At 37.0% G+C, this 57,671-nt stretch carries 54 protein-coding genes and 1 riboswitch (1 of these 55 running past the window's edge); of the genes, 18 read left to right on the top strand and 36 right to left on the bottom strand.

Annotated features, from left to right (window positions below; translation table 11 throughout):
• The 3 genes from ACR2MV_RS14490 to ACR2MV_RS14480 form a co-directional block, all read left to right on the top strand.
• Positions 1–1,481, top strand: the 3' portion of a protein-coding gene (locus ACR2MV_RS14490) for a sensor histidine kinase (RefSeq protein WP_434022785.1). 82 nt of this gene lie to the left of the window's left edge; the window shows 1,481 of its 1,563 coding nt (coding positions 83–1,563); its start codon lies beyond the left edge, outside the window; the stop codon is at positions 1,479–1,481.
• Positions 1,482–1,492: 11 nt separating this feature from the next.
• Positions 1,493–2,188, top strand: coding sequence for a response regulator transcription factor (locus ACR2MV_RS14485; protein WP_434022784.1), 696 nt, complete (start codon positions 1,493–1,495; stop codon positions 2,186–2,188).
• 97 nt (positions 2,189–2,285) lie between these two features.
• Positions 2,286–2,906, top strand: a complete 621-nt coding sequence (locus ACR2MV_RS14480; RefSeq protein ID WP_434022782.1) for an L-threonylcarbamoyladenylate synthase — start codon at positions 2,286–2,288, stop codon at positions 2,904–2,906.
• Here the strand turns inward: ACR2MV_RS14480 and ACR2MV_RS14475 are convergent.
• Positions 2,901–3,521, bottom strand: coding sequence for a hypothetical protein (locus tag ACR2MV_RS14475; protein WP_434022780.1), 621 nt, complete (start codon positions 3,519–3,521; stop codon positions 2,901–2,903). The genes ACR2MV_RS14480 and ACR2MV_RS14475 overlap by 6 nt on opposite strands.
• Before the next feature lie 2 nt (positions 3,522–3,523).
• Complete coding sequence (locus ACR2MV_RS14470) at positions 3,524–4,018, bottom strand: RNA polymerase sigma factor (protein WP_434022778.1); 495 nt, start codon at positions 4,016–4,018, stop codon at positions 3,524–3,526.
• A gap of 198 nt (positions 4,019–4,216) precedes the next feature.
• Between ACR2MV_RS14470 and ACR2MV_RS14465 the strand changes: the two genes are divergently transcribed.
• The 5 genes from ACR2MV_RS14465 to ACR2MV_RS14445 are packed head-to-tail and all read left to right on the top strand — an operon-like array spanning position 4,217 to position 7,160.
• On the top strand, positions 4,217–4,438 hold the full coding sequence (locus ACR2MV_RS14465; protein WP_434022777.1) for a hypothetical protein: 222 nt from the start codon (positions 4,217–4,219) through the stop codon (positions 4,436–4,438).
• Positions 4,425–5,777, top strand: a complete 1,353-nt coding sequence (locus tag ACR2MV_RS14460; RefSeq protein WP_434022775.1) for a histidine kinase — start codon at positions 4,425–4,427, stop codon at positions 5,775–5,777. The genes ACR2MV_RS14465 and ACR2MV_RS14460 overlap by 14 nt, the downstream gene beginning before the upstream one ends.
• A 5-nt stretch (positions 5,778–5,782) precedes the next feature.
• Positions 5,783–6,070, top strand: coding sequence for a 2TM domain-containing protein (locus tag ACR2MV_RS14455; protein WP_434022774.1), 288 nt, complete (start codon positions 5,783–5,785; stop codon positions 6,068–6,070).
• Positions 6,067–6,390, top strand: a complete 324-nt coding sequence (locus tag ACR2MV_RS14450; protein ID WP_434022772.1) for a 2TM domain-containing protein — start codon at positions 6,067–6,069, stop codon at positions 6,388–6,390. The genes ACR2MV_RS14455 and ACR2MV_RS14450 overlap by 4 nt, the downstream gene beginning before the upstream one ends.
• A gap of 14 nt (positions 6,391–6,404) precedes the next feature.
• The gene (locus ACR2MV_RS14445) at positions 6,405–7,160 is read left to right on the top strand and encodes a LytR/AlgR family response regulator transcription factor (RefSeq protein ID WP_434022805.1); all 756 of its coding nucleotides are present in this window, start codon (positions 6,405–6,407) and stop codon (positions 7,158–7,160) included.
• Positions 7,161–7,163: 3 nt separating this feature from the next.
• On the opposite strand, the gene rsmD is transcribed toward ACR2MV_RS14445, so the two are convergent.
• Genes rsmD through ACR2MV_RS14430 form a run of 3 tightly spaced genes read right to left on the bottom strand, consistent with a single transcriptional unit; the run spans position 7,164 to position 9,281 of the window.
• Entirely contained in the window at positions 7,164–7,730 is a 567-nt protein-coding gene (gene rsmD, locus ACR2MV_RS14440; protein WP_434022771.1) for a 16S rRNA (guanine(966)-N(2))-methyltransferase RsmD, read from the bottom strand.
• A complete protein-coding gene (locus tag ACR2MV_RS14435; RefSeq protein ID WP_434022769.1) occupies positions 7,727–8,584 on the bottom strand; it encodes a DUF3822 family protein in 858 nt (285 codons plus the stop codon). The genes rsmD and ACR2MV_RS14435 overlap by 4 nt, the downstream gene beginning before the upstream one ends.
• A complete protein-coding gene (locus ACR2MV_RS14430) occupies positions 8,553–9,281 on the bottom strand; it encodes a hypothetical protein (RefSeq protein ID WP_434022767.1) in 729 nt (242 codons plus the stop codon). The genes ACR2MV_RS14435 and ACR2MV_RS14430 overlap by 32 nt, the downstream gene beginning before the upstream one ends.
• Before the next feature lie 249 nt (positions 9,282–9,530).
• Between ACR2MV_RS14430 and ACR2MV_RS14425 the strand changes: the two genes are divergently transcribed.
• Together ACR2MV_RS14425 and dacB are read left to right on the top strand one after the other, a co-directional pair.
• Positions 9,531–10,952, top strand: coding sequence for an ATP-dependent DNA helicase (locus ACR2MV_RS14425; protein WP_434022765.1), 1,422 nt, complete (start codon positions 9,531–9,533; stop codon positions 10,950–10,952).
• Positions 10,942–12,201 carry a D-alanyl-D-alanine carboxypeptidase/D-alanyl-D-alanine endopeptidase gene (gene dacB, locus ACR2MV_RS14420; RefSeq protein WP_434022763.1) on the top strand — a complete coding sequence of 420 codons (1,260 nt, stop codon included), beginning with the start codon at positions 10,942–10,944 and terminating at the stop codon, positions 12,199–12,201. Before ACR2MV_RS14425 ends, dacB begins: the two co-directional genes overlap by 11 nt.
• Positions 12,202–12,209: 8 nt before the next feature.
• On the opposite strand, the gene ACR2MV_RS14415 is transcribed toward dacB, so the two are convergent.
• Both ACR2MV_RS14415 and miaA read right to left on the bottom strand, forming a co-directional pair.
• Positions 12,210–13,853 carry an AMP-binding protein gene (locus tag ACR2MV_RS14415; protein ID WP_434022762.1) on the bottom strand — a complete coding sequence of 548 codons (1,644 nt, stop codon included), beginning with the start codon at positions 13,851–13,853 and terminating at the stop codon, positions 12,210–12,212.
• A gap of 83 nt (positions 13,854–13,936) precedes the next feature.
• Complete coding sequence (gene miaA, locus ACR2MV_RS14410) at positions 13,937–14,854, bottom strand: tRNA (adenosine(37)-N6)-dimethylallyltransferase MiaA (protein WP_434022761.1); 918 nt, start codon at positions 14,852–14,854, stop codon at positions 13,937–13,939.
• Positions 14,855–15,020: 166 nt separating this feature from the next.
• Between miaA and ACR2MV_RS14405 the strand changes: the two genes are divergently transcribed.
• A complete protein-coding gene (locus ACR2MV_RS14405; RefSeq protein WP_434022759.1) occupies positions 15,021–17,519 on the top strand; it encodes an Ig-like domain-containing protein in 2,499 nt (832 codons plus the stop codon).
• Between the two features lie 2 nt (positions 17,520–17,521).
• On the opposite strand, the gene ACR2MV_RS14400 is transcribed toward ACR2MV_RS14405, so the two are convergent.
• The 7 genes from ACR2MV_RS14400 to ACR2MV_RS14370 form a co-directional block, all read right to left on the bottom strand.
• A complete protein-coding gene (locus ACR2MV_RS14400; RefSeq protein WP_434022757.1) occupies positions 17,522–18,352 on the bottom strand; it encodes an ion transporter in 831 nt (276 codons plus the stop codon).
• Positions 18,349–20,328, bottom strand: a complete 1,980-nt coding sequence (locus ACR2MV_RS14395) for a DUF3857 domain-containing protein (RefSeq protein WP_434022755.1) — start codon at positions 20,326–20,328, stop codon at positions 18,349–18,351. Before ACR2MV_RS14395 ends, ACR2MV_RS14400 begins: the two co-directional genes overlap by 4 nt.
• A 79-nt stretch (positions 20,329–20,407) precedes the next feature.
• A complete protein-coding gene (locus ACR2MV_RS14390; protein ID WP_434022754.1) occupies positions 20,408–21,490 on the bottom strand; it encodes an exonuclease domain-containing protein in 1,083 nt (360 codons plus the stop codon).
• A gap of 15 nt (positions 21,491–21,505) precedes the next feature.
• Positions 21,506–22,513 carry a M28 family peptidase gene (locus tag ACR2MV_RS14385; protein WP_434022753.1) on the bottom strand — a complete coding sequence of 336 codons (1,008 nt, stop codon included), beginning with the start codon at positions 22,511–22,513 and terminating at the stop codon, positions 21,506–21,508.
• 40 nt (positions 22,514–22,553) lie between these two features.
• Positions 22,554–23,345: an ABC transporter ATP-binding protein gene (locus tag ACR2MV_RS14380; RefSeq protein WP_434022752.1), complete on the bottom strand. Its 792-nt coding sequence runs from the start codon at positions 23,343–23,345 to the stop codon at positions 22,554–22,556.
• A gap of 7 nt (positions 23,346–23,352) precedes the next feature.
• Positions 23,353–24,384 (bottom strand): FecCD family ABC transporter permease, encoded by a 1,032-nt coding sequence (locus tag ACR2MV_RS14375; protein ID WP_434022751.1) that lies wholly within the window; start codon positions 24,382–24,384, stop codon positions 23,353–23,355.
• Between the two features lie 54 nt (positions 24,385–24,438).
• Positions 24,439–25,587: an ABC transporter substrate-binding protein gene (locus tag ACR2MV_RS14370; protein WP_434022750.1), complete on the bottom strand. Its 1,149-nt coding sequence runs from the start codon at positions 25,585–25,587 to the stop codon at positions 24,439–24,441.
• A 102-nt stretch (positions 25,588–25,689) separates the two neighbouring features.
• Positions 25,690–25,882: riboswitch (cobalamin riboswitch) on the top strand.
• Between the two features lie 24 nt (positions 25,883–25,906).
• Between ACR2MV_RS14370 and ACR2MV_RS14365 the strand changes: the two genes are divergently transcribed.
• Genes ACR2MV_RS14365 through ACR2MV_RS14355 form a run of 3 tightly spaced genes read left to right on the top strand, consistent with a single transcriptional unit; the run spans position 25,907 to position 29,255 of the window.
• The gene (locus tag ACR2MV_RS14365; protein ID WP_434022748.1) at positions 25,907–27,727 is read left to right on the top strand and encodes a TonB-dependent receptor plug domain-containing protein; all 1,821 of its coding nucleotides are present in this window, start codon (positions 25,907–25,909) and stop codon (positions 27,725–27,727) included.
• 6 nt (positions 27,728–27,733) lie between these two features.
• Positions 27,734–28,792 carry a YncE family protein gene (locus ACR2MV_RS14360; RefSeq protein ID WP_434022747.1) on the top strand — a complete coding sequence of 353 codons (1,059 nt, stop codon included), beginning with the start codon at positions 27,734–27,736 and terminating at the stop codon, positions 28,790–28,792.
• A 28-nt stretch (positions 28,793–28,820) separates the two neighbouring features.
• The gene (locus tag ACR2MV_RS14355; RefSeq protein WP_434022745.1) at positions 28,821–29,255 is read left to right on the top strand and encodes a hypothetical protein; all 435 of its coding nucleotides are present in this window, start codon (positions 28,821–28,823) and stop codon (positions 29,253–29,255) included.
• Positions 29,256–29,276: 21 nt separating this feature from the next.
• Here ACR2MV_RS14355 and ACR2MV_RS14350 read toward each other — a convergent pair whose 3' ends face one another.
• The 7 genes from ACR2MV_RS14350 to ppdK form a co-directional block, all read right to left on the bottom strand.
• The gene (locus tag ACR2MV_RS14350) at positions 29,277–29,717 is read right to left on the bottom strand and encodes a DUF2147 domain-containing protein (protein WP_434022743.1); all 441 of its coding nucleotides are present in this window, start codon (positions 29,715–29,717) and stop codon (positions 29,277–29,279) included.
• Positions 29,714–29,911, bottom strand: coding sequence for a hypothetical protein (locus tag ACR2MV_RS14345; RefSeq protein WP_434022741.1), 198 nt, complete (start codon positions 29,909–29,911; stop codon positions 29,714–29,716). Before ACR2MV_RS14345 ends, ACR2MV_RS14350 begins: the two co-directional genes overlap by 4 nt.
• Complete coding sequence (locus ACR2MV_RS14340) at positions 29,908–30,339, bottom strand: DUF2147 domain-containing protein (RefSeq protein WP_434022740.1); 432 nt, start codon at positions 30,337–30,339, stop codon at positions 29,908–29,910. Before ACR2MV_RS14340 ends, ACR2MV_RS14345 begins: the two co-directional genes overlap by 4 nt.
• On the bottom strand, positions 30,336–31,265 hold the full coding sequence (locus ACR2MV_RS14335; protein ID WP_434022739.1) for a YihY/virulence factor BrkB family protein: 930 nt from the start codon (positions 31,263–31,265) through the stop codon (positions 30,336–30,338). Before ACR2MV_RS14335 ends, ACR2MV_RS14340 begins: the two co-directional genes overlap by 4 nt.
• 6 nt (positions 31,266–31,271) lie before the next feature.
• Positions 31,272–31,802, bottom strand: a complete 531-nt coding sequence (locus ACR2MV_RS14330; protein ID WP_434022803.1) for a KdsC family phosphatase — start codon at positions 31,800–31,802, stop codon at positions 31,272–31,274.
• Complete coding sequence (locus ACR2MV_RS14325; protein WP_434022737.1) at positions 31,783–32,559, bottom strand: Rossmann-like and DUF2520 domain-containing protein; 777 nt, start codon at positions 32,557–32,559, stop codon at positions 31,783–31,785. Before ACR2MV_RS14325 ends, ACR2MV_RS14330 begins: the two co-directional genes overlap by 20 nt.
• 160 nt (positions 32,560–32,719) lie before the next feature.
• Positions 32,720–35,446 carry a pyruvate, phosphate dikinase gene (gene ppdK / locus ACR2MV_RS14320; RefSeq protein WP_434022736.1) on the bottom strand — a complete coding sequence of 909 codons (2,727 nt, stop codon included), beginning with the start codon at positions 35,444–35,446 and terminating at the stop codon, positions 32,720–32,722.
• 317 nt (positions 35,447–35,763) lie between these two features.
• Here ppdK and ACR2MV_RS14315 point away from each other — a divergent pair, with 317 nt between their 5' ends.
• On the top strand, positions 35,764–36,114 hold the full coding sequence (locus tag ACR2MV_RS14315) for a hypothetical protein (RefSeq protein WP_434022734.1): 351 nt from the start codon (positions 35,764–35,766) through the stop codon (positions 36,112–36,114).
• Between the two features lie 91 nt (positions 36,115–36,205).
• On the opposite strand, the gene ACR2MV_RS14310 is transcribed toward ACR2MV_RS14315, so the two are convergent.
• The 11 genes from ACR2MV_RS14310 to ACR2MV_RS14260 form a co-directional block, all read right to left on the bottom strand.
• Positions 36,206–37,534, bottom strand: a complete 1,329-nt coding sequence (locus tag ACR2MV_RS14310; RefSeq protein ID WP_434022733.1) for a TolC family protein — start codon at positions 37,532–37,534, stop codon at positions 36,206–36,208.
• The gene (locus ACR2MV_RS14305; RefSeq protein ID WP_434022731.1) at positions 37,521–40,703 is read right to left on the bottom strand and encodes an efflux RND transporter permease subunit; all 3,183 of its coding nucleotides are present in this window, start codon (positions 40,701–40,703) and stop codon (positions 37,521–37,523) included. The genes ACR2MV_RS14310 and ACR2MV_RS14305 overlap by 14 nt, the downstream gene beginning before the upstream one ends.
• A gap of 20 nt (positions 40,704–40,723) precedes the next feature.
• Entirely contained in the window at positions 40,724–41,845 is a 1,122-nt protein-coding gene (locus ACR2MV_RS14300; RefSeq protein ID WP_434022729.1) for an efflux RND transporter periplasmic adaptor subunit, read from the bottom strand.
• Positions 41,846–41,850: 5 nt separating this feature from the next.
• Positions 41,851–42,309 (bottom strand): MarR family winged helix-turn-helix transcriptional regulator, encoded by a 459-nt coding sequence (locus tag ACR2MV_RS14295; RefSeq protein WP_434022727.1) that lies wholly within the window; start codon positions 42,307–42,309, stop codon positions 41,851–41,853.
• A 180-nt stretch (positions 42,310–42,489) separates the two neighbouring features.
• Positions 42,490–42,888, bottom strand: coding sequence for a c-type cytochrome (locus ACR2MV_RS14290; protein ID WP_434022725.1), 399 nt, complete (start codon positions 42,886–42,888; stop codon positions 42,490–42,492).
• Between the two features lie 61 nt (positions 42,889–42,949).
• On the bottom strand, positions 42,950–43,840 hold the full coding sequence (locus tag ACR2MV_RS14285; protein WP_434022723.1) for a hypothetical protein: 891 nt from the start codon (positions 43,838–43,840) through the stop codon (positions 42,950–42,952).
• Positions 43,830–45,188 carry an NrfD/PsrC family molybdoenzyme membrane anchor subunit gene (nrfD, locus tag ACR2MV_RS14280; protein ID WP_434022722.1) on the bottom strand — a complete coding sequence of 453 codons (1,359 nt, stop codon included), beginning with the start codon at positions 45,186–45,188 and terminating at the stop codon, positions 43,830–43,832. The genes ACR2MV_RS14285 and nrfD overlap by 11 nt, the downstream gene beginning before the upstream one ends.
• Positions 45,189–45,207: 19 nt before the next feature.
• Positions 45,208–46,200, bottom strand: a complete 993-nt coding sequence (locus ACR2MV_RS14275) for a 4Fe-4S dicluster domain-containing protein (RefSeq protein ID WP_434022720.1) — start codon at positions 46,198–46,200, stop codon at positions 45,208–45,210.
• An 86-nt stretch (positions 46,201–46,286) separates the two neighbouring features.
• Positions 46,287–47,183, bottom strand: coding sequence for a DUF5777 family beta-barrel protein (locus tag ACR2MV_RS14270; protein WP_434022719.1), 897 nt, complete (start codon positions 47,181–47,183; stop codon positions 46,287–46,289).
• Between the two features lie 17 nt (positions 47,184–47,200).
• The gene (locus tag ACR2MV_RS14265) at positions 47,201–47,578 is read right to left on the bottom strand and encodes a hypothetical protein (RefSeq protein ID WP_434022717.1); all 378 of its coding nucleotides are present in this window, start codon (positions 47,576–47,578) and stop codon (positions 47,201–47,203) included.
• An 80-nt stretch (positions 47,579–47,658) separates the two neighbouring features.
• On the bottom strand, positions 47,659–48,735 hold the full coding sequence (locus ACR2MV_RS14260) for a hypothetical protein (protein WP_434022716.1): 1,077 nt from the start codon (positions 48,733–48,735) through the stop codon (positions 47,659–47,661).
• Positions 48,736–49,036: 301 nt separating this feature from the next.
• Here ACR2MV_RS14260 and ccsA point away from each other — a divergent pair, with 301 nt between their 5' ends.
• From ccsA to priA, 3 genes are all read left to right on the top strand, one after another.
• Complete coding sequence (ccsA, locus tag ACR2MV_RS14255; RefSeq protein ID WP_434022714.1) at positions 49,037–52,237, top strand: cytochrome c biogenesis protein CcsA; 3,201 nt, start codon at positions 49,037–49,039, stop codon at positions 52,235–52,237.
• Position 52,238: 1 nt separating this feature from the next.
• Positions 52,239–52,835, top strand: a complete 597-nt coding sequence (locus ACR2MV_RS14250) for a glutathione peroxidase (protein ID WP_434022712.1) — start codon at positions 52,239–52,241, stop codon at positions 52,833–52,835.
• A gap of 154 nt (positions 52,836–52,989) precedes the next feature.
• The gene (priA, locus tag ACR2MV_RS14245; RefSeq protein WP_434022802.1) at positions 52,990–55,434 is read left to right on the top strand and encodes a replication restart helicase PriA; all 2,445 of its coding nucleotides are present in this window, start codon (positions 52,990–52,992) and stop codon (positions 55,432–55,434) included.
• Here priA and ACR2MV_RS14240 read toward each other — a convergent pair.
• The 4 genes from ACR2MV_RS14240 to rpsF form a co-directional block, all read right to left on the bottom strand.
• The gene (locus tag ACR2MV_RS14240) at positions 55,428–56,327 is read right to left on the bottom strand and encodes a sterol desaturase family protein (protein ID WP_434022710.1); all 900 of its coding nucleotides are present in this window, start codon (positions 56,325–56,327) and stop codon (positions 55,428–55,430) included. The genes priA and ACR2MV_RS14240 overlap by 7 nt on opposite strands.
• Before the next feature lie 232 nt (positions 56,328–56,559).
• Positions 56,560–57,009, bottom strand: coding sequence for a 50S ribosomal protein L9 (gene rplI / locus ACR2MV_RS14235; protein ID WP_434022709.1), 450 nt, complete (start codon positions 57,007–57,009; stop codon positions 56,560–56,562).
• 13 nt (positions 57,010–57,022) lie between these two features.
• Positions 57,023–57,319 (bottom strand): 30S ribosomal protein S18, encoded by a 297-nt coding sequence (gene rpsR, locus ACR2MV_RS14230; protein WP_224926970.1) that lies wholly within the window; start codon positions 57,317–57,319, stop codon positions 57,023–57,025.
• Positions 57,319–57,666 carry a 30S ribosomal protein S6 gene (gene rpsF / locus ACR2MV_RS14225; RefSeq protein WP_434022800.1) on the bottom strand — a complete coding sequence of 116 codons (348 nt, stop codon included), beginning with the start codon at positions 57,664–57,666 and terminating at the stop codon, positions 57,319–57,321. Before rpsF ends, rpsR begins: the two co-directional genes overlap by 1 nt.
• Positions 57,667–57,671: the final 5 nt, after the last annotated feature.

The following is a 57,671-nucleotide window of genomic DNA, read 5'->3' as shown; positions in this document are numbered from 1 at the left end:
TCAGATCTTCCATTGAGATGAGAGAAGAACAATTCTCTACCAGTGTGAAATTTGCCTTGGCCAGAGTATCTGAAAATATTCAGAAAAGAGAATTTAAAGAAAATATATCCCGATATGCGCCGCTGATTGATAGTATGCAAAAATCAAAACAGAGCAATGTCAGGGATTTTGTTTTTCAACAAATAGATACGAGTCGAAATGAAATTTTCACCTTTCGTCAAAGTATCCTGGAAAATAATTATAAATCTCAGTTTTCACCTTTTGAGGCGGATACAGTGAATTTTAAAACGTTTCTGAGCAGGGAAGAAACACAGATAGAAAAGATTGAATTTAATTCGAAGGATTTTAGCGAATTGTCTCCTAAAGACCGGATGGTGAAGGTGGAGAGATTGGATCGTTATGATAAACTTGAATTGGAAAGTATCTTTAAGAATATCGTGTCAAGGACACCAATTCATGACCGGGTAAGTGCCAATGAAATACGAATGAATCTGGACAATGAGTTAAGAGCCAGAGATATTGATACCAAAGTAGAATTTGGTGTTTTTAGTGAAGATTTAATAACAAAAGTAAAGTCAGACAGGTTTGTAGAGAAAAGGGGGTATACGTATAATGTACCTTTGTTTGTGACTGATGACAGTATCGATTATGTATTATATGTAAGTTTTCCTGAGAAAAAGGAGTATATACTCTCAACGATCTCATGGATACTTGTCTTGTCGGCAGTTTTTATATTTATTATTATCCTGTCTTTTGCAAGTGCATTGTATCAATTAATAAGACAAAAACAGATTTCAGCTATTAAAACGGATTTTATCAATAATATGACGCATGAGTTTAAAACTCCGATAGCCACTATTAATTTGGCCATTGATAGCATACGGAATCCCAAGATTATTAATGATAAGGAAAAAGTAATCCGATATGCTGAAATGATTCGTCAGGAGAATAAAAGAATGCATGCGCAGGTAGAAAATGTTTTAAGAATCTCTAAATTGGAGAAGAATCAGCTCGATCTCAGTAAGGATGTAGTTAATTTTCACGACATAATAGGAGATGCCGTTTCGCACGTTAATTTGATTATTCGAGACAGAGGAGGAGAAATTGAACAGTCGCTGGATGCAAAACAGGTGGAAATACTGGCAAGTAAATTTCATATGACCAATGTGATAACCAATATGCTTGACAATGCCATCAAGTATTCTGAGGGAGCACCAAAAATTAAAATAGAGACAGTGAATGCCGGAAATAATATTGTTTTAAAGGTTTCTGACAAAGGAATAGGCATGTCGAAGAACGCACAAAGAAAAGTATTTAATAAATTTTATAGAGAACATACAGGGAATATTCACAATGTAAAAGGACACGGCTTAGGGCTTTCTTATGTTAAAAGTATCGTGGAAAAACATCACGGACAAGTTTATGTTGAAAGTGAGAAAGGAAAGGGAAGTACCTTTACCGTGAAATTACCCATAATTTAAATTCATTAACCATGGCAAATAAAAAGATATTACTGGTTGAAGACGATCCGAATTTCGGAACCGTTTTAAAAGATTATTTAGCGCTCAATGATTACGATGTTCATCATGCAAAAGACGGATTAGATGGACTCATCGCTTTCAAGAATGATGATTTTGACATTTGCATCCTGGATGTAATGATGCCAAAAAAAGATGGTTTCTCCCTCGCCAAAGACATTAGAGCAGTAAATGCCGATATCCCGTTGATTTTTTTAACAGCGAAGTCTATGAAAGAAGATGTGCTGAAAGGGTATCAGGTAGGGGCAGACGATTATTTGAATAAACCCTTTGATTCGGAGATTTTATTGCACAAAATCAAAGCAATTTTACAAAGAAAAGAATCTGATGCAGCCAATGATGACAATCAGTTTGAATTTGAGATTGGAGGCTTTCATTTGAATTCAAAACTAAGGCAATTGACCTTCAACGGTGAGGAACCAAGAAAACTGTCTCCAAAAGAAAACAAACTTTTGAAATTGCTTGCGATGTATAAAAATGATCTCTTGCCTCGTGATCTGGCATTGACAAAGATCTGGAGAGATGATAATTATTTTACTTCGAGAAGTATGGACGTTTATATCGCCAAACTAAGGAAATATTTAAAGCCTGATGAAAAAGTTGAAATTATCAATATCCACGGAGAAGGATTTCGATTGGTAGTAGATTAAAACATATGAAGGAATATATAAAAGGCTGTATCTATTTGATACAGCCTTTTTTTATTTGTAATTTTAGCTCACTATAAAAAGAAAAAGATTCCTTGATATGTCACAACTATTAAAGATTTATGAAAAAAATCCTGACTCCAGAGTAGTTGATCAGGCAGTAGCTGTTTTGCAAAAAGGCGGACTTTTAATTTATCCAACGGATACTGTTTATGGCCTGGGCTGTGATATCACAAAAACCAAGGCTCTTGAAAAAATTGCAAGGATCAAGCAGGTAAAACTAGAAAAAGCTAATTTTTCTTTTATCTGCCATGATTTGAGTAATTTATCTGAATATGTTAGGCAAATTGATACACCTACCTACAAGATTCTTAAAAGAGCTTTACCAGGACCTTATACCTTTATTCTAAAAGGAAATAATAATTTACCAAAAGTCTTTAAGAAGAAAAAAACAGTTGGAATCAGGGTGCCTGACAATAATATCATTAATACCATTGCCAAGGAATTAGGCCATCCCATTATTTCTACTTCAATTTATGATGAAGACGATGTTATTGAGTATACTACAGATCCTGAGCTTATTTTTGAAAAGTGGAGAGACAAGGTCGATCTTGTCCTCGACGGAGGATATGGAGGGAATATAGCCTCTACGATCATTGATTTATCAGATGGTGAGGTCGAAGTAGTCCGGGAAGGTAAAGGCTCACTTGATATTTTATAAGGCTTCTTTATTTGATAAGGATGAGTAATTTCTTTTAAGTTTCTTCAAAAAGAATCCATAAATGATTCTATAAAAGCCCCAGAATAAAAGTAAGGCCAGACTTAACAGGATAATTGAAACGATCCAGATTTTAACCATACTGGTTCCGGCAGCCAAAGAATTTTGAAATTCTTCAGAGTTGTAAACAGCATAGAAAATAGTAACCCCAATGATTCCCATGATGGTCAGGTTGTAATAAATATAATACTTAACTGTTCTTCTGGTTTTTAAAATGTTACTCAGCAAGATTTTTACAGTACTCTCGGCACTAATGTTTTTATAGTTTTTGTAAAAAACAAAGATAAAGCCAATGATAATAACTAAGTGAATGACGGAATAGATCATCATACTATTGCTCAATCCAAATTGTTCGTAGAATTGTTTTGTCGCATCGACATCCGTAAAAACAAAAATTAAATTTGGCAGGATAAATTCTAACAAACTAATAATTAGAATCCACTTTACAATAGACGATGATTTTTTCTGCACCATCTGATGGATGTCATCCTGAGTGAACTGAATTTTAGATTCACTCTGATTTTTCCATATATCTTTTAAGCTGTCTAAGTTTTCCATATTTATGGATTTAATATGTTCTTTAATTTAGTCTTGGTACGATTCATTTTTACACGTGCATTTACTTCGCTAATACCAAGTGTTTTAGATATTTCTTTATAGCTTTTATCTTCCAGATACATCAGTGCCAGAGCCTTTTCGATATCGTTCAGGCTATAGATGGCATCGTATAGAAGTTTAAGCTGTTTGTCAGTCGAGTCATCATAATCATGGTACTCCAATTCCTTGAGGTTATCGTAGATTTGAGTTGTCTCAACATTGCGTTTCTTTTTTCTAAATAAGGAGATGGCAGTATTAAATGCAACTCGATACATCCATGTGCTAAATTTTGACTCTCCTCGAAATTTAGGATAAGCTTTCCATAGCTGAATAGTAATCTCTTGAAAGAGATCTTTATGAGCCGCCTCATTATTCGTATAAGATCTGCAAACCTTATGAATAATATTCTGGTGTTGCTCAAGTTCTTTCGCAAATTTTTGTTCCAATTCTTTGGTCACCAACAGTTGATTTACTTATTAGTAGTTAGGGATGGCAATTTGTTACGGATTCTTAAAACAAATTATCTTTTTCCCGAATCTACATAAAATTGACAATTCATCCTAAAAATATGACAGTTGGGTAACAGTTAATTTAAAATAACGGTCTTTGAGCTGATATTTGCTTCATCAAACAACAACCATCATAATTTATTTAAAATGATACGAATATTTATAACAGCAATTCTTTATTTAATTACCATGTTTACGCAGGCTCAGGAAAAGCCCTTATTGGATAAGGAAGAAGCTACTTTTCACAAGGTGCTTGAGGCCAATAAAAAAGGTGGAACAATTTCTGTAATGCAAGACGAAGATTACTGTAGGTTTCAACAGTCAAAATTTGAAGTGAAGGATAAAGAGCTTACATTTGATAGAAGATAAAAACACAGGAAAAGACATGAACAGGAGAGCGAAAAATATTTTAATAGTTTTTTTTATAGGTACGTTGATTTTTATTATTGGGAGTGCTTTTTTCAAACAATTCCAATATGAAGGAATCAATGATTTTATGGAAGACTTCATTATATACCAGTTATATGCTTTTGTTCTGGGGTATTCAAACATGACCTTTTTTCAGTATATGGAAGCAGTAAAATGGCCTGAAGGATCAACTGCTAAAAGAATAGCACTTGGAATCATTGGATCGACTGTGTTGTCAATTATAGGTTTGTTTTTGATACGAATGAGTATGGCTGTTTTTTACCAGGGTCTGTCTTTTACCGAGTATTGGGACTATGAAAGAATTGAGAATTTCTATTTTGGCATCTGGGCCTCAACTTCTGTAATTGTCGTATTTCATGTCATTTATTTTTACAATAAGTATCAAAAAACCAAAGTAAAAGAATCGCAGATCGTCGCTAAGAATGAGACCGCTAAGTTTGAGTCCTTAAAGAATCAACTCGACCCGCATTTTTTATTCAATAGCTTGAATGTGTTGACTTCACTAATCGGAGAAAATCCTTATCAGGCTGAAAAGTTTACAACGAAGCTGTCTAAAGTATACAGATATGTATTAGAGCAGAAAGACAAGGATCTGGTGCCGTTGGATGAAGAGTTGAGATTTGCCAAGTCCTATATGCAGTTGCTTCAAATGAGATTTGAAGAAGCCATAGAATTTTCAATTCCTGAGTCGACAAGCAGCGAGGAACTGAAGATTGTACCCTTGTCATTGCAGTTACTTCTGGAAAATGCTGTAAAACACAATGTGATTACATCCGGACAGCCACTTAAAATCAGAATATATGAAGATCGAGGCTATTTAGTGGTTGAGAATACCGTAAACCCAAAATCTTCGCTTGAAAAAAGTACCAAGGTAGGTTTAAAGAATATTCAGCAACGGTATGAGCTGATCTCTTCAAATAAAGTAAGTATTGTGAATGATCAAAAGATTTTTAAGGTGAGTTTACCTTTGTTGACACAGAAAATTAAAACGATTAAAACAGATTATATGAATGATAGTGCAAAATATCTCAGAGCCAAGAAACGTGTAGATAATCTAAAAGGCTTTTATGGAAGTTTGATTGCTTATATCATCGTAATACCATTTCTGGCCACTCTTAATTACAAGACATCATGGCAGTTTCAATGGTTTTGGTTTCCTGCTTTTGGATGGGGTCTGGGGCTGGCAATTCAAGCCTTTACCTTATACGGTGTTGGAGGTGATTGGGAAGAGAAGAAAATCAAACAAATAATGGAAAAAAATAACAGATATAAATCTTAAGAAAGATGGAAACAGATAAAAATAATTTAAACGAGGAGTATTTAAGAGCGAGTGCTCGAATGGAAGAAATCAAAGCATTTTACTCAAATGTTGCGGCCTATGTACTTGTAATACCATTTTTAATTTTTATTAATTATATGACGTATTGGGATTATAAATGGTTTTGGTATCCGATGGCGGGTTGGGGTCTCGGTGTTATAATTCACGGACTTGTCACCTTCGGATTTGGTTCTGAATGGGAGAAGAGAAAGATCAAACAAATTATGGACGAAGAAAAGAACAAACAATTATGAAAACATATCATTCAGAAGAAGAATTATACAGAAGAGCGGAAAAGAGAGTCAAGGATATTAAGGGGTTTTACTGGCATTTGTTCTGGTATTTAGCGGTGAATATTTTCTTGAGTTTTGGAGGAGCAATCAAGGGCTTTTTTGCGGACGGCACCTTTGATATCAGTTATGTACATTTTTCAACCTTTTCAGTTTGGTTTTTTTGGGGAATAGGACTGGCCGGGCATTGGTTACATGTTTTTGGTAAAAATGTTTTATTTTCAAAAAACTGGGAAGAAAAAAAGATCAAAGAGTTTATGGAAAAAGATACGTTTGAAGACTAATATTTGTACGCATGATTAAAGTTATTATAATTGAAGATGAAAAGCCTTCAGCAAGAAGGTTGCAGCGTTTGCTGTCTGATCTTGGTATTGAAGCCCAAGGCATGCTGCATTCTGTAAAAGAAGCGGTGGACTGGTTTCAATCAAATGAGCATCCGGATTTGATCTTGTTGGATATACAGTTGTCTGACGGTCTTTCTTTTGAGATATTTGATCAGGTAACTGTCAACAGTGCGATCATATTTACAACGGCGTATGACGAGTATGCTCTAAAGGCTTTTAAGTTAAATAGTATTGATTATTTACTCAAACCTATAGATGATGAGGAGCTTGAATCTGCCATAAAAAAGTTCGAGATTAACCGTCCTGAAAAACATGATTTAATGGTTGATATAAATCAGATTAAAAAGCTGTTAATAAACCCATTAGAGAAGGTATATAAAAAAAGATTTACCATAAAGGTCGGGCAGCATCTACGTATGGTTGAAACGGAAGATATAGAATGTTTTTACAGTGATCAAAAGGCAACCTATGTGTACACGCAGGATAAAAAAAACTATTTAATGGATTTAAGTTTGGAGCAGCTTGATGAGGTATTGGACCCTTTAAAATTTTTCAGGGTGAACAGAAAGTTCATTGTGGGAATTGATGCCATTGGGGATATCATTTCATATACCAACAGTAGGTTGCAAATTAAATTACATCACTTTTCAGAACTCGATATCATCGTGAGCAGAGAGCGTGTAAAAGATTTTAAAAAATGGCTGGAATAGAAATTAGTCGGTTGAGTTTGATGCCTCTGCATCTGTAGCTTCAAAAAAACTGAACACATTGCCGCCATATTTTCTGGCGCGCTCAAAATTGGCATGTTCAGACAGGTCTGTCTGTTTGCTGTGTTCTATGATCAGAATGCCTTGATCATTTAACAAGTTTCGATCAAAAATAAGGTTGATCAGTTTTACGAATTTAGCCGTTTCCATGGCATAAGGAGGGTCTGCAAAAATAATATCAAATTTCCGGTTGTTTTTTTCTAAATACTTAAAAACATCACTCTTGATGGTTTGAATCCCGGCATCTAATTGATCGTTGGTTGTTTCAAGGAATTTTATACATCCGGCATTGGCATCAACAGCTAAGACATCCAGACATCCCCTCGAAGCAAACTCAAAACTAATGGAGCCTATGCCGGCAAACAGATCCAATACAGAAACTTCATCCAGATAGTAAGTATTGTTTAAAATATTGAACAATGCTTCCTTTGCCATGTCTGTTGTAGGTCTGACAGGTAGGTTGTTTGGCGCGGATATACGACGTCCTCTGTATTTTCCGGACACTATCCTCATGAATACTGATTTAGTAGCGTAAAATGCCTTCTTTTCGTCTCTTCCTTACTATTAGGCGGAAACTTAAATTCAGACCTGTTTTCTAACAAGCTTACTTTCCTGATATAGCGATAAGCCATTTTGAAAAGTTCAGCCTCCTGGGTTATCATACCTGCCAATACCAATTCGAAGGTTTCCGGATTTAAGGACAGTTGTTCCGCTGTAAAAAGTACGTAATAAATAAAATCTTCAGGAGTGTGGTATTCAAAGCTGTTATAGAACAATAGCTGGTCATGGGCAATGACTATAATTTCAAATTGATGCGCTCCAATATGCGCAAACATATGGGGATGCTCGCTAAATTTGAAGGTGTTGAGGAGTTTGTCAACTAGTACGGTTGAAAAGTGCTTGTATTCAAAACTTCCGAATCTTTCCAGAAAGAAGTTATTGACATTGACAAAGGGTATATAGACATTGACCATATCATGATTTTCCAGATCGTCATGAACCACATAGTCATTGGTATAGGTTTTTGATGAAAATTTGAGGTAATCTCTGATTCGGGCTTCGTCAAATAAGGACTTCGGAACCAGGGTTGAAAGCTGATTGACATGGGTGATATTAACAGATCCGTATCTTTTTTGAAGTGCTTTGTCTTTTTTGAAAACGTTTTCAACGTTCTTTAATAAAAGATCAGGTGTGGCTGAGTGATCCTCAAAATCAATATGTGTCAGTTTTTCAATCTGCTTCTCATCTTTGTTGATGATACAAAAAGAAAATCCATCCAAGCTGAGTTGGATGGATAAATGTTTTCTAATAAGATTGTTAAAATCTAATGACGATTTAGTCTTTTGATTCTTCTTTAGGTCCATCATAGAAAGGAGGCCAGTTACCGTTTGAGTTCACATCTTCTAAAGATCCTACCGCGATATATTCACCAGGAACATTAATTCCTCCAAGAGCTTCTTTTTCCTGACGAATAAAGTCTTTATTCATTCCTTCCAGAACAACAGCCTTGTCTACCTTCGCTTCAAATACCGATGCTTTTACTCCCTGCACTTTTTCAACACTTCCTGTCTTTAATTCAAACTGAGCGTCAGTACCAGGCACATTCATCATTTCTTTGTAGTTTCTTCCTTCAAATTGAGTCTTAACCATTTCAAAACCTACCGTATCAACAACTCTTTTCTCTACATCAATTGTAATACGACCTCTCTGTTCAGTGACAACAATATTCTTCACTTCCGTGATTGCAAATGAATCTTTCTCAATAAAATTTACCAGGTCTGAGAATTTATTAGTAAATGATCTATTAACAGAAGCATAAGCCAGTTCTGCATCACGAATAGTTTTAAGATTTTCAATGACCAGGGCATAACGTTCCTTTTTCTTCTTGTTGAATTTAATAGGAGCCATGATACTCATATATATCTGATAACCGAAAAATCCAATAACGATCCATAATACGATCGATAATACAGGTTTTAATTTAGCAGGTAGCTTATTTACAATTAAGTATGCTAATCCTCCAACAGCAAGAATCGATACTATAATTATTAAAATAGAAATCATTTTTTAGTTTTTTTTAATTACGTTAAAGGCAAATCTACAAAAATTTTTCAATCAGGAAAGTAATATTTATAGATTATATGCTAATTTTTTGAGGTCTAATATAACTAAAAAACATAAGTATTTAATTCAGCAGGAAATTCTCGATGACAGATGTAATTTTAAAAAATAATTTCAACGAAGCTATTGTATTCACTATCTTAAATCTGATTAAGTTTGTAGTCCTGTCACTATTCAATCCAATATTTGAAAATGCAAAATGAAAATAACCTCTATGCAAAGTTCGTTCAGGGCTTCGCATTTGAACCAACCAGCTTACAACGGGAATTGCTTCGGCAGATGGCTATTTTTGTTTTGTCTTCCACCAGGGAGTCTCTTTTTCAAATTAAAGGCTATGCCGGTACCGGAAAAACAACGGTGATCAGTACGGTTGTTAATAATTTAGGATCGGTTGGATTGAAATCCGTTTTGCTGGCCCCAACGGGCCGAGCTGCCAAAGTGATGAGTTCTTATGCAAAGAGGCCGGCATTTACGATACACAAGAAAATTTATTTCCCTAAAAATGAGCCAGGTATAGGTATGAGTTTTGTTTTGCAACAGAACAAGTATCGTAATACCCTTTTTATTGTAGATGAAGCATCTATGATTCCAGATGTGAATCCCGGAGGCAGGGTTTTTCAAGGCAGGTCTTTATTAGCGGATTTAATAAGCTATGTCTATTCAGGTGTGAATTGCAAATTAGTACTTGTCGGGGATACGGCTCAATTACCTCCTGTTAAGTTAGATGTGAGCCCTGCTTTAGACGCATCTGTTTTAGAAATTGATTACGGTCGAAAAGTGAGAACTATTGAATTGAACGAGGTCATGCGCCAGCATGAAACTTCCGGGATACTGTATAACGCCACAAAAATCAGAGAATTAATATTGAATCATGTTTTGAACGAATTCAAGTTTGATCTGGATTTTAAGGATGTAATTCGATTGACTGACGGCTACGATATTCAGGATGCCATATACAACGCTTATTATGAAGGTCTCAACAGGACAGTTTTTATTGTCAGGTCGAACAAGCGGGCAAACCTATATAACCAGCAAATAAGAAATCAAATATTGGGGTATGAGAATGAGATCACATCGGGTGATTTCATTATGGTAGTTAAGAATAATTATTTTTGGCTTCAGGATGCGCCCAAGGTCGGATTTATTGCCAATGGAGATATTTGTGAAGTGCTGGAAATATTTAGTTTTAAAGATCTTTACGGCTTTCGATTTGCAGAAGTAAAGTTGCGACTCATCGATTATGAGGAGGAGCCTCCGTTTGAAACAGTATTGCTTTTAGATACATTACACAGCGAAGCACCATCGCTTTCGTACGAAGATTCAAACAAGTTGTTTCAGGCCGTAGGTGAAGATTATGCCGAGGAACGGTCCAAGTATAAAAGGTTACAGGCTATTAAGGGTAATAAATATTTTAATGCCCTTCAGGTTAAGTTTTCCTATGCACTCACCTGTCATAAAACACAGGGTGGGCAATGGGATAATGTGTTTGTGGAGCAGCCTTATATGCCGGAAGGTGAAGATATTTCGTATCTTCGTTGGTTATACACGGCGGTTACTCGTGCTCAAAAAAAATTAATTTTAATAGGTTTTAAGGAAGATTATTTTGAAGAATAGGTTGGCTTTTGGTCTTATATTGTTACTGTTGGCTGCCTGCTCAACTTCAAAATCCATAGAAAAAGAGTTGATAGCTTCCTCCGGGGATAATTCCTTTTTTACAGGAGTTTCTGTGAAAAACGCCCTTACAGGTGCTTCCATAATCGAGTATTATTCAGATAAGTATTTTACACCTGCGTCAAATGTTAAGCTGTTTACGCTGTATGCTTCTTTGAAGCATTTAAAAGATTCTGTTCCAAGTTTTGAATATAGTATTTCAGGAGATTCCCTTTTTATTAAAGGGTCAGCTGATCCTTCATTTTTCAATGATTCCTTGCATAAAAATTCCCTGGAGTTTCTTTCAAATAAAAAATACCAGGTATACCTGCTGGATGAAGATTTGCACGATGATGCTTATGGCGCAGGTTGGTCTTGGGACGATTATGCGTATGGGTATATGCCAGAGAAAAGTTTATTCCCTTTGTATGGAAACACTGTTTCAATTCAGCGTGATCAGAAGGGTTTAGAAATTATTCCTTCCTTTTTTGAGGAGAGTGTGCATCTTGATGATCAGCCCGAAAAACGAAGGGAACAGGATAGAAACGTCTTTTATATCAATAAATCGGACAAAACTATAGAGCGGAGTGTACCATTTAAAACTTCCAATCAACTTGTCGCAGATCTTTTAAGTGAGAAGTTAGGAGATAAGGTTACGTTGATCTCGGCTGAATTTAAGCGAAATTTTAAGCCATTTACCGAGCTGCCTTACGATTCGTTGTATGTCAAAATGATGAAGGAGTCAGATAATTTCATTGCTGAGCAACTAATGCTGCAAGTGGCATATAAAGTGGTTCGGAAGTACAACGTAGCGCTGGCCATAGATCATGTTCTTGATTCGAGTTTGGTCGATTTGCCGCAAAGACCGAGATGGGTAGATGGTTCAGGATTGTCCAGATATAACTTGTTTACTCCTGAAAGCATGGTCTTTTTGTTATCCAAAATGTATCAGGAAGTTCCTCAGAAAAGATTGCTTTCTTATTTTCCTCAGGGGGGAGTGGATGGCACCTTGGAACATAGTTTTAAAGAACAATCATACATACAGGCCAAGTCTGGCACCTTGTCCAACAATTATTCTTTGTCAGGTTATTTAACTACAAAAAAAGGTACCGTTTTGGCCTTTAGCTATATGAATAATCATTATCAGGGAAGCTCCAATGCTCGAAAAGAAGAGATGTCAGCCTTTTTCAGAAAATTATACGAGCACTATTAAAAGCCTATTTATTCAAATAAAACAGCATCCGGAGCATCAAACCATGATCTATACATAGGTCTGTGAATCCTTTCCACATGACTCCTTTTAATTTTTAATGTTGGAGTCATAAGCCCGTTTTCAACGGTCCAGTCTTCTTTCATTACCACCGCTTTTTCTATTTTTTCATGTTTTTCGAGGGAAGGATTGATGTCGAGAATAGATTGAAGTAAACTTTCGCCTAATTCGTGTTCTGATTTGTTTTTACCAATTTCTGAAGGAATAATTAGCATAATTGGCTGAGGAATTCCCATACCAACGATACATACCTGTTCTATATCCGTATTCTTAGAAAGTTCCAACTCCATTGGTGCCGGAGAAATGTATTTACCTTTATCAGTCTTAAACTGGTCTTTTGCCCTTCCTGTTATGGTCAGGTAGCCGTCATGGTCATACTCTCCCAAATCACCCGTTTTTAAATACCCATCGCTGTCAAAAACTTTGGAGGTTTCTTCGGGGTTTTTATAATAGCCTAACATCAGGCAGTCATTTTTTACACAAATTTCTCCGATGTCGGATAGTTTGGCCGTAGCCCCCACAGTAAATTTACCAACAGTACCTATTTTATTTTCTTTCGGTAGATTGCAATGAGAAATAATACAATCTTCCGTCATGCCATATCCTTGAATGATAGTAATCCCAAGCTTTTTAAACCAAATCATGATACTTGTTGATAAGGGAGCAGCTCCTGAAGCTACATATTTGGCATTCGCAAGCCCCAATTTTCCCTTGATCTTGTTTTTTAAGATCTTGTTGAGGATGGGGATGCGCAGCAGCGTGCTTAGTTTGGATTGAGGCAGGCCTTCCAGTATTTTCTCCTGAAATTTTGCGTAAATTCTGGGAACAGCAAAAAATAAATCTGGTTGAGTTGCTTCCAAATTACTGGCATAGGTATCCAGCGATTCTGAAAAGGAAATGGTTCCTCCCACATAAATAGCTCCCATTTCAATACCAATTCTTTCAGCAATATGAGACAAAGGCAGGTAGGAGAAATAAGAAGGGTGCGGAGGTAGGGTCAGTGTATTGATCAGATTTCGGGCAGCATTAATGAAATTTCGATGACTGTGCATAACTCCTTTCGGGGTTCCGGTTGTTCCGGATGTATAGATAATCGTTACAAGATCCTCGGCGTTCGGCATCTCAAAACTTTCCAAAGGATCTATAGATTGAATAATAGATTCCCATGTTTCTTCCTCTTTTATTCCATACTTTTCTACACTTATCTTTGGCAGCTTAGTGAATGCTTTTTCCTGAGAAGTGTAATTATCTAATTTACCAACAATCAGTAGTTTACTTTCACTATGATCAACAATAGGTTGAATAGATTTATCATTAAGGGTTGGATAGATGGGTACAGAAATATGCCCACTCATCATAATCGCCAGATCTGACAAAACCCAGCAATCACAGTTTTTCGAAAGCAAGGCAATTTTACTTTTAGGGGCTAAATTTTTATTGAGAAGCGCCTGGGCAATTTGTCGAACCTGTCTTCCACTTTCTTTATAAGTTAAGGATTCAATTTTGCCATTTATGGGTTGCTTCAAGAATACATTTTCCGGAGTCGTTTTTTCCCAAAACAAAAACGCTTCAAGGGGTGTTTTAAAATTTGTCATTCCGTGATTTTCATTGCTTATTAGTACAAGTTATAAAAAATATGTGAAATTACGTTTGCCTGGATTCAAATCGAATATGTTTACTACCCGCCTTGAGCAATAATTGTTTCGATATATGCTATTATTTCTGTAGGCTCGGTTTGAAAATCAAACCATTTAATTTCCGGATCTCTTCGAAACCAGGTTCCTTGTCTTTTCGCAAACCTTCTGGTATTTTTTTTAATCTCCTCAATGGCAAAGTCCAAGCTCACATCACCGTCAAAATATGTAAACAATTCTTTATATCCAACGGTTTGAAGGGCATTTAATTCTCGAAAGGCGTATAGGTTTTCAGCTTCTGATAGCAAGCCATGTTCCATCATTAGGTCAACCCTTCTATTAATTCGATCATACACTATTTCCCTTTCAGCTGTAAGACCGATTTTAATACTTTTAAAATTTCTTTTTTTGGCATGAATTCCCAGGTAGTAGGAGTAAGGTTTGCCTGAACCAATAGAAATTTCCAGCGCTCTGATCAATCTTTGCCTGTTATTAATATCGATACGATCAAATGAGAATGGATCTACTTCCTGAAGTTGTTGTTGTAATGGAACAATACCTTCAAGCTCAAGTCTTGTTTTTAAGGTTTCCCTTATTGCTTTGTCTATTGTGGGAAAGTCATCTAAACCTTTGATCACTGCATCTACATACAATCCGCTGCCACCCGTTAAAATGAGATTTTCTTTTTGTTGGAAAAGTTCATTCAGGAGATGTATCGCGTCCTTTTCAAATGCTCCCACGCTGTAATCTTCTTGAATCGATCGATTTTGGATGAAGTGGTGCGGGGCCGCTTTTAACTCTGTTTTGGAAGGTACAGCGGTGCCAATAGACATCTCTTTATAAAATTGTCGAGAATCACAGGAAAGGATATCTGTTTTAAAGTGATTGGCCAATACGATGCTAAGAGCAGTTTTTCCAATAGCAGTAGGTCCGATAAGCGTAATTAGGTGCTTGTTTTTCATTGATTCAAAAATAGTCAATTCACTTCATTTTTTTATTTCATTGATTGATAAATAAAACCGAATGATTTAGGGGAAATAAATACGGTAAATCAACGTTATATATTGGATTACTACCAAGGTATCAGATGCTATGTTTAAAAGAATTTTCTTTGTTGTTTGCATATTGATGAGTATTCATACCGCCTGGTCTCAACAAATTGAGATTCAGGGCAACGGAATGATTATTCCAGGTAACTGGACGAATACACCCATGCCTTCAGATCATACATTGTTTGATGCCACACCGGTTTCAGGAACGAGAATTCATACATTTAAACTAACCAATACAGGGAATCAAGGAGTTACTGTTGAATCGATACGAACAAATTCAAGTTCATTCGCGGTCGAGGGGAGAATTGGAAGACTTGCTGGGAATGAGACCAAGACTTTTGACATTTCATTTGAACCCACCAGTACAGGAGATTTTAATGCTTTTGTGTGGTTTCGGGTTAAAATTGGCCGATCAAGAATGGTTTATGGATTTAGAATTGCAGGAATTGCAACCGACGCAACGGGTGAATCGGAATTAATGATTACCCAGTACTATGAGAATGGAAGTGATGATGTCGTGGAAATTAAAAACTTAACCAATTATGATATCAAACAAAATGAATATCATCTGGTTAAATTTAATCGCAATGACGATCTGGACAGCCCTCCAAGATCACAAAATACAGTTAGTATTGGAAGGTTGGAGCCGGGTGAAGCAGTTGTATTCAACGAATTAAATTTAAGAGGGAATGAGGTGGTCATTATTTCAACTTCCAAAGGTAGAAATAGCTATCGAGATCGTATAGATATTATAGGGGAGCAAAGATTATGGGGCCGAGGTCTTTCCTTTAGCAAAGGAGCCTGTGCAAGTGAGCAAGCACATACTTCTTTTAACATAGAAGACTGGATCGAGCTTGCAGTTGAAAAAGTAGATCAGGCCTTGTCAATTCAAAATATTGCATTAGGTATGTACCAGGCCGGACCTATTTCATGGACGAATTCAGGCTGGACCGGGAACGCTTTGCCTGACCAAACAAGAGAAGTTTTTATTGAAGCCGCGTACCAGGGAGATATTAGAAGTATTGAGGCCTGCGACCTGACAATTAATGCGCTGCTGGATTTTAATTACAACAATACCAACTCAGTTATTGTCTATAAAAACCTTTTTATTAATGATTCATTTATTTTGGGCGATACCGAATCGATGGTGATGTATGATGACAATGCTCAGATCACTGGAGAGATTCAAAAGATAGAAAAATCGACATATAGGAATAATGCCTATGATTTTACCTATTGGTCAAGCCCTATTGATAATCCATTACTTTCAGCAGTCTTTACTGAAGTAAACGCCAACCGTTTGTATTATTATGACCAATCCCAGACCACAACTTCCGATAAGAATCATCCGGATTTTTGGTCTACATGGCTTTTGGCCTCAGGAACTATGCAGAATGGCATGGGTTATGCCGCTGAGGGAAAAACAGGGACCACAGGAATTCATCAGATACAGTTTATAGGAAAACCGAATAACGGAGTCATATATAAAGAACTTGATTTTCACGATGATGATGATGTGAATTCGGATCTAAACAATGATTTTAATATGTTGGGTAACCCATATCCATCTGCCATTGATATCGAAGTTTTTTTCGAACTGAATGCCGCTACTATTGAGCCAACGGTTTATTTGTGGACCCATGCGACGCCTATTGATGGTGAATCAGGAGATTATTCTTTTGATGACTATGCCAGTTACAATTACTTGGGCGGAACGAGTATTGCGCTTCCAGGAAATGGAGGGGTCGTTCCAACTAAGAATATCGGATCATCTCAAGGGTTTTTTGTCAGGGCCAGGAGCGAAGGCAGCGTACTCTTTAATAATTCCATGCGTATGGAAAACGCAAATGATCAATTTTTTAAAGGGCTTATCAGGAAGGATAAGAAGCAAATGGCAGACAAGGATCGGATTTGGTTGAATTTAACAACCAATAAGGGTGGCTTTAATCAACTTTTAATAGGATTTGATGCCGACGCTACTGATGGGTTCGACAGTGGTTATGATGCCTTGAAATTCAATGGTTCAAATAAAATTGGATTCTATTCGCTTTTAGAGGAGGACAAATTGACCATACAGGGACTGGGCTCTTTTACGACGGATAAAAAATTGACATTAGGATTTGACACGAAGGTTGATAATCGACAATACAAAATTTCCATTTCAAAAATGGAAGGAAAACTGCGCGAAGCTACGATCATACTGAGAGACAATTTGTTGATGCTCGATCATGATCTGAAGGATGCTCCCTATATTTTTGATCATCAAAAGAATGGAGAATATAAGGACCGATTTACCCTTCGTTTTTTACATGCCTTTCCCGTAACTGATCAAGTGGCAGAAGAGAATGATTCGATTGTTGTGACGAATGAAGAAGATGTTTTTACGGTGACAAGTACAGATGAAGTAGCAACGGCAAGTGTTTTCGATATCAGAGGAAGGCAGGTGAAAATCATATATCCCAACGATAACTCTTTTGAATTTATTGAGTCGGAATCCAAAAAAGGGGAGATTCTTCTGTTGCAACTAGAAATGAGGGATCAAAAAAGAATTGTAAAAAAACTTTACAAACAATAGTTTTAAAAATCTAACTTCTCACCACATTTAAAGCAAAAGCTGGCATTGTCTTTATGTTTTCCTTCAGAACAGTTTGGACAGGCATGCGTATTAACATCTACGTTTTGCCCCATTTCTTTGGCCATTTCAGCCCCAACAATTCCGGTGGGTATAGCGATAATACCATAACCTAATATCATGACCAAACTTGCCAACAATTGCCCCAAGGCTGTATTCGGCGCAATATCTCCATATCCAACTGTCGTTAAGGTCACTATTGCCCAATAGATACTTCTAGGAATACTGGTAAATCCGCTGGGGTCTCCCTCAATCAAGTACATGATGGTACCTATAATCACGCAAATAATAAGTACTGCTGAGATAAAAACAAATATTTTAAACCTACTTGCAATTAGGGCTTTTCCCAGGTTGTTGGTAGCACCAACAAAGCGGACTAACTTTAATATTCTAAATATTCGAAGCAACCTCAGGGCCCGAAGGGCGACCAAGGCATGTGCTCCACCAATAAACAGAGACAGGTATTTCGGAATGGTTGACAAAAAATCGATGATGCCATAAAAACTGAAAATATAAGATTTCGGCTTTTTAACGCTGATAATCCGGACAATGTATTCAATCGTAAAGAGCACAGTGATTACCCATTCCGATATATTAAAAAAGTTATGATACTTTGCATCCAGCTCCTTCACGCTTTCGAGCATTACAAGCAGAATACTGAATAGGATGGCAATTATAATGATCAGGTCAAAAATTTTGCCTTCTCTTGTATCAGCCTCATAAATTATTTGGTGCAATCTGGCTCGCCAAGAATTTTTCGAGATGTTACTTTTCAAGAATCTGTAGTTTTCTCTAAAGATATTAAACTATTACTATTTTTGATGATTTCCTTGAATAAATCCTTTAAAGACTGGTATTTTTCTGTGTTATAAATTGTGTAATTCAGTTTTAAGTGAGTGAAAACAATTAATTCATTGTTATTTACCGTGTAATTCGCAGCAAAGGATCCACCTTTGTTAGGAAGTTTGATCAAGGCTGACTTGGGCAGATTTTTGACAGTATACCCCTGTGGCAATGAAATTTTGATTTTTGACATTTCGTTGAGTTTATAGCCAAAATTAACGGGGTAATTTCGCTCTTTCAATAAAAACGGGTTTTCAGCATAACGTATGATCAGGGGATTGAAATAGATTTGGTCTTCTATTTCGGTATCGAGTTCAATTTCAATATCAAAATTTTCAATGAGGGTAGAATCTAAATTGTGCAACATGTTATTATCATAATTGTCAATCAAGATGTCAGTACCGCGACTTTCCAGATAGTCCAGGTATTCTTTTGCTGGTAATTCTGTAATTTTCTTTCTATTCCATGAAGCATCATACCCTTCACTTTTTACAGTTACCCGCCCTTTGAGCGTACCATCAAGATCCAAAACCATATCAAAAGAGTTCATTTCTCTTGAGTCGATTTTTGGTGATAATGAGTACCAAAAACTACCGTTTTTAAAATCCAGTACCCGACCTTGTCCATTCAAGGTCTTAAATGGCGTCTGACCAAAGGTCATAAATTTATCCGAGGCGTCTAACAGATAGGTTTGTTCATTGATTTTTAGATAAACCAACATATAGTTGAAGTCTGTAATTACCGGATGTTTCTTGGTGGGAAAACCATGATCTCTGGTAGAGACCAGCATTATATGAGCTTCTAAATTTGCTGCATTCAGAGCGTTGATCAATGACAGGTTTATCTCCGGAACGGAACCAGCTTTCTTGTCAAAAGCTTTTTTAGACTGAACATCGTGGTACAAGTCGGCATTTTCTTCATCTAAACTGAAGTGTTTTTGCAGATTATAAAAAATCGCTTGAGCGCGCTCTTCGTCGTCTTTAATCTTAAACAAATCAGCAGGAAGGTTCTTTTTTAGATGACTTTCATTTTTTAGCTGTTTACCAACACTTTGTTTTTGTTTTAAATACTGATCAGTTTTCTCCCATGTTGAGGTAAACTCTTTCGAGGTTCCATCTGGATAATTGACACGTGAGAGTTCAAACTCAATTTTTGAAATGTAGTTTTTACTGGCTGTATTGTATTTTTTAGCTTCCTTGAAAGCTGGTACATCTACCATGGCATAGGTCAAATCTTCACAATTGGCATAGGCACCCTGAATCTGAAAGCAATCGTTTTTGCCGATGGCCAGATTGGTATTCAGTGCCAAGCTGCCATTTAAGTGACGGTTGTAATTCCAGAACCCGGGAATAACGGCATGAAATTCACTGTGAAGTTTTGGGATATCTGATTGAAAGTTCCACCCGACAAGATTGAAGAAAAAATCAGATCTAACCTCATATTGATATTCAATGATACTGCCAGGTTTTAGATTAGGAAACGTAAAGCTCACTTCATCGTATCGTTCGTTTAAAGTTGTTCGAAAAACCTTTTCAGGTTTCAATTCAACCGTTCTGTCACCGTCATTATAGGTAAAACCTTTTATATTTTTGATGCTTTCGGCTCCGTTTGAATCGCTTTTGTATAAATAAATATGAATGGTTGCATTGTCATAACCTTCTTCATTAAATATTTTTATTTTACGGTATACTTTATTTACCATGTAGTTGCTATACGAACCACTTCCGTGAAATGAAACGTTGCTGTGTTCAAAAAGAACAAGGGCGTTGGCTTCGGGATCCTTTGGATAGGATGTCATCTGAAGCGCTTCGGTACTTATTTTTCCAAATGTATAAGGAAGTTGATTTTTGTTTTGAGATTGTAGCGTGCTAACGAGAATTAGCATGGCCACTAGCATAGACTTTTTCACAGGTTTGGTTTTTTAAGGTTTGTTAAAAAATCTAACGAACTAAAACCTGCAATAGTGTAAATAATGGAAAGATTTTTTATTAAAATCGAATGATTTTTTCAACCTGATTTCCGGAAAGGTATTTTTTGATAATACTATTTTGACTAAGACTGTTATTCGATTTGTTAATCAAGCTTTTAAGGATGTCCAAATTATTGATTTGGTGGCTTAATTCAGTGTAGGCAAACCCTTGAAAATCGTTATTCTCAATTAATACTACAGATTTTTCTTCTAAATTCCTTCCCTTATCAATCAAGATCATATTATCATGATTAAAGCTAACTTTTTCAAAATTCTTTTTTCCACGTTTGTTGAATTTCGGTTTTAAAACTGATAGTTCTTCCACAAACTTTAAGTCGGCAATCAGTTCGCTGCCGGTGGCTTCAAAAGTTACATTATCCATTTCTTTTAAAAGAGAACGGTTTTGATTTGAAGTTTTTAGAAAAACCTGATTGACCACCTGTTGGATATTTTTACCTTTTCCAACATAAATGATGTCTCCATTAAATCGATGAAAGTAGAAAAGACCTGATAAGGTAGGTAGGGTGTCTAAAATTTTTAAGAGCTTTCCGGATAAATCTCGCTGATTTCCAACTTTGATGGTTTTTTTAACGATTAATTTATCAGTGTCTTTTTGTAGCAGGATCTGAAAAAGTTTTACAGTGGCTAAGGCGTCACCATTTGCTCGATGCCTGTCGCTGGTTGGGATACCTATAGACCTGCATAATTTGCCCAGGCTATAAGATTCCTGATCGGGCAATAAAACTTTGCTTAGCTCAACGGTACATAAGGTAGGGATGTCGAAAGGGTAGCCCAGTCTTGAAAATTCGTTTCTGATGATTCTATAGTCGAAACTCGAATTATGTGCTACCAGAATACATCCATCAGTGATTTCAATAACCCTTTTGGCAATTTCATAAAACTTAGGTGCGTTGCGGAGCATCTTGGAATTGATCCCGGTTAAATTAACCACAAAGGGCTGGATTTCTCTTTCCGGATTCACAAGACTCACAAAAGAATCAATCACGTGTTGTCCGTCAAATTTATGAATGGCTATTTCAGTAATGCCTTCTTCATTGAATTTACCTCCAGTAGTTTCAACATCAATTATAGCGAAGTTCATATGATTCTTAAGATATTATTTTTCATCAAGAACCAATCTGTCCTCTCTATTAGCAATTTCCCAGGCGGTATAAAAAACCAATTGGGTTCTCAGCGCCAGCAAATCAAAATCGATTTTATCCGCAGTATCAGTTATTTGATGATAGTCTTCGTGTGTACCGTTAAAATAAAAGATCACAGGGATATTGTTCTTGGCAAAATTATAATGATCTGATCTTTCATAATACTTATAGGGATCATTCAGTTCATTATAGGTATAATCCAATTTCAGGTTGGTAAATTGCTTATTCGCTTTTTCTGATAATTTATGAAGGTCACTACTCAATCGGTTCGAGCCAATCAAATAGATGTAGTCTTTTTTATCCATATGAGCCTCATCCACGCGGCCTACCATATCAATATTTAAATCGACAACGGTGCTGTCAAGAGAAAATACGGGGTTTTCTATATAAAATTGGGAACCATAGAGACCTATTTCTTCTCCGGTAAGATGAAGAAAGAGGATGGAGCGTTTGGGCCCATTGCCTTGCTTTTTTGCCAATTGAAATGATTGTGCCAATTCCATGAGGGCAGAGCTTCCTGAGGCGTTATCATCGGCACCATTATAGACCTCGTCATCTTTCATTCCTAAATGGTCGTAATGAGCTGATATCACGACAACTTCATTTGGAAATTGACTCCCCTGAACAAAAGCCAGTACATTTTCGGACGGACCACTTGATTTATTTTCAAAATACGTCACCGGAATTTCCTGAGTGTATTCCGGGTAGGTAGTAGGCGCCAGAAGGCCTATATGATCGTAGTAAGCTGTGAAATAGTTGACAGCCATTTCTTGTCTCTTTTCACCAGTTTTTCTGCCTTCCAAAATGTCGGATGACAACAGATATACGTGTTCTTTTAAATCTTCGGGCTTAATTTGATTGGCATATTTTTCTTTTACTGAATCTTTCGCGGCCCGATCCGTTTTTCCCGTACCACAGGAAACTATCAATAAAACTAAAAGACCAAGTACAAATTGTTTCATATCACTTTGTTGATAATGCAAAAATAAGGATATATTTTTCCTATTTCATGATAAACTGTCCACTTTCTTTGTCGAAGAAAATGGAATTACTATCGAAAATCAAATTTATTTTATCCGATGCTATCAATTCAGAAGGTTTGCCGGAAATAATTTCATCTTCTGTCATAAGCCACATTTTATCAGACATTTGAGTAGCCAACTGAATTTCATGAGTTGAAATGAGAATGGATTTGTTGAGGTGATGCGCTATTTTTTTTAATAGTTTAAAGGTTTCAATTTTATGTTGAATGTCTAAGTGAGCAGTGGGTTCGTCCAGAATTATTAATCCTGTATTCTGAGCCAGTGCCCGGCATATCATCGCTCTTTGTAATTGACCGTCACTAAGCTTATCACATCTTTGAGAGGCCAATTCTGATAAGTGTGATTGTTCAAGAGCTTCAGCTATTTGATTCAAATCAGATTCGTGAAGTTTGCCTATCCAATTTGTATACGGTTGTCTTCCTAAAGCAATCAATTCATAAACGCTTAGATTGCTTGGAGGTATTTTTTCGGTAAGTACCACACTTATAATTTTTGCAAGATCATTTCGTGAAAATTCATCAATGGATTTTTTATTCAAAAGAATATCACCGCCAAGTCTGGGTTGCATTTTGCCAAGCGTTCGTAACAGTGTTGATTTACCAATACCATTTCTGCCTACCAGACACGTAAGTTGTCCGCTTTCCAGACGAACATTGATATGCTTCGACACCTCATTGATTTCTTTCTTTGACGTGTAACCAATACATAAGTCGCTGGTTTCTATAACGGTATGTGAGTTGTTTTTTTGCATTGTTTTGTTATAACACCATTTTTCTTTTACGCAGCAATAACCAGATTACAATAGGAGCACCAAAAAGGGTGGTGATGGCATTGATTGGTAAGGTAAATTCGCTGTTGGGTAACTGGGCAACAGTATCACTGATCAACATGATATTCGCCCCTAACAATGCTGCTGCGGGCATCATAATTCTGTGATCAGAGGATTTGAGCATCAGTTTAGTCATATGTGGAGCTGCAAGGCCAATAAAAGCGATTGGTCCTGCAAAGGCCGTAATAACACCGGTTAGCAAACTGGTAGCTACAAGAATGAGGTTTTTCGTCTGTTTCATATTAACTCCAACACTTTTAGCATAGTTTTCTCCTAATAAGAGGCTATTTAATGATTTGATTACCGGTAGAATTAATAATGTAGCCAAGATGAAAATACTGGCAAAAATAAGGACTTCATTCCAGGTCAAATTACCGAGGCTTCCAAAGCCCCAAAACATATATTGCTGTAGGTTTTCTGCACTGCTAAAGTAGGCCAGTACACTTATAATTGCCGAAGTAAGGCTACTAAACATCAGTCCAATAATTAAAATGCTCATGGTATTCTTCACTTGCTTTGAAACCAGCATGACAGCGAATAAAACCAAAAATGATCCTGTGCTCGCTGCGATACTAATAAACAATTGGGATTGTGCCAGGACCAGAAAGGTACCACCAAGAATTGACGACCCCATGATGAGGAGCGCCACACCAAGGCTTGCCCCGGAACTGATTCCTAAAACATAAGGACCGGCCAAAGGGTTTCTAAACAAGGTCTGCATTAACAGGCCACCCAGAGATAAGCCGGATCCTACAAGAATGGCGGTAATTGCTTTAGGTAAGCGATAATTAAGGATGATGTAGTCCCAGGTTTCTTTCACGCCATCACTACCAAAAAGGCTTCCAAAAACGGCTCGAACAGGTATGTTAACAGAGCCTAAACTAATGTTAACTATAAATAATATCACAAGAAACAAGGATAATAAAGCAATAGTGATTCGGTATGAATTCTGTGTGTTCAAATCTATTCGTTCGAATTTGTTTAAAGGTAAAATTTTTGCATGAATCGTTATTAATTAATCGAGTTTTTGCAGAAAGTATGGTTTATAATCGGGTAGAAGCTCAGGATGTGTCACCTTTATGAGGTCTTTTAAGACGATATGCGGTTGCAGGGGCCCCAGTTCAAAATACTCAACACCACCATTTTCACTTCTACGTTTGGAAAAAGAATAGATCTCTCCGGTACTGAAACTTTGAAATTGTTGATAGTGATTATTTGCTGCCGCTAGTTCTTCAAATGTTGTGTAGTAACCAGATCCAATCCAGAGCTCTGCTTGTTCTGCCTTTTCGAAAACAGATTCAAAACTTAATACAAGACTGCCTTGTCCTTCAGTATCAGACCAGATATAGGAAGTGTTGGCATCCTTGTATAATTGCGCCGTAAAACTATCTCCTGCTGGCAGATTCCATTTGTCTTTATATAAAACTCCCGACATAATGCTGGGGCTTTTCGAGGCCTTGGCAGCAATTTTTTTGGCTTCCAAATAAGCAGTCTCGATTTCAGAAAATATATGAGCTGCTTCTGCATCTTTGTTGAATAAAGCACCAAAAAATTTAATCCATTCTGCTCTTCCTAAAGGAGTAGCTTCCAGCCAATCTCCATTAAATATGACCGGAATACCATTTTTTTCAATATTTGTATAGAGCTTATTCGATTTTCCCATAGAAAAAGCTACCAAGGCATCAGGTTGCAGACTTAACAATACTTCAGTATTAAAATCCTGTTCATTACCTAAATCTTTTACCTGACCGTTTTTTATTCTTTCACGTGTTTTTTTGGATGAGATATAGTCTGTGTTGGGAAAACCTATCAATGTGTTCACTTCATCCAATATTTCAATCATTGGGATATGTGTTGTTGAAGTCGCAACTAATGTTTGCAATGGAACTAGAATTTTATTTTCACCATCAAAATCTCTGAGCTCATCTGAGACCAAAATAAATTCCTGGTATTGTTCCGCATCGGGGTATGGAGATTTTATGATTAGTTTTTTGTAGCCATTAAATTGTTGAATGTCAAAACCTTTAGCGTATTTAATGAATGTTTTAGTATTTGTATTTTCGTTCTCTGTCTGGACTTTTTTAGTTTGCTTTTCACAGGATGAAATAAGCATTAAAACCGAGAGAATAAAAATCATTTTTAATCGGAGTATATCATTTTTCATGATTAAAACGTATTTGATCTGTGCTTGATTTTCGAATGGCAAGTTTACAATATTTTCTAATAATAGCCTTCAATAAATTTTTTTCATAGTCTGAAAGCCGTTACATTTGTCGCGGAATTTGGTCTGGAATAATTCAGATTAAAAATGGGAATCTCGTTAAAATCGAGAGCTGTCTCCGCAACTGTAAGCTTAGCTGATACCATCAGTGCTGTTGTACGAAAAACCACTTTCAAATTGAAGGGAAGGTGAACAACAAGACGCAAGCCAGGAAACCTGCCGAATTTTGAATAGCAATGTTTTCGGAAGAAAAACGATTGGCATGAAAAAACAACTTTATATATTATTTTTGATCTTTGGGGCACTTTATGCCCAGAATGACAAGGTCAATAATCTCGATGAGATTGTTCTTAAGGGAAACTTTTCTCCTGTGGTTAACAGTGGTTATGAGGTTCAGTTAATCTCAGATTCCATTCTCAAGAATTCTTATGAAAGCCTGGGGAACCTCTTGCAAAAACAAGCCAATTTTTATTTTAAACAAAATGGCAACGGCATGGTTTCTTCTATATCGTTGCGAGGTACGAGCGCGTCTCAAACAGGAGTTTACTGGAATGGCATCAGTATTAATTCAGCCTTGAATGGTCAAACTGATTTTAATACCCTCCAGGGAAACAGTTTTGACGAATTAGAAGTTCGGAAAGGAGGAGGAAGTGTGCTATTGGGCAACGGATCTATTGGAGGTGCTATAAATCTCAAGGACAAGGTTCGATATGAGGATGATCAAAAAGCAATTCTACTTGCTGGTGCAGGAAGTTTTGAGACCTATTTCTCTCAGTTAACCGCCTTGTGGAGCAATGAACGCATATTTGCCAAAGTTTCTGGTGGATTGCAACAATCAGCCAACGATTATGAATATTTAGGGACTGATCTGAAAAATGATAACGGGCAATTCAAAAATTATAATTTTAATGCCAGTTTTGGATTTAAGATCAATGAATATCATTCATTAGAACTGAATGCTTCCGTGTTTGACAATGACAGAAATTTATCGCGCACATTAACCACCGAAAGTTTGTCAAATTTAACCAGTAATGATCGACGGGTCTTGTTGACTTGGAATTATGTAGGTGATGCGTTTACATCCTCTCTGAAAACAGCCTTTCTTCATGAGGATTTTGAGTACTTATTTGATAAAAACGATGTCAGTAATGGATCTTTTGGTAAAAGCCAACGTTTTATTGCTAAATATGACCTCAGTTATTTTATCAATAATGACATGTTTTTTAGAGGAGGCCTGGAATTCGAAAATGCTACGGGAAATGGAAGTAGTATCACCAATGTTACACAAAACGACGCCACTGTTTATCTGCTTTTTCATCATGAGCCATTGGATAAATTAATGTACAATGCCAGTATCAGAGCTGGTCTGTCATCAGCCTATGACATACCTTTTATCTATTCGTTGGACGGTAAATATGCATTCTCGAACAAGCTCTCTGTAAGAGCGGCGGTGTCATCAAATTATAGACTTCCAACCTTTAATGATTTGTATTGGGAACCTGGTGGCAATCCAGATTTAAGGCCGGAAAGTAGTTTTTCAGGTGAGTTTGGCCTGGATTATACTGTCAACGCCTTTGCTGTTTCGGGTGCTGCCTATCTTATTCGAAGTAAAGATTTGATTCAATGGCGTCCGGTTACTGCAGATTTTTGGCAACCACAGAACGTCAGTAACGCTTCGAATTATGGTTTGGAATTCTCCGCGGCCTATTCCAAATCTTTTGGTGATCATCTTTTGGAATTCAAAGCGAATTATGACTATAGCATAGCACAGGACGATGATCTGGACAAACAACTTATATACGTACCAAAACACAGAGCTGGGTTCAATGCAAATTATCATTGGAAATTATGGGCTTTTAACTACAACCTGCAATATGTTGGAGAGGTATTTACCACAACAAGTAATTCGCAATCATTGGATGCCTATGCCTTATCTGACATTGGTGTTTATAGAAAACTATTTAAGGAACTTTTGTCAATAGGGCTTAAGATCAATAATATATTTAATGAAAACTACCAGTCGGTTGCCTATCGACCGATGCCTGGGAGAAACTATTTATTACAAATCAACATCAAAATTTAAATCAAAATGAAAAAATCAAACGTATTATTCTATGTGGCTTTTTTAGCACTATTTATCAGTTCCTGTTCTGATGATGAAGGAGGCTCAGATGAACCAAAAGGGGATTATGAAAACGGTTATTTTGTAACCAATGAAGGGCCTTTTCAAAATGGTAGCGGAACCATCACATTTGTGGATGATGCCGGTCCAGTGAGTCAAAACGTATATAAAACTGTTAATAACGAAGACCTTGGCAATATTGTCAATTCAATGTACATAGCTGATGATAAAGGGTATGTAGTGGTTAATAACTCAGGAAGAGTTGTAGTTGTTAATCGTTTCACCATGGAGAAAGAAGCCGTTATTGATGGAGAGTTTATCAATAATCCACGGTATTTTGTTGCTGGGAATGGAAAAGGGTATATTTCTAATTGGGGAGATCCATTTAACGCCGGAGATGACTTTATTACTGTGATCAGTCTAGCAAATAATACTGTTTTAACAACGATTCCAGTAGGCGAGGGGCCAGAGAACCTATTATTGGAAGCAGGAAGATTATATGTTTGTCTTGAAGGAGGCTATAACCAGAACAACAAAGTAGCAGTGATCAATACAGAGGATGATAGTGTTGAAAGTACGATAGAGGTGGGCGATGTTCCTAACTCGATAACCATCGATAGAAATTCTGATATTTGGATTCTTTGTCAAGGAAAGCCAGACTATACCGGAGATGAAACCAAAGGTTCAATTTACAAGATTGAATCAGGTACAAATGCTGTTAGTTCGTTAGATTTTACGATGACACAGCATCCGAAACTCTTGAATTATGAAAATGAAAAATTGTATTATAATTTAGATAGCAAGATCTACAGTATGGACATCACAGCTACTGACATTCCTACGAATTCAATAGATGGTCTGGATGGTGATTATTATACAATGAACATTGATAATGGTGAATTATATGCAACAGATGCAGGAGATTTTGCAAGTGAAGGAAGTTTAAAAGTATTCAATTTAACCTCTGGTGATTTAATGCAAACTATTACGACCGGAATCATACCAGGTCAGGTAGTATTTCCTTAAATTAGCGGTTGATTTTTAAATGGGTCCTATGCGAAATATTCTTCTGATTTGTGTAATCTTGCTATTGGGTTGCCATGTACATGGACAAGAAATTGGTCTTCGTTTCGGAGATATGAATGGGAACAACATAGGAATTGACGCTACGATTCCGATCAAGGAGAAACGAATTCATGCCTCCGTTGGATTTGGAGATAATGTTGGGCTGGATCTTATTTACGATTTTGCCGTGGCATCCATATTTAGAAGCCCTGACCTGCGCTATTATGTAGGTATAGGGCTTACAACTTTATTTGCCAGTGAGTTTAAACTAGGAGTCATGGGAGAAGTAGGCATTGAATATGGATTTCCAAGAACACCTATCAGCATTGGTCTTGATTACCGGCCTGCAATTATCGTGATAGAAAAAATGGACTTTATTTACGGCAATTTTGGATTCAATGTGCGCTATCGTTTTAAAGGATGAGGTAGCTTTGAGGATGAACAACTAGCGGAATCGATTTTCTTTGACTCGGGTCCAATACAAAGTTTTGCCAAAAATAGGGTAACCGACATAGCCTCTTACTCTGAGCAAATCTTTAGCAGCCAGGGAAATATGGCAACCATATTTTTTTCCGTTTTTTGCGTTGAGCATTTTAGCTCCTTGCCAAATACCATCTTTTAGCCTGGCACCTTTGAGAATTACCATTCCTAAGATAGGTTTGTTTTTATTTTTGCCGTTACAACTGTTGCAGAGATCATCCTTGTGTTCATCAGGCAGTATTTCTATAATCTTCACGTATAAGGCATCATCAATCATGTATATTTCAACAATTGATTCCGCAACATTCTTATTAAAAACATCGTATGTTTTCCATTTTCCCAGAATATCCTGAGCAGTCAGCTGGAAACAGCATATAAAGAATGATATGAAAATAAAAGTCCTCATGATGATTCTTTGACTCTGTGCCAAAAGGTGTGTCGTTCCAGCAAGGAAACGCCAACATAGCCACTCATGATGCGTCTTTCTTTTTCACCAACCGGGTCGATACCATACCATTTTCCCATCATAGCCTGTGCAGAAACCACAGGAATTTGAATCAAAAATAAAAGGAAAGAAAGCTTATTTAAAACGCTTTTCATTGTTCTACCCTATACCAATATTCAGTTCGACCAATTAAGGAGAAACCAATATATCCTCTTAGTTTGAGTTTGTTGTCTTCTTCAAGAGAGATATAACATTTGTAGAGCTTACCATTTTTTGGATCCAGAATTTTTCCATCTGTCCATTCTTCACCTTCTTTTGACAGACCTCGAATAATTACAAGACCTTCAATCGGTTGATCTTTGTCCTTTCCGCTACATTCAATACAGGTTTTATCCTTATCTTCTTCTTTAAGGATTTCTATAATTTTTCCGTAAACCTTTTCTCCTTTTTCATAGACTTCAATAATCGATTCATTTTTTCCTGTATCAGGATCAATACTGTACCATTTTCCAAGTACAGTCTGTGCTTTGCCGGTGAATGATAGCAAGACCGCGACAACTGTTAGTAAGAGTAATTTTTTCATTGTTTTTCTTCTAAATTTTTGTGATGCAATTTTAATAAACTTGCATTCAATTCAAATCCGAGGAGCAATATAATAGAATTTAGCCAAATAAAAAGCATGATCACTAAAACGGTCCCAATTGAGCCGTAAAGCTGATTATACTGGGCAAACTTTTCAATATATATTTGAAATATTTTAAAATTAAGAAGAAATAGAATGATGGTTAAAATGGTTCCAGGAGAAAAAAACGAGGATTTCCTTCCTTCCTTTGTTCCAAAGTAATACAGCAAAGAGATGCCGATGAACATCATGCCAATAAGAATGATAAACTGTACGGAACTCAACCAAAAATTGGTGTCGCTAACCATTCCTTGTTCGTTGAGAGATTTAATAAAAAACTCTATCAGAACGACAACACCTACTGTAATGAGCAGTAAGAATGCCAAAACCAATGAGATGGCCAATGAAACCATGTACTGCCTTAACACGGTTCGTGTTTGTATCTGATGATAGGTATATTCGAACCCACTTAAAACGGCATTAACGCCATTGGTCATAAGAAATATGGAGAGAATAAAACCAAAAGACAGCAATTCTCCATATTTATTGGTGGCGATATCATTCAGGACATGGGCCACGGCATCACTGGCTTCTTTGGAAGGCATAACTCTGAAAACCAATGACATAAAATCATCCTGAAACCCTTCAATTGGGACAAAGGGAATCAGCGTCAACACAAATAGTGCAAAAGGAAATAAGGCAATAAAGAAACTAAAGGCAATACTCCCGGCTCTTGAAGTCAAGGCACCTTTCACGATTCCCGAAAGGTACATTTCAAGTAAATCATAGAGATTCATTCCCTCCAATCCAGGGATTTTGATCTTATGAAGCATGGCACTGAGCCAATCAACTACAGGAACATTTATTTTATGGTCTCCTTTACTCATTTTTTATTAATCGTACTTGGCATCGAAATGATCATGCCATTTGTCCTGTACTTTAAGGACTTGTTCAATGACGTCTCTGGCGCATCCCTTTCCTCCATTTTTTTGAGAAATATATGCTGAAATATGCTGAACTTCCGGAGCGGCATCCAGCGGACAGGTCGGCAGACCACAAATCTTCATTACCGGAATGTCAGGGATGTCATCTCCCATATACAACACATTTTTTGGGTCAATATTATAAATGTCGAGATACTCATCCAATTGATCTTTTTTGTGATGAGCTCCCAGATAAATGTCAGTTATTCCCAACCCTTGTAACCTCGATTTAACGGCTGGGTTTGTACCTCCGGAAATAATACATACGTTATATCCTTTATCCACGGCTGTTTTTAAAGCATAGCCATCCTTGATATTCATAGTCCGAACTAATTCACCATCTGGAAATACAGTCACGGACCCATCCGTCAGAACCCCGTCTACATCAAATATAAAGGTGGTAATTTCAGGCATTATTTCTTTATAACTTTTTTCCATGATTATTTTTTTGATAGGTTTTAATGATTGCTTCTGTCAGTAGGGTATAAATTTCTTTTTGCATGCCCTTCAGTTCTTTTTTATGCTTTTGTATGACTTCATGATCAAGTCTCTTTGCAGGTCCGGTCTGTGCCTCTAGAGGATCCAAATATTGTATTTTTTTTCCTGTTTCGACGATTAACGGCCTTAATATATCGAAAGGGATATCAAATTGTTGGCACAGGTCCTCAGCGCAGCTAAACATAAAGTTGCTGAAGTTATTTGCAAAAACAGCTGTTATATGCAGTTTTTCTCTTTTGGCTGAATCAAGGTCAAACACATGCTCACTAATATGAGAGATAAGGGTCCTGATTACATCTAAATCCTCTTTTGAGCTTGCTTCAATGGCGAAAGGAACTTTTTTTAAATTGATTTTTTGTTGTATCGATAGGGACTGTACCGGGTAGATCACACCGATTCGTTGATGTCTGCCAAGTTGCTCCAGTCCCATGGCTCCAGAAGTATGGACCACAATTCCATTCAGGTCTGGAATCAAGGCTGCAACTTCGGCTATCGCTTCATCTTTTACCGCTAAAATATAAATATCAGCATGTTTTAAATGTTTTAAATCTGTCGTATGATCGATAGACGGATCAAATAGGGAATTATTTGATTCACTTCGGCTATAACGTTGAATCAAATCAACATTGTTTGCAGATTGCAGTGCAATAGCCAATTGATATGCAACATTTCCGTCACCGATTAATACTACCTTGATCATAAAGCGAATATACAGAGTTCAGGCTTGAAATAAAAAGTAATTAAAACCCTTTATGCACTAAGTTTTAATTTTCTTCCAGAACAAAAACTGAATCTAAATCAGCAAAAAAGGGATGAATAAATCCATCCCTTTTTCACAATTAACTCTAACAAAAATAATATCAAGAAGCCTTAATCTGAGCCTGAGCTGCAGATAAACGCGCAATTGGTACTCTAAATGGGGAACAACTAACGTAATTTAAATTTGTGTTGTAACAAAACTCTACAGATTTAGGTTCACCTCCATGCTCTCCACAAATTCCAATTTTTAAATTAGGTTTTGTTTTTCTACCTCTTTCTGTTCCAATTTCAACTAATTGACCAACACCTTCCTGGTCGAGAGTTTCAAAAGGATCTGCAGTAAGGATACCTTTCTCAAGATAAACGGGTAAGAATTTTCCAGCATCATCTCTGGAATATCCAAATGCCATCTGTGTAAGGTCATTGGTTCCGAATGAGAAGAAATCTGCTCTTTCCGCGATTTTATCAGCGATCAATGTAGCACGTGGAATTTCCATCATGGTTCCTACTAAATATTCAATACTGTCTTCTCTTTCTTCAAAGACTTCATTGACCGTATTTCTAATTATTTTCTCCTGTTCAAGATATTCGTTATACGTACCGATCAATGGAATCATTATTTCTGGTTTTGCCTCGATACCTCTTTCTTTCAAGTTCAAAGCAGCCTCTATGATAGCACGGGTTTGCATTTCTGTAATCTCAGGATAGGTATTACCTAATCTACAACCTCGATGTCCCAGCATTGGATTGAATTCTTCCAATTCAGCAACCTTGTTCTTTACTGCTTGTAATGAGATATGCATATCTTCAGCCAATTCTTTTTGAGTGGCTAATTGATGAGGTACAAATTCATGCAATGGTGGGTCCAGTAATCTGATGGTTACAGGAAGTCCTTCCATAGCCTCAAAAATACCTTCAAAATCTTTTCTTTGCATTGGCAGTAATTCTTCTAAGGCATGTTTACGTCCTTTGACCGTTTCTGCCAGAATCATTTCTCTCATCGCTCTAATTCTATCTACTTCAAAGAACATATGTTCTGTTCTTGTAAGTCCAATTCCTTCAGCTCCAAAGTTTCGTGCTACTTTTGCATCTTTAGGTGTATCAGCATTGGTTCTGACTTTCATCTTAGAATACTTATTAGAAAGCTCCATAATTTCGGCAAATTCACCACTTAATTCTGGTTGAACAGTTGCGACTTTTCCTTCGATGATATTACCGGTAGATCCATTAAGAGAAATCCAGTCACCTTCATGGTAAATTTTATCTCCAACGCGTAATGAACGTCCTTTATAATTGATTTTTAGAGCACCTGCTCCTGATATACAACATTTTCCCATTCCTCTGGCTACAACCGCAGCATGTGATGTCATTCCACCTCTGGCGGTAAGAATCCCTTTCGCGATATTCATTCCTTCAAGGTCTTCAGGAGAAGTTTCGATACGGCATAATATGGTGTTTTTATATTTGTCTGCTTCGTCAGCAAAGAAAACCAATTGTCCGGTGGCTGCACCTGGAGATGCCGGAAGTCCCTGAGCAATAATATTTGCTCTTTTTAGGGCTTTCGGATCGAAAATAGGGTGAAGTAATTCATCCAGTTTATTAGGCTCTAATAGTAGTAAGGCCTCTTTTTCATTGATCATACCTGATTTTAATAGGTCGATGGCAATCTTAACCATGGCAGCACCTGTTCTTTTACCATTTCTGGTCTGAAGGATCCATAATTTCCCCTCCTGAATGGTAAATTCCATATCCTGCATATCTCGATAATGATCTTCAAGTTTTGTCTGATATTCGTCCAGTTCTTTAAAGATCTCAGGCATTTTTTCTTCTAAGGAAGGATAATTTTCACGTCTGTCATCTTCTTCAATTTTTGCAAGATCGGCCCATCTTTCAGACCCGAGTTTGGTTATTTGAAGCGGCGTTCTAACACCTGCAACAACATCTTCACCTTGTGCATCTATTAAATATTCTCCATTAAATACATCTTCTCCGGTTCCGGCGTCTCTGGTGAAACAAACACCAGTTCCTGAGTTTTCACCCATATTACCATAAACCATGGCCTGAACGTTCACTGCTGTTCCCCATTCGGAAGGATAATTATGCATTTTTCGATAGTAAATAGCTCTGTCACCATTCCAGCTATTGAAAACGGCCATTACAGCACCCCAAAGCTGATCCCATGGATCCGTAGGGAAGTCATGTCCGGTTCTTTTCTTAACGGCATCTTTAAAATCATATACCAAATCCTGTAAATCCTGAACCGTAAACTCAGTATCAAGTTCAATATGTCTTTTGTCTTTCAGATGTTCCATGATCTCTTCAAAAGGGTCTATATCATCCTTAGATTCAGGCTTCATACCCAGTACTACGCCACCATACATTTGAATAAAACGCCTGTATGAATCCCATGCAAAACGTTCGTTATTTGTTTTTTTGGCAAGTCCTTCAACGACTTCGTCGTTCAATCCTAAATTTAAAACCGTGTCCATCATTCCTGGCATCGAAACTCTGGCACCGGATCTCACTGAAATTAACAGTGGGTTTTCTTTGTCACCAAAGGTAGAACCCATGATATTTTCAATATTAACGATGGCTTCTTCTACGTCAGGTCTGATCATGGCGATCGTTTCTTCTCGACCAACCTCATTGTATTTTGTACAGATTTCTGTAGTAATGGTAAATCCTGCAGGAACAGGTATTCCAAGCCAGCTCATCTCGGCCAGATTGGCACCTTTACCTCCTAAAAGGTTTTTTAATTTACTATTTCCATCGGCCGTCTTGTTTCCGAATTTATACACATTCATTTTCACGTCTTGAACTGTCTCCATTGCTATTACTTTTGATTACTATTAATTGAGTATCAAAATTAACCAACATCAGAGTCCTATAGTATGATATAAATCATACCCGGGCCTTGTGTAAGAATTGTTACAAAACAAAGAGTTTGATTTAGTATGAAACTTCCTGTTTTTTGAAATGTTTTGTCCAAATATGGGTAGGGATGTGAGCGCTAAACCAGGTCTGTTTGCACCATGGGATGTGCAAGAATTTTATAAAATGATGTAAAATTCAAATCAAGAAATGAAATAAAAAAGATAAATTAGCTTATTAATAGAAGTAAAGTGTAACCTTAAATAGAAATCTTATGAATAAAATCAATATTTATTTAATTGTCATTGTTTCATTGTTTCTTTTCGCCTGTTCTACTGACAATGATGATGATTTGGGAAACATGCCACCGGTTGACAATAACATTACATATACTAAAAATGTAAAATCTATCATTGATGGAAGGTGCATAAGCTGTCACGGAAATCCACCGACAAACAGCGCACCAATGTCTTTAACCACATACCAAAATGTGAGAAGCGCCGTAACAGGTCAAGATCTGATAGGAGAGGTAGAAAGCGGATCAATGCCACCTTCTGGTGCTAACCTGACAAATTCTCAGATTCAAATTATCAAGGATTGGCAAACTGGAGGGTTTAAGGAATAAAGTATGACTTTAAACAATAGAGGCTGCTCTATTGAACAGCCTCTAACTTTTAATAAGTAAAACTTCTTTGGGAAGCACAACTATTTTTGTTCTAATAATTGGCTCCGATCAATCTTCCTCCTAATTGTAAAAGTCTTAATTCAGCTACTTTAGCAGTATATTTTGCCTCATTATAATTGTTTACTGCACTTAGGAAATTCACCTGTGCCAGCCTGAATTCAACTGTAATAATTTGCCCCAGTCTGTATTGCTCTTCACTTCGTTGGAAGTTTCTTCTGTTTGTTTCAACGTTTTTCTCTTCAGCACTTAGTACGAATAAAGAGTTTTGATAGGTTTCCCAGGCATTGGCCACGTTTCTTTCTAAATCTTTTTCGATCAACTGCTTTTCTATATTGCTGTTGTCTATGGCAATCTTGGCATTCTGCACGCGGGTTTTCGTACTACCACCATCAAAAATATTCCATGAAATACTAACGCCACCAACAATTCCTCTGGAAGTTTGAGATGCCAAAGAGAACGGATTGCTAATATTTGAATCAGTATTAGAATCTCTCCAGTTATAGGCACCGTTAACGCCAACATTAGGTACCCAGGAAGATTTGTTAATCTTTAAGTCATAATCACTAAGGGTTACATTTTTCTCAGCTTGTAACAATAAAGTATTATTTACTTTTGCCGACTGCAGCATAGAATCATAGGTAAGATCAATGGCATAAGACACTGCTGTGTCCACGGCAAAATCAATATTCACATCTCTTCCCAGTATCACATTTAAATCACGTTTGGCATTGGCAAGCTCTCTTTGAATATTCAGTAAATTGATACTGTCCTGGTTCACATTCACTTCAGAATTTAATACATCCAATTGAGTTTTTTGACCGTATTGATATCCATACTGTTCTCTTAATAATTGACTTTTTGAAATATCCAGGGACTGCTGAAGGTTATTTTTGTTTTCAGTAAGCCTGGCGACATCATAATACGAAATGAGCAGGTCCAACAAGGTATTTTCAATCACTTGTCTCACTCTAATTTCAGAAATATTATACTGTTCCTGAAGTTTTCTATAGTTGTACTTCCTTCCAAAACCATCAAAGATTAAGTAATCGACTCCGACAGATGCTGAATAGGTATCTGTTGTGTTTTCGATATCATCCTGAACACTTCCGTCCTGAAATTCAATTTCACTTTCATTGCTTTGATAATCTGCTCCACCAGAGGCAAATACAGACGGTAAATAGCCGCTATTATAGATGCTGGAACTATTCTTCGCTGCCTCGAGGTCATTATTCGAGACAAGAATATCGTAGTTGTTTTCTAAAGCGATATCTACAGCTCCCTGTTTTTCCAGCATATTTTGAGCTGATATAGAAAAACTCAGGCTTATTAGGAGAATACCTAAAATCTTATTTTTCATCATTTTCTTCTAATTTTAATTCTTTTACAGCACGCGTTACTTCTTCTTTTGATACCATTTTTCCTGTGATTAACCATTTTAATCTAACCGTTAAACTATTGTTGATTGATAGCAGTAATGGTAGCATTAGCAAGGTTAAGAAAGTAGCAATCATAATTCCATAAGAAATGGAAATTGCCATGGGTTTTAGAAACTGAGCCTGTCTGCTTTTTTCCAACAACAAAGGCATTAAACCAGCAACCGTTGTAAGTGATGTCAAAAATATTGCTCTAAATCTTGATTTTCCGGCTTCAAACATAGCATCATTAAATGTCATGCCCTCTTTTAGAAAAGAATTAAACTTACCCACTAAAACCAGACCATCATTTACCATAATTCCAACCAAGGCAATAATTCCTAACCATGATAAGATATTAATTGAAAATCCATGAATATAATGACCCCAAACGATTCCTATCAAACTAAATGGCACCATAATCAATAGTAATAATGGTTGACTATAAGACCTAAAAGTAAAGGCGATGACACAATAGATAAGTACCAATACGATACCACCAACCTGTGTTGCTGAATTGATGGTCTTGGCTGCCTCTCGGTTTTGACCTTCAAAACTTGGCTGCACTGTAGGATATTTGGCGAGTATTCCGGGTAGAATATTATCTTTAATATCCGTCATAACATCCGTAGCACTTTCCTTAGGATTTGCCATATCTGCTGTAATCTGAATTTCCCTTCTACCATCTAAATGATTAATGGCAACATCACCTCTGGCAATATCATAGGTTGCGATTTCAGAAAAAGGAACTTTGTTACCGGTAGGGGTAGAGATCCACATATCGTCTAAATTTCGAATGGATGATCTATCCTCCTTTTCATATCGGACCCAGACCTTAATTTCATCCTGTCCTCTTTGAAATCTTTGTGCCTGATATCCAAAAAACCCTGAACGAACCTGATTCATTACGGACTGCAGCGTCAAGCCTAAAATATATGCGTCGTTTTTCAATTTGATTCGAACCTCTTTGATCCCTGCAGGATCCGTATCAGAAACATCCTTTAAAATGGCATTACTTTGTAAAGCACTTTTTAATTCTGTTTTTGCGGCTTTCAATTCTTCAATGTTATTTCCTAAAAGCGACACAGCCACAGGGCTACCACCAAAATTCATTCCCGATCCAAAAGTTAAACTTTCAGCTCCATAAATAAGCCCGGCTTTCTCCCGAATCGCATTGGTAATATCACCTGAGGCAAAATCTCTGAATTCTCCAGGTAGTAAGTTGATCGTTAAACTGGCATTACTTGATCCGGGACCTATTCTTTTTATTACATTTTCGATAACTGGTGTATTCCCTGTTTGTTGTTCGGTATATTCATTTCCGACCAGCCAGGTAGCTTGTTCAATATTTGATATAATAGAGTCAGTTATTCTTTCATTGGTTCCTTGCGGCATTGCAAGGCTAATATCAATTCTGTCACTGGCCATATTCGGAAAGAATGAAGTACGAACTACTTTACTTGTAATTCCTCCAAAAGAGAAAATCAATAAAGCAAAGGGAATGGCAAGACCTAAAAAGCGATTCTTTAAAAAGAACTTTAGATAAGGACCATATAGTCTATCTCTGCAAAAGACTAAAAATTGATCGGCCTTTACATTGATTTGACTGAACAGATAAAATAAACCTGATGTTGGTTTTTTACGACCTCTTACCAATGCCTTTGAATGAGCAATATGCGCCGGTAGAATAATCAAAGCTTCGACCAATGAAACAGCCAAGGTCAAAATCACTACCGTAGAAACTTCTTTAAAGAAATCCCCAATACCACCGTCTAAAAAGAAAAAGATTGAAAAGGCTAGCATCGTGGTTATAATAGCAGACATAATCGGAGGAATTACCTCCATGGTACCATCAATTGCGGCCTGAACAGGAGACTTCCCTTTTTCATAATGGTTGTAAATATTTTCACCAATCACAATACCATCATCCACTAAAATACCAATCACAATGATCATCCCGAACAAAGACAGTACGTTAATGGTTACTCCTAAGTTTGCAGCGAAAATAAACATTCCCAGAAAGGCAATAGGTAAACCTGCCGCTACCCAAAATGCCAATCTAACATTCAAAAATAAAGACAAGAATAAAAGTACTAAGAGTATTCCCACAACAGCATTTTCCGTCAATAAATCTGTTCTCTGTTTTAATACAATGGAGCGATCACTTGCTACATTTAATTGAACATTGTCATGTTGTGCGTTGAATTTTTCAATATAGATGTTAATAACATCGGCTGAGGCAATCATGTCCTCACTATTGGTATTACTAACTTGTATGCTAATGGCAACCTCATCATTATAAAAGAGACGGTCCGGATTTTCATTCCATCGGTCTTTTACTGTAGCAACATCTTTTAAATAAATAACATTACCTGACTGATCAGCTTTTACAATAAGATTATGCAGATCTTCACCATAATATTGTCTGTTTCGAGCACGAATCAAATAATCTTCATAGTCTGTTTTAATATTACCCCCTGAAATAAGGAGGTTGGATCCCTGAACTGCCTGAGCCACATCTGCAAAAGTCAGATCAAAGGCGCGAAGATCAATTTCCCTTACAGCGATCTCTATTTCTTCATCTGGAAATCCTGTTAGAGAAATCTGAGAAATACCTGGCATAGCTCGTAAGTCATTCTCAACATCCCTGGCATATTGTTTCAGGGTCGTAAGTGGTAAATCCGTTCCGCTGACCGTAAAGTTGATCGTAGGAGCAATGGATTCAATTTTAGCAATCACGGGAGGCTCCATTCCGGAAGGGAAAGAAGGCACTCTGTCTACTGCATTTTTAACCTCAGCCAAAACAACATCGATGTCTGAGTCCACCATGGTTTCAATGCTAATGCTTGCCGAATTTTCCCGTGAAACTGATGTCACCCGATCGATGCCTACAATTCCTTTCAGGTTATCCTCGATCTTAAGTACCACACCTTCTTCCATCTCTTGTGGTGAGGCGCCGGGATATACTACTGAAATATTTATAAAGCGAGAATCCGTAAGAGGAAAGAAGGAAGACTTCATCGATTTGGTACCCAAATAACCGAAGATAATAACGGCTAGAATGATGACATTCACTGCCACATGGTATTTTATAAAATAGGATATAACTTTTTTCATAATCTATAAAGACTGCTTAATTATTTACGTGGGTTGCTACCGTATATTGATACTTTCATCCCAGGGTATGCGCCAGGCACGGAACGACTTAAAACAGAAGTACCATCCTCTAAACCTTTTAAGACAACAGTTTTATCGGTAAAATAAACAGGGTCAACTTTAACCAGGTCAATAATACTGTCCTTAAAAACATAAACACTTTCATTGTTTACTAACAGTTTACGTTCCATTTCAAAAGCATTTTTTTCAGCTTTGGCAACCAAATGAGCTTCTAAATAAATACCTTCTTTTAAGTCTTTTCCTTCAACCTGGATATAGGCTTTTACCGTTTGAGAAGTTTGATCGACCCTTCCATTGACACGGACTATTTTCCCATCCCATGATTGGTTGGTATCTCTACTGGTTACTTTGACAGAATTACCTTTTTGTAATAAATCAATATACTTGGCATTGACGGCCACTTCCATTTCATACACCTTAGGGTTAATAAATTCTCCTAATTTCTGACCTGATCTGATTAAAGATCCAGGATTCACCATGGCATCTGTCAAAATACCGTCATAAGGAGCTCTTATGGTATATTTTGTTAGACGTACTTCCATGTTTTTTACATTGTAAAAAGTGGTGTAAATATTTCTACCTGAAATAAAGAACTTTTCCTTTTCAGAACTTATTTCGGGTAATTTTGGAGTTGGTTTATCAAAATCAAAATCTCTTAGATATTGTTCCCATTTCTCATACTCTTCAGGATAGTCTAAACGAATATCAGGCATGATAGAGGTAATAGAATTGTATAAATTACTTTTTTGGGCCTGTAAATTGGCATAGTGCTCTTCACTATTCATTTTTAGGATTACTTCCCCTTTACGGTAGGAATTTCCTGGTCTGAATTCTTTGCTACTAGGTTGTAATACACCCTGAACTTCAGAGAATATCTCAATTTTGTTTTTGGCAACCAGATTTCCATTCGCTGAAATTGTAATAGGAATTGTTCCGTTTTCTACCTTTTCAACAAAAACGGTCTTCACAATCTTCACCGGTGCTTTTTCTGGTTTTTTATTGAGGATGCCCATAACATTGACAAGCCAAAATGCCAATGCGATGATAATAAACCCTAGCGCTATATTAATATACTTTCTCATGTTATTTAGTGGTTAATTTTTGTTTTTAATTTTATGTTAGCTTGAATTATCTTTAGCGTATTCTGAACGATTTCCAAATCATTTTCTGGGATGCCTGCTTGAAGATCATCAATAATTGATAAAAAAAACGGATGTGCATGATCCCAGGTTTTTTTACCAAATTCAGTTAAAAAAATATGATTGATCCGCATATCAGTTTCGGAAACTTCTCTGTAAACAAGATCTTTCTTTTCCATCGTATGGATTAGTCTTGAAAGGGCCGTTTTTGAGCGGTTCGTAATAAAGGCGAGGTCATTCTGCTTTCTGCCATCTTCTTCTTTGAGATACTTCAACACGATAAACTGTTCTTTGGAAATATCAAAGCCATTAGCTTTCATTACATCGGCGATATAATAATCCATGAATTTGGCTGTTTTGCCAATCCATGGTATAAGGGTGATTTTGTCTTTTGTAGTTTTCGTCAATTCTTAAAATTTTGCCAAAAATACAAACAAAAACAAATTAGTTGCATATGCAACTATGTTAATTTTTTCACAAAAAGATTAAACAAACTGAGTAAGAGCGGCTTAAGAATTTAATTAAACAAAAAAAAATCCACCAATGCCTGGCACTGGTGGATTCTCATATTTTTAAAGGCTTATCGCTTATTCCGCTAAAGTTCTCATATAATTAACAACTAACCAAACATCTTCTTCGTCTGGTATTTTCTTTTCGTAGTTCGGCATGTCATTTCTTCCAATATAACTCTTGTAAAATAGAGCTCCATCCGATTGAGATTGAAATTCTGCCGTTGAGAAATCTCCTAAATCTCCTTCAACATCATCTGCCTTTTTACCATCTCCGTATCCTTGCTTTCCATGACAGGACTGACAGTGTTTACTATAGATCTGTTTACCGATATCGAGATCCACTGACGGGTCTGTAGGGTTCTTCATATTCTCGTATTTTTCTGGAACTACCCATTCATCCTGGTCAAAAGCCGAAAATGATAACATCACGACAGATAGTAATCCAAAAATCATAAAAAATTTAATTGCTTTCATGTGTTTAAAATTCTAAATAGTTAATAAAAGGTTGTTTAAGTTACTTATTTTTAGGGAATTATCAAACAATTCTTCCTAGTTTTTTTATTTTCCTTAGTTTCGAAATTGTATAGATGAAATTGGCCCAGACCCCAACTAGTAAAAGGGTTAATACCACATACATCCAAATTGGAGCAGCCTCCGTCCAGAGTTTGTTTTTTTCGGGTTCTTTTATGTCGTCAAACACACCCCAATTACTTTCCACCACTTGCGTTACAGTTCCATAGTCGTCATGATCATCTATGAAAGCATAAAGTTGAAAATCACCATTGATGTCTCCCGGAATATCATCAGGCATTTGAAACTCATAGCTTCCATCTTCTAAAGAAGCATCTTCAATCGGCATTTTGGATAACATTCCTCCAATAGAGAAGACCACATCCAGTTCTTCAACGGGCTCTGTAGTTCCGATGCTGTCTTTTGTTGATGCGCTTAATGATACAAATTGAGAACTATCTCTATTTATCAAATTTAAATCCAAGATGAGATCCTTCACTTCCAGGGATTTTTTTTGCTTTTTTAAAGAGGCAGTTTTCTCAAACAAGGCGATAAAATTGTAATATCCTTCGTCATCTTGAGATAAGGTCATGGTTTGGGGAATGGTGATAACAGCTTTACCGGAATTATCAGTCAGTGCCTTTGCAATAAGTAGGGTGGTGTCCTTTGTTTTATGGAAGAATTGAATAGGAGCTGCACTTATCGGAATACGATCTTTTCTATCTTTCTTATTCGTTGCCATATAAATGACTTCCAGCTGCCTGTTATTATCTATATCTTTAGCCGTACTAAAGGTAAATCTTATCCTGTAATTCGAAAGTTCAAATTCTTCTTGGCCCAAAACGGTCATTGAATGTCCAAATAAGAAGCCCAGTACAAGAAGAACTTTGATGATATTATGAAAGTTAGTTTTCATCTGATGTATCTTTAGATTTAGTATGTGTCATTCGTTTTTTCTTATTATTGGAAGCGGACCCTGTAATTTCTGAAACTGGTATGATCGGTACAAAGCGAACCAATAAGGTAAACATTAGACAGAATGCTGCCAGCCCTGCTGCACTAAGAGCCCATTCAATCCATGTGGCAGAATAATGAATAAATTCTGGTCTGGTATCCTGAATAGGAAGATAAGGCGTTTCAAGTGTTGGAATAACAATTAGATATCGATTCAACCAAAGCCCTAATACGGCTATTACAGCGGCAAAAGTGATAAAGTTGATCGTTCTAAATCGTTTGAAAAACAATATGATCACCGGAAGTAATACTCCAATATAGTTGGCGAAAATGAATTCCCAAAAATAATCACTAAATAAGGTGTCCAGTAAATGCATATCATTGGTCTTATGACTGAACCATCGCGGGAAGTATTCACTGAATGTAAAATAACCAAACAATAAGGCCAATACAAGAAGAACAACCCCTGCACCTAAAAAATGTACCTTTCTGATATAGTGTGCAAGATTAAAGTATTTTCTTACGGTATACATACAAATGATAATAACACCCACACCAGAGTATAATCCGGCGATAATAAAATAGGGAGCAAAAATAGAACTGTTCCAGCCCGGTTGCAGTGTCAAGCTAAAAATCCAGGCCAATACTGTATAGGCCGTGATGGCTAAGGCAATAATGATAGCCGACATGGTACGGGTTACTTTCTTCAAAATGGCCTTTTGCTCAGGAGTATCCTGATAATTCATGGCCAGAAAACGGTATGTTTTTTTTCTCCAGTTAGCGACCTCCAGTTTGTCATCGTCTCTCAAAATGGCAAAATCAGGTATAAAGGTTAAATAAAGATAAATAAAACAGGCGATCAGATCCGTAAGAATCGCGATGATATCCCAGGTAATCGGAGATTGAATACGCGGATATAAAAACAGGTAATGAAGTCGATCTAAACGACCTATGCACAGGAGAATAAAAATTGGTCCAATCATTAAGGACAGGACGGTAACAATTTCGACAATTCTAGAAACTGCGTTTTTCCAGGGTGTGTCGAAAAAATGGAGGATACCGGAAATAAAGGCTCCGGAATAGCTTATTCCAACAAAAAATATAAAATTTATGATATAAACACCCCAAACCACATTATCCCTCATGCCTGTTATCTCATGTCCTTTGATTACTTGCAGTACAAAAGCAACAATACCTACAAGTATCACTGCTACCAAACCAGCGATCCAAAGTTTTGATGAATTTGGTGTGCTCTCAAGAATTTTGATAAATTCCTTATCAATGATTCTTTTTTTTATGACATCTGCCATCGTAGATTAATTTTCAGCGTTAAATTTTTCCTTTTTTCTTTAGATCCTGAACATAAGGCACTTCTTTGTACCGCTCAATAACTTCTTCTTCCACATCAAAGCCTCTTTCTAGAGGGAATTGTCTATTCACGGCAGGTAGGTAATAAACATTGGGCTTTGTACCTAGATGCTCTAAATGTCTGTAACCACCTCTATCCTTAATTAATTGAGAGAATCGTACTGTTTCATCGCCATTGGTAACAATATCTTCATTCTTGTCTCCAAAATAGATGACACCCATCGGACAGGATTTGGCACAATAGGGTAACTCACCAGCTCTTAAAAGATCAGGGCAAAAATCACACTTCATGACGGTTCCTTCGGAAGCCGGCAATTGGGTTTCCGGAGAATAAGCCTGGTCTTTGTCCTTGAATTTTTCTTTATGACCCCAATTGAATTGTCGAGCAGAGTAGGGGCAACTGGTGACACAGAATTTACAGCCTATGCAACGTTCATTATCAATTAATACAATGTTGTCTTCACGCTTAAAGGTTGCGCCTGTTGGGCATACTGTAACACATGGAGGTTCTTCACAGTGAAAGCATGGTTTTGGAAACCAATAGGGCGATGCTTCATCATTGTCTTGAATGAGTTGAACTTTCATAAATTCTTCATGATAATCCAGATTATGACCCTTTTGACAAGCTTCAACACATTTTCGTGCATTTTTACATTTTGCCAGGTCAATGACCATGACAAATTTTCTATTAGGAATTCCTTTTCTTGATGCTGCAGGTGTCACATGTGCTTCCGGGTAATGATTGAGACTCTCCACAGGAATTTCAACTAATTTTCCATCAGGAGTAAGTACCTTGGTCATTTCTTTAGAAGTGGTTTCTTCAAGCGATGCTGCTTCCTCACCAAGATTTGTAATGATGGAGCCCGCAGCCACTGCTGAAACTCCTGACAGCAATCCCAGTTGCAGGAATTTCCTTCTATTATTCTCTTTTTTATTCTCTTTTTGATTTTTCATAAGGATGTTAATAGTAAAGAACTGCCAGACATAAATAGCATATTGTCTGGCAGTGATAAAAAATTAACCAAGCTAATTCTCGCTATTTAGAAATTATATATTCTCGTTATGTTAAACCCTAACAATATGTCTCCTGCAAAGAAGTCGTTCTTGTTCCACACATAATTTTCCTGAGGTAATATGCCCCAATAGTTGCTCACAAAAAGTTGAAAGGCATGACCTGAAGTTCCAAATTCAAAACCTAAACTCAAGCCCGGGTGGTTGCTGTATCGATTGCCGTCGTCAGAAAGGTCCATGTCAAACTGAGTAATGGGTTGACTATAATCAGCAATGATGGCTGTATTAGGTGTTATTTTATATCGACCTCCAAACGCAATGGCGATCCTGTCATTCGACATTCCTTCATATACCGCATTATAATGCGAGATACTTGGAGCAAATTGCAAGGAAAGTTTAGAATTAAACCTCTTTGCTAATATTAACTGATGAAAATATGAAAAGCGATCCTGTTGATAATTAATAGGAGGCTGCATGGTAGCAGTCTGCTTTCTTCCATCATAGGCAACATTTCCAAAATAAGTCAAACTAACGGGCATTTTCCCGGATCGGGTTTGTCTTAGAATGGCAACTTTGGCATTAAGATCTGTATATCTTTTATGTTTTTGAAGACCCAAACCTAAGGTCACTCTTTCATGAACACCATAGGTTCCTCCAAATCGAATATTGGCATCACCCCAGATTCCTCCCAGGTCATCAAAATCCCTAATGATTCCAAACCGGTGTTCCATTTGAACCTCCAGGGCATTCTTGTTATTCACAACGTTGGTAGGGTTGTCTACGATGTAAGAGCTTTCAAAAGCTGGTCTTTCCAATTTTTCCTTAGGTTTGACCACAGTGTCTTGAGCCTTTTCATTACTGTCTTGCGCGAATGACACAAAGGGAGCAGTAAAAAGAACAATTAGTATATATATATAATTTTTCATGTCTATGTTCTTTAGGGTTAATTATCTAGAGCACCTTGGTCAATCCAAGCTTTCACTAAATCAGTTTGTCCGCTAGGCCATTTGCTCGTAGCTGTTGGCATAGGCGCAATACCAGGAGCATGAATTAAGGATAAATAAAGTATGCTGTTTTCTGAATCACCTGCTACTACAAAACCATTTAACAGGCTATTATAGGAATTGGCCGGTCGTAAATCTGGGGGTGTATTTCCTTGATGACAGGATACACATTCGCCTTCCCACAAAGGCATAATATCCTGCTCATAAGAAACTACATCTGGTATTTCAACTACTGTTTCAGGAAATTCATCATAATAACAGGAAGTGAGAAATAAGCCCATAGCAATCAATGTCAGTATTTTTGTTAAATTTTTCATGTTCGAAATTTTATATGGAACTTTTATATTTTATTTAAAGAATGCAGATGATCTCATCTGCATTCTTTAATAAATACCATTTAATTAGCTGACAGGGCTTCGATTGAATTCTTTACAAGTGCCTTGGCGTAGTTAGGGTTATGGACACCATTACTATGGTCATAGTACATCATACGGTAGTTCCAGAGCGCCGAGGCCTCAGATACAGGGTACTCGCCAGGAACAGGGCTTCCTTCAGGAGTTAGAAGACCTTTGTCAACTAAAAGATCTTTCAAAGTTGCAACGTCCTCTGCAAATCCGGCTACTTCCGTAGGAACGCCATTCGTATGACATGTTGTACAAGAAGTCTCTGTCCAGTTCCAGGAGTGTTTACCTATGTTAAGATCAATGGATTCACCCATATGGCAAGAAGTACAACTAGATCCTGATCTGTGTGCTGCTGACGTTGGTGCGTCGTAAGGCAATGATCCTGCAATCTCTGCTCCCTGTATTCCTTCAAGTAGGGTAGATTGAGCTCCGTAATGAGGTCCAAAGCGACCGCCTACATTTACATTTCCATTTTCCAATAAGGAATCTTCAAATTTTGATCTAGGCTGGTGACAACTTGCACAAGTATGACTTGACGCATCTTCTGCTCCATAATCTATAGTATAAGAGGCATCGGCAATGAGCTCTATTGGTGCTATAAATCTTAGTGCATAGTCAAAACCATCATTTTCAAAATCGAAAGTCGAGTGTTTGCTATGACAAGTTGTACACGTGATTGTTTGAGTTCCTGGATAAACAGGAGCGCTGCCTACCATAGGAATACCGGTTTCTGCCCAGTCAATATATCCATCGCTGGTATGGCACGCTGTACATGCGCTGGCCAATCCACCTGGGAACCCTCTGTTCGCATATTGAGAAAGAGGTCCATCACCATGATCCATATTCTCATTATAATGTCCTGAGAATAAATAGGAGGCATGAACTTCTTCTGTTGTTGACACGTTATGACAGGCGGCACATTCAGCGGTTCCGCTTACCCCGTCTACCCCATCTACTCCATCTATTCCATCCTCACCGGCTGGCCCAGGTATAGGGTCTGTTGTACACTGGACAAGTAATAAACTTGTCGATACGATAAAAAAGAGACTTATAAGCTTGATAATTTTCATGGTATTTGAAATTTACGTGTTAAAAAACTGTTAAGTAAAATTAAGATGATGTTGCAATGATTTCAATGACAATTATCATGTTTTAAAAATTTTAAAACACACATTATGAGTATTTTAGGTTTGCATAATGACATTTATCATACTTTGTAAGTAACATTGATTACATTTTTATTCTGAAAATTGAATGTATTTTTTTAATCTTATTTCTATTCAGTTGAAATGCTTGCTATATTCAAGGATTAGGATAAATATTAAGGGAATTTTAGTAACTTTGTCACTTATATCAATCAATTATTTTTGAATGAAAAAAGTTGCTAATTTCTTTTTCTCGACCCGTCTTACTGCCGTTTTATTTTTACTTTTTGCTGCCGCCATGGCCATCTCTACTTTTATAGAGAATGACTATGGAACTCAAACAGCAAAGGCCCTTGTCTATAATGCCTGGTGGTTTGAGTTGATCATGCTCATATTCATGATCAATTTTATTGGAAATATTAAAAAATATGAACTATTAGAACGTAAAAAGTATTCTGTTCTCATGTTTCATTTATCTTTTATTCTGATCATTTTAGGGGCTGGAATTACGCGCTATATCAGTTATGAAGGGATCATGCCTATCTATGAAGGAGAAACAACGAATAAAATGTTATCAGACAAAGCATATGTGGATGTACATATTGATGATGATAAGGAGCAAAAAGCACCTTTGTACAAACACTACCTATTTGCGTCGACCTATGGAAACAGCAGTAACTTTATTTATAATACTTCGAAGTTTCTGAATTGGATCAGAGGTGGAAATGAATTTTCGATTAAAACAGATTTTAAAGACAAACCCATAGAGATCAACTATGTGGATTATATTCCAAATGCTTTTGAAGAGTTTCAGACAGCTGATAATGGCGTTCCCTATTTAAAAATTGTTGAATCCGGTGGTGGTGGAAGGCACGACCATTATATTAGGGCAGGTCAGACCATTAATATGCACAATACGTTGTTTTCTTTTGAAAATCCAACGCAGGGAGCGATTAATATTTTTACCCAGAATGATACCTTAAGAATAAGCTCGCCGTTTGAAGGCAGTTATATGATCATGGCCAGCCAGACACAAGGAGAAGTTGTCAAAGATTCAGTACAGGTATTTAATCTTAGATCACTATATCAGATAGGAAATAGTCAATTTGTGATTCCGTTGCCAGCCGTAAAAGGGGAGATGAAATTGACTTCGGGTGACAAAGATGAGCACCCAAGTGACATGCTTGAGGTTGAAGTCGTCACAGAAAACACCAAGCAAAGAATCAAATTATTTGGGAATGCCTTAAGTGTATCACCTCCAAAGGTGTTTACTCAGGATGGCCTGAATTTTAGATTAAATTATGGTTCCAAACAATTTCAGGTTCCATTTTCAGTGAAATTAAGGGATTTTCAATTGGAACGTTATCCTGGTTCTATGAGTCCAAAATCCTATGCCAGTGAGATTACGGTCATAGACGGGGAAGAGGTTTTTGATTTTAAAATTTTTATGAATCATGTTTTGGATCATAAAGGCTATCGATTTTTTCAATCCAGTTATAATGATCAGGGAGAGGTGGAACAAACTTTTTTATCAGTAAACTATGACCAGGCAGGTACATGGACTTCCTATGTTGGTTATTTTTTCTTGTTTTTAGGCTTGATCTTGACCCTGTTTGAGAAAGGGACTCGGTTTGCATCATTGAAAAAGAGTTTAAAAAAACTCAAGAAAAAGAAGGGTAAATTGGTCATGATGCTTATGCTGTTTTCCGGACTTGCTTTTGGACAATCAGATCATGCCTCTCATGCAACACACGATCAGCAATACAAAACCATTGATTCAGTTATTGCGGCACAAACTGCGGAAAAGGGTCATGCCAAGGAGTTTGGTAAATTGGTTATTCAAGATGCGGGAGGACGTATGAAGCCCGTAAATACTTTTGCATCAGAACTTCTGAGAAAAGTAAGTAAAAAAGATACCTATGAAAACATGGATGCCAATCAAGTGGTTGTTTCCATGCTTACCAATCCCAGAGCCTGGTATTTTGTTCCTTTTATATATGTGAAAAGGGAAAATACCAAAGTAAGAGATCTTATTGGGATTCCGCACGATCAGAAATATGCCAGATTCTCCGATCTGTTTACTGAAAAAGGTGAGTATAAGCTTACCGAAGAGGTCTCTGCGGCTCATAAAAAGAAAATTAAAACCAAATACGAAGAGAGTATTTTAAATATTGACGGCAGGGCCAATTTATTGTTTGGAGCGCTAGGAGGTTCTATTTTTAAGTTCTTCCCATTGCCAAATAGTGAAAACAACAAATGGTATTCCTTTGTTGAAGTAAGGCATTCTGGATTTACAGGAGAAGACTCCTTATATGTTGGTAATATTTTGCCTTTGTATGCAGGAGAAGTTGCTGCGGCAACAACATCCGGAAACTACAGCCAGGCCAATGAATATTTGGAAAGCATTCATAAATTTCAACGTAAATATGGTGCAGAGGTAATGCCTACTCAGCGAAAGGTGGACCTTGAACTTTTTTATAACGAGTATGATATTTTTAAATCTTTGTATACGTATTATATGCTTGCCAGTTTATTGATGTTTATTGTTGTAATTGTCAACATATTTAATGATAATAAACTAATCCGGACACTGGTAAAGGTATGTACAGGTATTGTTCTTTTACTATTTGCCTACCATACCGTTGGTCTTGGAATCAGATGGTATATCTCTGGACATGCTCCTTGGAGTAATGGCTATGAATCAATGATCTACATTTCCTGGGCGACCATGCTTTTTGGAATCATCTTTGGTAAAAGATCTCCGCTGACTTTGGCTGCAACCACTTTTGTGACTTCAATGTTATTAATGGTGGCTCATTGGAACTGGATGGATCCATCTATTGGAAATTTAGTGCCTGTTCTTGATTCTTATTGGTTGATGGTTCATGTGGCGATTATTGTTGCCAGTTACGGTCCTTTTACCATTGGAATGGTATTGGGAATGCTTGCCTTGATCCTTTATATTTTCACAACCAAGAAGAATAAGAAGAAAATGAAATTGGCCATCAATGAGATCACTGCTATTAATGAGATGTCTTTGACCATTGGCTTGGTTTTATTAGTAATTGGAAACTTCTTGGGTGGTATCTGGGCCAATGAAAGCTGGGGTAGATATTGGGGTTGGGACCCGAAAGAAACCTGGGCCCTTATAAGTATTATGATCTATTCGTTTGTACTTCATATGAGAATTATTCCAGGCTTAAAAAGTAAATTTACCTTTAATATGGCAGCTGTATTTGCCTTTGCATCCATACTAATGACTTATTTAGGTGTAAATCATTTACTGTCAGGATTACATTCTTATGCAGCGGGTGAATCAGCAGCAGTTCCAAACCAGATTTGGGGATGGCTCGGCCTGTCGGTTATTTTAAGTATATTAGCTTACTTTAAGTTTAAAAAATATTTCAAAAAGAAAATTAGAAAGTAATATGAAGCAATTGATCATGTTCTTGAGTTTGTTCTTAGTATTCGCAAGCTGTAAAAAGGATAAAACAGAGGTTACTAAATTGGAAGCAGCTGTCATCGAGACGAAAGCTCAGGAAGGAGAAGTGATTTATCAATTTCAGGTTACTGATTTATATGGTGATGATTTTAATTTTTCTGAGTTGAAAGGGAAAAAAATCATGGTTGTAAATACGGCCTCAGAATGTGGTTTGACCCCTCAATATGAAGGTTTGCAAAAACTATATGAATCCTATAAGGATAAAAACTTTGTGATTGTCGGATTTCCGGCCAATAACTTTGGTGGACAGGAGCCGGGTTCTGACCAGCAAATTGCTGCATTTTGTAAAGAAAATTATGGAGTAAGTTTTCCAATGATGTCGAAAATATCGGTGAAAGGATCAGATATGCATGAAGTGTATCATTTTTTAACCGAAAAAGAAAAGAACGGACTTCAGGATTCTGAGGTGGCGTGGAATTTCCAAAAATACTTATTAAATGAGCAAGGTGAACTTGAAAAGGTGATTTCGCCTAATACCTTGCCAACTGATGCTGAAATCGTAAACTGGATTGAAGCAAACTAATACAGTAATTTCAATTTCCCCAATGACAAACACCTCCCTTCTTTAGGAGGTGTTTTTTTATCCCTATTATTTGTGCAGGAGCAATAAACCTATTAGTTTCGTACGTACCGGGTACTGCATATAATGTGCCTGAAAGTAACTATTTAAAATTCTGATTATCAATTTTATAAATGTCATATTACCCATACCGCTGCAAAAACTGTTTACCTATCGTATTACAGCAGCGGAAGCTGATTTTATAAAAATTGGATCGAGAGTTGCCGTTCCTTTTGGGAAGTCAAAAATATATACGGCCATTGTATTTGAGCTGCATTCAGAGCAGCCAACGGCCTATGAGGCCAAGGATATTTTTCAAATTCTCGATGAGTTCCCGATTGTCACGGGTCCACAGTTAAAACACTGGCAATGGATCTCTTCCTATTATATGTGTTCTTTGGGAGATGTTTTGCGGGCGTCATTACCTAAAGCATTTTTATTGGAAAGTGAAACCCTTGTCCTTAAGAATGCTGCATTCGATCAGGTTTCCATTTTAAATGATGATGAATATTTGATTTGGGAAGCGTTGGAACATCAAAGCAAATTAAAGATTCAGGATATTGGTAAAATTCTTGATCGAAAAGGAGTGTTGACCGTTGTGAACAGCCTGCTTTCTAAAGAGGTCATCGAAGTAAAAGAAGAAATTTATGAACAGTACAAACCCAAATTTGTAAAATATCTGGACCTGCATCCCACCCATCAAACAGATGATCAATTGCATCAATTGCTGGATAATTTGAGCAAAGCTCCTAAACAGAGAGAGGCATTGTTATTATTTTTCCAGTTAAAGCAAGGGAATGATGCGCCTGTATTGCGCAAGAAGCTTTTGGACAAAGGAATTAGTGCGGCTGTGATAAAAGCCTTGGTGGAAAAACAAGTATTCGAGCAAAGTGAAATCAGGGAAGACAGGGTGTCATTTGATACTGAAATCAAAATGATTCATGAACTCAATGAGTATCAGGCAAAAGCTTTGTCGGGTATTAAAGCCGCTTTTGATGAAAAGGAAGTGTGTTTGTTGCATGGTGTTACCTCAAGCGGTAAGACCGAAATTTATTCTCATTTAATTGCGGAAACCTTGGAACAAGGCAGACAGGTTTTGTACTTATTACCTGAAATTGCCTTAACAACACATATAATTAGCAGGTTACAACATTTTTTTGGAGATAAGATTGCCGTTTTTCATTCGAGGTATTCGGTAGATGAGAGGGTAGAAGTATGGAACAATCTGGTCAATCGATCGGAAAAAGCCCAGATTGTTTTAGGAGCGAGGTCTTCCATTCTCTTGCCATTTACAGATCTTGGATTGATTATTGTAGATGAAGAGCATGAAACTTCCTTTAAGCAATTTGAGCCATCTCCAAGATACCATGCGAGGGATGCAGCTATTATGTTGGGTCATTTACACAGAGCAAAAGTATTGCTGGGCAGTGCGACACCTTCAGTTGAAACCTATCACAATGCCAAGCAACAGAAATATGGGTATGTAGCACTCAACCGAAGGTATAAAGACGTGCAGTTGCCCGAAATCGAATTGGTTGATATCAAAGAGAAGCATCGGAAAAAGCGTATGAAGGGGCATTTTTCAGATCGATTGTTGCTCTTGATAGAAGATGCCCTGGCAGAAAAGGAACAGGTGATTCTCTTTCAAAACAGACGCGGTTTTTCACCAATCGTAGAATGCAGTACTTGTGGCGTGGCACCTCAATGTCCAAATTGTGATGTGAGTCTGACTTTTCACAAATTCAATAATGAGTTGAAATGTCATTATTGCGGACATCATCAGGCCTTGCCCAAGACCTGTCCTGCCTGTGAGAATCCAACCCTTGATTCAAAAGGGTTTGGTACAGAGCAAATAGAACTTGAGTTGAAGGAGTTATATCCTGAAACCAAAGTTGCCAGGATGGATTTGGATACCACAAGAGGTAAATATGGCTATCAAAAACTATTGCGCTCATTTCACGATCAGGAAATTGATATTTTGGTAGGTACTCAAATGCTGACGAAAGGCCTGGATTTTAAAAATGTTAGCTTGGTCGGGGTGCTGAATGCGGATAATTTATTGAATTTTCCCGATTTCAGAGCTCATGAACGAACCTATCAGTTAATGGTACAAGTTTCCGGAAGGGCAGGGCGTGACGAAAAAAGAGGCAAAGTGGCCATACAGAGTTTTAATCCATACCACCAGATATTACAGCAGGTTACAACCCATGATTATGACACTATGTTTAAGGATCAATTAAATGAGCGTCATCAATTTCTATATCCTCCCTTGGTTAGGTTAGTGAGAATCGTTTTAAAGCATAAGGATTTTATTAAAGTTGAAGGAGCTGCCAACTGGATGGGCAGATCGTTGGTCAATAGTTTTGGCGACAGGGTGCTAGGACCCACAAGTCCTTCCATAGGCAGGATCAGAAATAAGTATATCAAATCAATATTGATAAAGCTTCCTGAAAAGATTTCATTGAATCAGTCAAAAGGGCAGATTCAAAAAATAAAGGATTCCTTTATGTCAATCCCAGATTACAGGTCTGTTCAGGTCATTATTGATGTAGATTGTTATTGATGGTCTTTCCATTGTTTTCGAAGGTCTGAGGAGACCATGCCACTGCCATCATGCTTCCATCCCGGAGGTTTGTAAAAATATTTTAATTTGTTCACTAAGGTTGTCTTGGATGAAATGGCGTCTTTAAACATCAGATACCACTCAGTAAAAGCAATTTTTACAGGATTGTAGGTGTCAATATTTTTAACAAGTCCGTACACAGGTTTTTCTACCTCGGGTTCAAAAGTACCGAACATTTTATCCCAGATGATTAAGATCCCTGCATGGTTTCTATCCAAATACTGCGGATTTGTTGCATGATGTACCCTGTGATGGGAAGGTGTATTGAAAACGGCTTCAAACCACTTTGGTAATTTCTGTATCAATTCAGTGTGAATCCAATACTGGTATAATAAACTAATAGACATTTGTGCCAGGATCATGGCAGGATGAAACCCCAGAAGCGCCATGGGAACCCAAAAAATAAAAGAGGTAAAACTTCCTGACCAGGTTTGTCGTAAGGCCGTGCTTAAATTATACCTTTTGGATGAGTGGTGCACCACATGTGAAGCCCAGAAGAACCGATTCTCGTGGCTGATCCTATGGAACCAGTAATAACAAAAGTCATCGGCGAAGAATACGAGCAACCATGCCCACCATGTAAAGGGTATGGTGAAAAATCGCCATGTCATATACATATAGGTTAAAGCAGAAAGCACCATTGCTTTGGCCAATAAGCCAATAAAAACATTTCCCAGGCCCATACTGATAGAGGCTGCAGCGTCCTTAAAGGTATAAGAGGCCATTTGTTTTCTACTGGTCAGCACTATTTCAATCACCAAGGTGATTATGAAAAATGGAATTGCATAATGAATGATGTTCGGAATTTCCGGAATGTTGATACCTAGATCCATTTTATTATTTAGAGTTCAATTTTACAATAATTAAAATCAATAACAAAATTACAGTATAAATTCACTCAGAGTATATTTGAACTGACCGTTTTACCTTTAAGAGGCTGAGAATTTAGATTATCGGCAGAAATCATCATCATTCAGCGAGGCTACTGTGATCGTTTGGCATAAAAAAACCCGCTCTATTGAGCGGGTTTCTATCATTTTAGGTTGTGAAATACCTTAAGGAAGCTTACTTTTCAGCAACTACTTCAAAAGGAAGATCAACAATAACATCTCTGTGAAGTCTCACAGAAGCGTTGTATTTTCCTAATCTCTTTACAAGACCACCAGCGATGGTAATGTATTTTTTCTCTAATTCCTGACCTTCAGCAGCGATAGCTTCAGCTACATTTGCGTTACTGATCGATCCGAATAATTTATCTCCTTCACCTGTTTTAGCAGTGATTTTCAATTCTAAAGCTTTTAGTACTTCAGCAGCTTTGTTAGCCTCTTTTACTATATTTTGCTCTTTATAAGCTCTTTGCTTTAATGTTTCAGCCAATACTTTCTTTGCAGATGCAGTAGCTAATACAGCTTGTCCCTGAGGGATTAGGTAGTTACGTCCATAACCATTTTTTACAGTCACAACGTCATCTTTAAACCCTAGGTTAGCTACGTCTTGTTTTAATATCAATTCCATACTATCCGGTTTATTATTTTAACATATCACCTACATATGGCATTAATGCCAAATGACGCGCTCTTTTAATTGCCTGAGAAACTTTACGTTGGTATTTCAACGAAGTTCCGGTTAACCTACGAGGTAAAATTTTACCTTGTTCGTTTACTAAGTACATCAAAAAGTCAGCATCCTTGTAATCAATATATTTGATACCGTTTTTCTTAAAACGACAATACTTAACTTTTACTTTAGTATCTATCTCTAAAGGAGTAAGATATCTGATCTCTCCTTTACTTCCGCCTTTTGCTTGTTGTTCTAATGTTGCCATTATTTTTTAGCCTTACTTGGTTTAACTCTATCTTTTCTTTTCTCAGCCCAGGCAGCAGCGTGCTTATCTAACTTTACAGTTAAATACCTCATGATGCTGTCATCTCTTCTGAATTCTAATTCGTACGCAGAGATTGCTTCTCCAGGACATTTGAATTCGAATAAATGATAAAATCCGGTTTTTTTCTTTTGGATTGGATAGGCAAGTTTTTTCAAGCCCCAATCTTCTTTCCAAATCATTTCGGCACCTTTAGAAACCAAGTAGTCTTCAAACTTCTTTACTGTTTCCTTTACCTGTGTATCAGATAAAACGGGATTCAAAATGAAAACAGTTTCGTAATGATTCATAATAA

The organism is Lutimonas sp. (genome assembly GCF_051011215.1).
In the GTDB taxonomy this organism is placed as follows: Bacteria; Bacteroidota; Bacteroidia; order Flavobacteriales; family Flavobacteriaceae; genus Lutimonas.
This window is presented reverse-complemented; position numbering and strand designations above follow the sequence as displayed.

Coding starts and splice junctions, on each gene's coding strand:
- ACR2MV_RS14485 (WP_434022784.1), top strand. CDS start 1,493: ATGGCAAATAAAAAGATATTACTGGTTGAAGACGATCCGAATTTCGGA.
- ACR2MV_RS14480 (WP_434022782.1), top strand. CDS start 2,286: ATGTCACAACTATTAAAGATTTATGAAAAAAATCCTGACTCCAGAGTA.
- ACR2MV_RS14475 (WP_434022780.1), bottom strand. CDS start 3,521: ATGGAAAACTTAGACAGCTTAAAAGATATATGGAAAAATCAGAGTGAA.
- ACR2MV_RS14465 (WP_434022777.1), top strand. CDS start 4,217: ATGATACGAATATTTATAACAGCAATTCTTTATTTAATTACCATGTTT.
- ACR2MV_RS14455 (WP_434022774.1), top strand. CDS start 5,783: ATGGAAACAGATAAAAATAATTTAAACGAGGAGTATTTAAGAGCGAGT.
- ACR2MV_RS14450 (WP_434022772.1), top strand. CDS start 6,067: ATGAAAACATATCATTCAGAAGAAGAATTATACAGAAGAGCGGAAAAG.
- rsmD (WP_434022771.1), bottom strand. CDS start 7,730: ATGAGGATAGTGTCCGGAAAATACAGAGGACGTCGTATATCCGCGCCA.
- ACR2MV_RS14435 (WP_434022769.1), bottom strand. CDS start 8,584: ATGATGGACCTAAAGAAGAATCAAAAGACTAAATCGTCATTAGATTTT.
- ACR2MV_RS14430 (WP_434022767.1), bottom strand. CDS start 9,281: ATGATTTCTATTTTAATAATTATAGTATCGATTCTTGCTGTTGGAGGA.
- ACR2MV_RS14425 (WP_434022765.1), top strand. CDS start 9,531: ATGCAAAATGAAAATAACCTCTATGCAAAGTTCGTTCAGGGCTTCGCA.
- ACR2MV_RS14415 (WP_434022762.1), bottom strand. CDS start 13,853: ATGACAAATTTTAAAACACCCCTTGAAGCGTTTTTGTTTTGGGAAAAA.
- miaA (WP_434022761.1), bottom strand. CDS start 14,854: ATGAAAAACAAGCACCTAATTACGCTTATCGGACCTACTGCTATTGGA.
- ACR2MV_RS14405 (WP_434022759.1), top strand. CDS start 15,021: ATGAGTATTCATACCGCCTGGTCTCAACAAATTGAGATTCAGGGCAAC.
- ACR2MV_RS14390 (WP_434022754.1), bottom strand. CDS start 21,490: ATGAACTTCGCTATAATTGATGTTGAAACTACTGGAGGTAAATTCAAT.
- ACR2MV_RS14385 (WP_434022753.1), bottom strand. CDS start 22,513: ATGAAACAATTTGTACTTGGTCTTTTAGTTTTATTGATAGTTTCCTGT.
- ACR2MV_RS14380 (WP_434022752.1), bottom strand. CDS start 23,345: ATGCAAAAAAACAACTCACATACCGTTATAGAAACCAGCGACTTATGT.
- ACR2MV_RS14370 (WP_434022750.1), bottom strand. CDS start 25,587: ATGAAAAATGATATACTCCGATTAAAAATGATTTTTATTCTCTCGGTT.
- ACR2MV_RS14365 (WP_434022748.1), top strand. CDS start 25,907: ATGAAAAAACAACTTTATATATTATTTTTGATCTTTGGGGCACTTTAT.
- ACR2MV_RS14360 (WP_434022747.1), top strand. CDS start 27,734: ATGAAAAAATCAAACGTATTATTCTATGTGGCTTTTTTAGCACTATTT.
- ACR2MV_RS14355 (WP_434022745.1), top strand. CDS start 28,821: ATGCGAAATATTCTTCTGATTTGTGTAATCTTGCTATTGGGTTGCCAT.
- ACR2MV_RS14350 (WP_434022743.1), bottom strand. CDS start 29,717: ATGAGGACTTTTATTTTCATATCATTCTTTATATGCTGTTTCCAGCTG.
- ACR2MV_RS14345 (WP_434022741.1), bottom strand. CDS start 29,911: ATGAAAAGCGTTTTAAATAAGCTTTCTTTCCTTTTATTTTTGATTCAA.
- ACR2MV_RS14340 (WP_434022740.1), bottom strand. CDS start 30,339: ATGAAAAAATTACTCTTACTAACAGTTGTCGCGGTCTTGCTATCATTC.
- ACR2MV_RS14335 (WP_434022739.1), bottom strand. CDS start 31,265: ATGAGTAAAGGAGACCATAAAATAAATGTTCCTGTAGTTGATTGGCTC.
- ACR2MV_RS14325 (WP_434022737.1), bottom strand. CDS start 32,559: ATGATCAAGGTAGTATTAATCGGTGACGGAAATGTTGCATATCAATTG.
- ppdK (WP_434022736.1), bottom strand. CDS start 35,446: ATGGAGACAGTTCAAGACGTGAAAATGAATGTGTATAAATTCGGAAAC.
- ACR2MV_RS14315 (WP_434022734.1), top strand. CDS start 35,764: ATGAATAAAATCAATATTTATTTAATTGTCATTGTTTCATTGTTTCTT.
- ACR2MV_RS14310 (WP_434022733.1), bottom strand. CDS start 37,534: ATGATGAAAAATAAGATTTTAGGTATTCTCCTAATAAGCCTGAGTTTT.
- ACR2MV_RS14305 (WP_434022731.1), bottom strand. CDS start 40,703: ATGAAAAAAGTTATATCCTATTTTATAAAATACCATGTGGCAGTGAAT.
- ACR2MV_RS14300 (WP_434022729.1), bottom strand. CDS start 41,845: ATGAGAAAGTATATTAATATAGCGCTAGGGTTTATTATCATCGCATTG.
- ACR2MV_RS14290 (WP_434022725.1), bottom strand. CDS start 42,888: ATGAAAGCAATTAAATTTTTTATGATTTTTGGATTACTATCTGTCGTG.
- ACR2MV_RS14285 (WP_434022723.1), bottom strand. CDS start 43,840: ATGAAAACTAACTTTCATAATATCATCAAAGTTCTTCTTGTACTGGGC.
- nrfD (WP_434022722.1), bottom strand. CDS start 45,188: ATGGCAGATGTCATAAAAAAAAGAATCATTGATAAGGAATTTATCAAA.
- ACR2MV_RS14275 (WP_434022720.1), bottom strand. CDS start 46,200: ATGAAAAATCAAAAAGAGAATAAAAAAGAGAATAATAGAAGGAAATTC.
- ACR2MV_RS14270 (WP_434022719.1), bottom strand. CDS start 47,183: ATGAAAAATTATATATATATACTAATTGTTCTTTTTACTGCTCCCTTT.
- ACR2MV_RS14265 (WP_434022717.1), bottom strand. CDS start 47,578: ATGAAAAATTTAACAAAAATACTGACATTGATTGCTATGGGCTTATTT.
- ACR2MV_RS14260 (WP_434022716.1), bottom strand. CDS start 48,735: ATGAAAATTATCAAGCTTATAAGTCTCTTTTTTATCGTATCGACAAGT.
- ccsA (WP_434022714.1), top strand. CDS start 49,037: ATGAAAAAAGTTGCTAATTTCTTTTTCTCGACCCGTCTTACTGCCGTT.
- ACR2MV_RS14250 (WP_434022712.1), top strand. CDS start 52,239: ATGAAGCAATTGATCATGTTCTTGAGTTTGTTCTTAGTATTCGCAAGC.
- ACR2MV_RS14240 (WP_434022710.1), bottom strand. CDS start 56,327: ATGGATCTAGGTATCAACATTCCGGAAATTCCGAACATCATTCATTAT.
- rplI (WP_434022709.1), bottom strand. CDS start 57,009: ATGGAATTGATATTAAAACAAGACGTAGCTAACCTAGGGTTTAAAGAT.
- rpsR (WP_224926970.1), bottom strand. CDS start 57,319: ATGGCAACATTAGAACAACAAGCAAAAGGCGGAAGTAAAGGAGAGATC.
- rpsF (WP_434022800.1), bottom strand. CDS start 57,666: ATGAATCATTACGAAACTGTTTTCATTTTGAATCCCGTTTTATCTGAT.